This window comes from Propioniciclava soli, from assembly GCF_038502305.1.
GTDB lineage: Bacteria > Actinomycetota > Actinomycetes > Propionibacteriales > Propionibacteriaceae > Propioniciclava > Propioniciclava soli.
On the sequence record NZ_CP115965.1, the window covers coordinates 1660875 to 1717250 of the forward strand.

The following is a 56376-nucleotide window of genomic DNA, read 5'->3' on the forward strand; positions in this document are numbered from 1 at the left end:
CGACACCCCGCCGTGTCCACCGGCCATCTCGGTGCGCAGCAGGATGGGCCGCCCGGGCGGGTTGGTGGCCCGGTCGCGCAGGCGCGCCACCCACTTGGCGGGCTCGGTCACCTCGACCCGGGTGTCGTGGTAGCTCGTGGACGCCAGGATCGCGGGGTACGGCCCGGCGTCGATGTTCTCGTAGGGGGAGTAGGCCTTCATGTAGGCGTACACCTGCGGGTCGTGCAGCGGGTCACCCCATTCCTCCCACTCCATGACCGTCAACGGCAGCTCGGGGTTGAGGATGGTGGTGAGGGGATCCACGAACGGCACGATGGCGTGCGCGGCACGGAACAGGTCGGGAGCGAGGTTGACCGCCGCACCGATCAGCAGGCCGCCGGCCGAACCTCCCTCGATCGCCAGCCGGTCGGGCGCGACGTGACCGGCATCGACGAGGAGGCGCGCGCACGCGACGAAGTCGGTGAACGTGGTGGTCTTGGCCAGCTCCTTGCCGCCCTCGTACCACGGCCGCCCCAGCTCTCCACCGCCGCGGACGTGGGCGATCGCGACGACGAAACCCCGGTCGAGCAGGCTGATGCGGCTGGTGGCGAAGTGCGGGTCGTTGGGGATCTCGTAGCTGCCGTACCCGGTGAGCAGCCCGGGCGCGGTGCCGTCGACCGGGGTGTCGACGTGGCGGACGAGTGAGATCGGCACCGCGACGCCGTCCTCCGCGGTGGCCCACAGGCGCTCGGCGACGTACCGCGTCCGGTCGTAGGGCCCGTGCACCGGGTGGTCGCGCACCTCGGACTCCTTGAGGAGTCGACGCTCCCCGGTGGCGAAGTGGTACTCCCACACCGACGGCGGGCTGGTCAGCGATTCGTAGCCGAACCGGATGCGGTCGGTGTCGGCGTCCGGGGCGTCCTCGGCACCCACGTCGTAGAGCGGCTCGTCGAACTCCAGCTCGCGCGCCGGGCCGAGCAACCCGCCGGGCAGCCGGTCGCACACGCGGATGCCGGGCAACCCGGCCGTGCGGTGGCTGACGACGAGGGCGGCGTCGTAGACGGCCACGTCCACCAGCCGGGTGTCGGGGTCGTGGGCCAGCACGGTCTCCCACGGGGCGTCCGGGGTCGCGAGGGGGACGCGGGCGAGGCTGAACTGCGGCGCGTCGTGGTTGTGGAGGATCCAGAGCGCGTCGGGCCCGACCTCCACCGCGTACTCCACTCCGGGGCGCCGGGGGGCCACGCAGCGCGGCGACGCGGTGGGGTCGGCGGCGGGCACGAGATGGGTCTCCGACGTGGTGCGGCTCGCAGCTTCCACCAGCACCCAGGCGTCGTCACGGCTGGAGCCGACGCCCAGCCAGAACATGGCATCGGGCTCGGCCAGCACGAGGGCGTCGTCGTCGAGAGAGCCGATGCGGTGGCGCCACACCTCGTGCGGGCGCCAGGCCGCGTCCACGCGGGTGTGGAAGATCCAGTCGTCGCCGGCCCAGGCGCCCCCGGCGCCGATGCCGGTGACGGTGTCGTCGAGGACGACGCCGGTGGCGAGGTCGAGCACGACGAGGTCATAGCGCTCGTCGCCGGTGTGGTCGACGGCGTAGGCGAGCCGGCGTCCGTCCGGAGAGACCTCCGACCAGCCGAGCGCCGAGAAGTCGTGGCCCTGCGCCAGCGCGTTGCCATCGAGGATGACCACCTCGTCGGGGTGGGGCTCGGTGACGTCGGGGATGGCGTCGCGCGAGGTGGCCGGCAGCCGGCACGACAACGGGTAGTCCAGCCCCTCCACGGTGCGGCTGTAGTACCAATAGGCCGTGCCGTCGCGGTGGGCGACGTGCAGCGGCACCGACAGGTCGGTCTGCTTCGTGCGTGCGCTGATGTCCTCGTACAGCTCCTCGCGCAGGTCGCTCAGGTGGGCCGTGAGGGCGTCCGCGTACGCGTTCTCCGCCTCCAGGTGTGCGGTGAAGGCGGGGTCGGTCTTGTCGGCCATCCAGTGGTAGGGGTCCTCCACCGCGTCGCCGTGCACGAGTCGGGTGAACGGCCGCTGGGGGGCGTGCGGTGGGACAGGCAGGTTCGAAGACACCCGGACAGGCTAGTGGCCGCCTCCGACATTTGGGTGGGGGAGCTCGGCGTGACACAATGGCGAGTGCGCCAGCCGTTGACAAGACCCGGCCGACGCACGCCCTAGTAGCTACATCCCGGGGGAGGGGCCTAGGTGACTCCACGCGCCACGTCCGCAGCGTCCACCACGTCGTCCAGCAAGGCAAAGCCGACCCGCAGCCGCAGCAAGGCGGCGGCGGAGGCGTCCGACGACACCACCGACAACGTGACTGCGCTGCCGCAGCGAGGCCGCAAGCCGGCCGCTGGCAGCGCGCGTCGTGCGAAGACCGACGAGGCGGTGCCGACTGAGACGGGCGACGCCCCCGGAGAAGACGAGGCGCCCGACGACTTGGCGGACGAGGACATCGCGCTGGACGCGGCCGAGGGCGAGGAGGCCGACACGCCGACCGTCGCCGAGGTGCTGAGCCCCGAGCGGCTGCAGGACGTCAAGTTCGCCCGCGAGGGCGACGAGGTCGTGCTGACCGTGGGCGGCAAGAAGCGCAGCCTGGACGACGTCGACGAGAACACCTTCGACCAGAGCGAGGCCGCGAAGGAGGAGAAGGAGCTCACCGAGGACGAGGGCTTCGTCGTCTCCGACGCCGACGAGACCGACGAGCCGGAGCAGCAGGTCATGGTGGCCGGTGCGACGGCCGACCCGGTGAAGGACTACCTCAAGCAGATCGGCAAGGTCGCGCTGCTGAACGCCGAGCAGGAGGTCACGCTGGCCAAGCGCATCGAGGCCGGCCTGTTCGCCGACGAGTCGCGGACCGAGGGGCGCGTCAAGGCCAAGGACGCTGAGGACTTCGAGTGGATCGCCGAGGACGGCCGCCGCGCGAAGAACCACCTCCTCGAGGCGAACCTCCGCCTCGTGGTGTCGCTCGCCAAGCGCTACACCGGCCGCGGCATGCTCTTCCTCGATCTGATCCAAGAGGGCAATCTCGGCCTCATCCGCGCGGTCGAGAAGTTCGACTACACCAAGGGCTACAAGTTCTCGACCTACGCGACGTGGTGGATCAAGCAGGCCATCACGCGCGCCATGGCCGATCAGGCCCGCACCATCCGCATCCCGGTGCACATGGTGGAGGTCATCAACAAGCTCGCGCGCGTCCAGCGGCAGATGCTGCAGGACCTAGGCCGCGAACCCACCCCGGAGGAGCTCGCCAAGGAGCTCGACATGACCCCCGAGAAGGTCGTCGAGGTGCAGAAGTACGGCCGCGAGCCGATCTCGCTGCACACGCCCTTGGGCGAGGACGGCGATTCGGAGTTCGGCGACCTGATCGAGGACTCCGAGGCCGTCGTGCCGGCCGAGGCCGTGAACTTCACGCTGTTGCAGGAGCAGCTGCACGACGTGCTCGACACGCTGAGCGAGCGCGAGGCTGGCGTGGTCAGCATGCGCTTCGGCCTGACCGATGGCCAGCCCAAGACCCTCGACGAGATCGGCAAGGTCTACGGCGTCACCCGCGAGCGGATTCGCCAGATCGAGTCCAAGACGATGAGCAAGCTGCGGCACCCGTCGCGCTCGCAGGTGCTTCGGGACTACCTGGACTGACGTGCCCCACATCCGGCAGGCGACCCCGCTCGACCTGCACGCCATGGCGGTGATGAAGGACGCGGCGTGGTGCGAGAGCTACGCCGACCTGCTGCCCGCCGACGTCCTGGCGGGCCTGTCGTCCCGACGCCCCGGGGTCGTCGCACACTGGGAGAGCCGGATGCTCGACGGCGGCTACTTCTGGGTCGCCGAGGACGCCGCCGGCATCGCGGGGCTCTCCCACGCGGGCGCGGCGCGCGACGCCGAGGCCGGCATCGCCCTGGAGCTCGAGATGCTGTACCTCCGCGACCGGGTCAAGGGCACCGGGCTCGGCCAAGCCCTCCTTCACACCACCATCGGGGACGCCGACGCCTACCTCTGGGTGCTCGAGGGCAACGAGCGGGCGATCGCGTTCTACCGCCGCGAGGGGTTCGTGCCCGACGGGGGCATCCAGGACGTGCGCGGCCTGCCCGGGATCCGCGAGATCCGCATGGTGCGGCGGGCCGGCGCTGAGGCCGATTGACAAGCCCACCCACGGGTCTGAGCGGCAATCAAGGCCGCCGGTCAGCGCGGCGAGGTCGTCGGCGGGGACCGACGCCGCCCCGCGATGCTCCGCGCACCTCAGCTCCCTGCCCGCGTGGTCGCGTCCCTGCCCTAGCGGCTGCCTCCCTACCTGAGCGGTCGCCTCCTTGCCCTAAGCCGACCCCCCTAGCGTTGCAACAACAGGGTCGTGGAACTGGGATGGGGTGGCGACGGACTTGGCAGGGTGGCGACGGTTTTGGCAGGGTGGCGACGGCTTCGGCAGGGTGGCAGCCTCCCTTGGGGGACGCCCGTTCCCCACGATGCCGGGTTTCCCAGGCCGCGGACGATGGAAGAGCCGATCCCCACCGATCATGGGGTGGGGCCCAGGTCGCCAGCACCCCCGTCGGACTCGATCCGGGATCGCGCCCCTCGGCGGCACGCCCGGGCACGGCCTCGTCGGCAATGGACTGCCGATTTGCAGCCCGATTGGGCAACGGATCGCCGCGCCCGGAGCAAGGTCGTTCGGAGGTGAGACCATTTCCCCGGTGCCTCGACAGAGACGCAATGAACTCCGTGGCTGCCTGCTCAGCTGGAGTACGTCCACTCCCATCCGCCCGAGGTCTGCCCCGGAAGTCGGAGGATCACGGCCCCCGATGTGTAGGCCGTGTCGAGGACGACCTTGCCCTCGAGGTGCTGTCCTGGGTCGATCTGCCCGGGCAGGGACACCGCTTCGCCCAGACAGCTCCACCCGTTGCCGATCGAGCTGTTCTCCGTCGTGCCGTCCGGCCCGATGACGGTCCACGAGCTGGAATCGAAGAACACCGGAGACTCGGCTGGGTCCCAATCACTGGCCGTCGTCACGTCCAGCGAAAGCGCCAGGTAGTTGCCGTGCTCCGGTGCCTGCTCGAACGGGGACGTGCACTGCGGGTTCACCTCGATCTGGGTCACCGTGAAGTCGAGGAGGAGGTTCCCCGCCTCGTCCGTGACGTCCGCCCGCTGCCCGATCTCCTTCACCACGTCCCCTCGGGTGCTTGACGCGGAGGATGTATCGGCGGGCGTTGGCGTCGTTGCGACGGTGGGCGCTGGCGTCAGTGAGCCGGTGGGCATCGGGGTCTGCCCAGTCGATGCCGGCGGACGGGTCGTCATGGGTGCTTCTTCCGGCGCCGGCGTGGCTGACGAGCATGCTGCCAGGGCCATCAGCAGGCGGCCGCAAGGATGCGTTTCATGGTGAACTTCCCCCAGTGTTCGACGGTGACACCGCATCGTAGGGTGCGTGACCTCGCCGGGACCAACCCACCTCACCGCGTCCCGGCCCACAGATCCGACACCCGTCGCTGATCGCGTCACCCGGCGGGGCGCTCGGTCTCCGGATGGCCGGTCACCACGACCATTTCGACCGGCGTCACGGGCAGCTGGTGGGTCGCGGTCACGGTTCCGGAACTCGGGTCGACGACGCTCACCGTGTGGGCGGCGGCGTCCGTGACGTAGGCCAAGCCGTCGGCTGCCTTGACCAGCGGGCCGGGATCCTGCCACCTGGCCTTCTCCTCCCACGGGGCGATCACGGGCACCTCGTGCCGCACTGAGCCCTGCTCGTCCAAGACCTTGAGCTCCCCGTCATAGGTGAGCACCAGCGCCTCGCCCTGCGACCCGCGGGCGAACGAGCGGAACCAGTAGGGCGACCCGAGATCCACGAGATCGAGTTCGTTGGTCCGCGTGTCGATGAGGGCGATCCGGGTGGGGCGTTCGACCGGGTCGGCGTCCGGATCCACCTTGTAGTCGCCCAGCACGACCGACGAGGCCTCGTGGACGAACAGGTTGCCCGAGCGGGCGTAGGCGTCCGGCACGGCCACCTTGTGCCACGCCCCGTCCCGCAGCACCACCGGGCCGTTGGTGCAGCCGAGCGCGACAACGTCGCCGGACGCCGTCGGCGCGGCAGCGGCCTCGCCGTGCACGCCGGGGCAGTCGGTGGTCTCCGCGACGACCGCGCCGTCGCGCAGCACCTGGACGGTGCGCCGCTCGTCCTCGGTGCCCTGCGTGGTGAGCAGGCTGCCGTCGGCCAGCACCATCGCGACGCCGTGGTGGGGGTCGGTGGTGGCGTGGTGCTCGACCACCCGGAGCGGATCGCCCGCGAACCGGGAATCCATCACCTGGATCTCGCCGGTGCCGTCGGCGAACAGCGCCGTCCTGCCGGCGTGGACGACGACATGGCCGGCGTGGGGCGCGTCGAAGGTGGTGCCGGTCAGGCCGATCTCGGAGGTGTAGAAGTGGTGGTGATCGCCGTGGGCCCGGGCCTGGATGCCGGCGTCGAACAGGCGGAACACATCGCCGTCACTGACGAACACGTGCCGGCCGTCACCGGCGTTGTTGAGCCGCAGGAACCCGGGGTGCGCCACGTCGGCCACGATCTCTCCGGTGGTGGCATCCAGGGTGAGCAACCCGCCGTCGTGGGCGATCACGAGACGCGGGCCGATCGAGGACACCTCCTTCTGGGGCCGAGGTGTCTCCTCCGCCGTCGTGGGGGATGAGGCGGCGGTGGGTGCGATCGCGGTCGGCGGTGTGGTCGCGCAGGCGGCGAGCCCCAAGGCCCGTCGTCGCCACCCCAATGGCGAGCAGGCGCAGCGGCGTTGTCATGGCCAGGGGACGGGTGTGGATGGTCGCGGACGACGTGGAGAGGCGTGGCATGCGCCCCACCGTAGCTGCATATGAGAATCGTTATCAAGTGAGAGGACGCGACAGGATCACCCGGCCGCATGCCGGCGGAACGTCGCCAGGGCCTCCTCGGAGAACAGCACGAAGCGGACGTCATCGACCCCTGCCGCCACGGTGTGGCGCGCCGCGTTCACCGCAAGGCGGGCGACCTCAGCGGCGTCCCAGCCGTACACCCCGGCGCTGATCGCGGGGAAGGCCACCGACGCCGCCCCCAGACCGGCCGCGGCCTCCAGCGGCCGACGGAAGGCCGACGCGAGCAACGCGGGATCGGTCTGGCCCGCGTGACGGTTGGGGCCGACGGTGTGGATCACCCAGCGGGCGGGCAGGTCGAAGGCGTCGGTCGCCACCGCGTCGCCCACGGGCAGGCCGTCCCGCAGCGAGGTGCGCCGCAGGTCCCGGCACGCCGCGAGCAACCCCGGCCCGGCGGCGCGGTGAATCGCCCCGTCGACCCCGCCGCCGCCCAGCAGGGAGGAATTGGCCGCGTTGACGACAGCGTCGACCCGTTCGGTGGTGATGTCGCCGAGGTGGCAGGTGATGCTCCGCATGACGCCCATCCTGCCCCCTTCGTCGTTGTCGCGGTGGGAATGCGCCCGCCGGTGACGACGTTGCGGAAGGCATGTTCCCTGTTCCGCTCTCGGTCCTCGACCTCTCCACGGTGCGCGCCGGCGGCACGTCTGCGGACGCCTTCGCCGACACCTTCACCCTCGCGCAAGCCGCCGACCGGCTCGGTCTGGAGCGGTTCTGGGTGGCCGAGCACCACAACATGCCGTCCGTGGCCGCCACGACGCCCCCGGTGCTCATCGCCGCGGTGGCTGCCCGCACCGAGCGGATCCGCGTGGGCTCGGGCGGGGTGATGCTGCCCAACCACAGCCCCTACGTGATCGCCGAGCAGTTCGCCGCGCTCGAGGCCATGCACCCCGGCCGCATCGACCTCGGGATCGGTCGCGCGCCGGGCGCCGACCAGATCACCGCCTGGGCGCTGCGCCGCACCCAGGAGGGCCTGGGCCACGAGGAGTTCGACGAACACCTGCGCCTGGTGCGCGCGTGGCTCAGCCCGTCCGGCGTCCGCACCGGCATGGGCACCACGCTCACCGCGACGCCTGCGGCGTCCAGCTACCCCGACATCTGGCTGCTCGGCTCCTCGGACTACTCCGCCCGCCTGGCCGGACGCCTCGGCCTACGCTATTGCTACGCCGGGCACTTCGGGCAACTCGACCCGGCGGCCGTGATCGCCCTCTACCGCGACGCGTTTGTCCCATCGGCCGACCTGGCCGAGCCGTACCCGATGGTCTGCACGTCGGTCATCACCGCGCCGACGCCCGAGGAGGCGGACTGGCTCGCCGGCCCGGCGAAGGTCATGTGGCTGGGCTTGCGCACCGGACGCCTGGAGCCGATCGTCACGCCCGAGGAGGCCGCCCACCGGCTCGCCGCCCACGACGCCGCATCCCTGGTGGCCACCAAGTACGTCGGCACCCCGGACGCCGTCCGGGAGGGCCTGGCCGAGCTGGTCGCCGACGCAGGCCTGGCCGAGCTGATGGTCACCGCCACCGCGCACGACGTCGCCACCCGGGTGGCCATGCTGGAGTCGCTGGCGGCCTGATCCCGGCCCCCGACGTCGGCCTGCATGCAGCAGGGCCCGGCACCGCGTGCGGTGCCGGGCCCTGCCAGGTTCGGGGGACTCGTCAGGACAGCTTGCTGGTCTCGTCGTGGATGTTGAGCGCGACCTGCTTGAGCTTGTCGGAGTGGGCCCGTCCGTGGTGGCCGCAGAACAGCAGCTCGCCGCCGGAGGGGAGGGTGACGCGGACGTAGGCCTGAGCGCCGCAGCGATCGCAGCGGTCGGCGGCGGTGAGCCCGTCCAGAACGGTGGTGGTCATCGGCCTTCCTTTCATCGGCGGTCCAAGTCGGTGACACCGGGTTCAACGCCGCCGTGCGGAGGATTGTTCCCGACGCCCCTGACGGTACTCGCTGCGCACAACAATCCCGGCGACGACGCACGATCGTCACACGTTCGTGTCCTGGCGGACGCCGCCCCGCGGCCCCCGGACGGTCGCGGAGTGGGTCACCAAGGTTGTCGGAGAGCCCCGGTACGCTGCGGGGCGTGACGACGACCCAGACGAAGCCGAAGGCCGAGAGCCGCGAGTACGAGGCCCGGCACCTGTTGGTGCTGGAGGGCCTCGAGGCGGTGCGCAAGCGGCCGGCCATGTACATCGGCTCCACCGACACCCGCGGCCTCATGCACTGCATGTGGGAGATCATCGACAACGCGGTGGACGAGGCGCTGGCCGGGTTCGGGCAGCGCATCCGGGTCACGCTGCACGCCGACGGGTCGGTGCAGGTGGACGACGAGGCCCGCGGCATGCCGGTGGACATCGAGCCGCGGACGGGCCTGTCGGGCGTCGAGGTGATCTTCACCAAGCTGCACGCCGGCGGCAAGTTCGGCGGCGGCTCGTACAACGCGACCGGCGGTCTGCACGGGGTGGGGGCGTCCGTCGTGAACGCGCTGAGCGCGCGGCTGGACGTGGAGGTCGACCGCAACGGGGCGACCTGGCTGATGTCGTTCAGGCGCGGCGTCCCCGGCGTGTTCGACGGCGAGGGCCCGAACGCCGCGTTCACCCCCGACAACACCCTCCACAAGGGCAAGCGCGTGGCCAAGGGACGCACCGGCACCCGCATCCGCTACTGGCCCGACCGGCAGATCTTCCTGGCGGACGCCGAGCTCTCCGGCACCCAGCTCGCCCAGCGGGCCCGGCAGACGGCCTTCCTGGTTTCGGGCCTCGAGATCGCGGTCGACGACCGGCGCGTCGCCGGCGCCGAGCACGTCGACACGCACCTCCACACCGGGGGCATCTCGGAGTTCGCGGACTTCCTCGCCGAGGGGACGCCCGTCACGGACGTCTGGCGGCTCGGCGGCGCGGACCGCTTCACCGAGACCGTCCCGATGCTGGACGACGCCGGGGCGATGACCCCCACCGATGTCGAGCGCGACCTGGAGGTCGACGTCGCACTGCGCTGGAGCGACACCTACGACACGAAGGTGGTCTCCTTCGTGAACATCATCGCCACCCCCAAGGGGGGCACGCACGTGCTCGGCTTCGAGCGCGGGCTGGTGCGCGCCGTCGGCAAGGCGCTGGACGGCACCCGGCTGTTGAAGGCCGGCGAGGAGGTCGTCAAGGAGGACATTCTCGAGGGGCTGACGGCCGTGGTCACCGTCCGGCTCGCGGAGCCCCAGTTCGAGGGGCAGACCAAGGAGGTGCTCGGCACGCCCCCGGTGGCCCGGCTGGTCACCCGCATCGTGGAGCAGGAGTTGCTGGCCCTCCTCGCCTCCACCAAGCCGACGCAGCGTGGGCAGTCCCGCGCGGTGCTCGAGAAGGCGGTGGGGGCGGCTCGAACCCGCGTGGCCGCGCGGGCGCACAAGGAGAACCAGCGGCGCAAGAATGCGTTGGAGTCGAGCAGCCTGCCGCCCAAGCTGGCCGACTGCCGCAGCAATGACGGGGACCGCACGGAGCTCTTCATCGTCGAGGGTGACTCGGCGATGGGGACGGCCAAGATGGCGCGGAACTCCGAGTTCCAGGCGCTGCTGCCGATTCGGGGCAAGATCCTCAACGTGCAGAAGGCGTCCGTCGGCGACATGCTGAAGAACGCCGAGTGCGCGGCCATCATCCAGGTGGTGGGCGCCGGGTCGGGCCGCTCGTTCGACCTCGACGCCGCGCGCTACGGCAAGGTGATCTTCATGGCGGACGCCGACTCCGACGGCGCGCACATCCGAACGCTGCTGACGACCCTGTTCTTCACCTACATGCGCCCGCTGCTCGAGGCGGGCAAGGTCTACACCGCCGTGCCGCCGCTGCATCGGTTCGAGCTGACGAACCCGCGCAAGGGCCAGGAGAAGTACACCTACACCTACACCGAGGCCGAGTACCAGCGAAAGCTCGCCGAGCTCACCAAGAAGGGCACCGGCTTCAAGGAGCCGCAGCGCTACAAGGGTCTGGGGGAGATGGACGCCGAGCAGCTCAAGGAGACCACGATGGACCCGCGGTTCCGGACGCTGCGCCGCATCACCGTGGAGGAGGGGGAGTCGCTGCAGCAGGCCGTCGCGACCTTCGAGAAGCTCATGGGCAACGAGGTGGCCCCGCGCAAGGAGTTCATCATCGAGGGCGCCTACGCCCTCGACGCGGAACGCATCGACGCCTGAGGCAACAGGCCTCCGAGCGACGCCCTCCCGGGGTGGACGGCGGCTCGGAGCCTCCCGCCGCGTCGCTACGATCCAGCCCATGGAAGCCGAGCCGTTCGCAGATCTCCTCGCCGCCAACCGGCGCTACGCCAACAGTGCGCCCCGCGGTTTCGACGGCATCGCGCACGCGGGCGTCCTGATGATCACGTGCATGGACTCACGCCTCCAACCCCTGGAGATGGTCGGGCTGATGCTCGGCGAGGCGAAGTTCCTGCGCACCCCCGGGGCCCGCGTCACGCCCGACGCGCTGGTGGGCTGCGTGCTCGGGGTGCACCTGCTGCAGGTCGACCGCATCCTGGTCGTCCACCACACGAAGTGCGCTGCCGCAGCGGCCGACAGCGCGGGCATCCGGGAGCGCATCCTGCAGGCGTCCGGCCTGGACGCCGGTGACTTCGACTTCGGCACGGACCCCGACCAGGAGGGCCGGCTCGCGGCCGACGTCGCCATGCTGCGTGAGCACCCCCTGGTGGTGGGCCGCGCCGAGGTGGGCGGCTTCCTGTACGACGTGGACACCGGCCTGCTGGAGCAGCGGGTCTGACTCAACCGGCGGCGGGGGCGTCCGCCTCGGGGTGGCGCCGGGATGCGACGCCGGCAATCGGCTGGACTGCCGGAGTGCCTGAGCCGTCGCGCCGGCCGGTGGCGGGCGGCAGGTCGACCGGCGCACCGGACGCCGCCGCCGCGATCACCGGAATCGCCCCCACGTGGGCCAGCACGATCGCGTCCTCGCCCTTCAGGAAGCGGTGGCAGCGGACGCCGCCGGTCGCCCGGCCCTTGGGTGGGTACTCCGAGAACGGGGTGACCTTCACCGAGCCGGATTCGGTGCCGGGCAGCGCGGACGCGGCGCCCGACACCGTCACCACGACCGCGTCGTCGCCGACCGCGCCGAAGAACACCGCCTTCTGACCGGCCGCGAGCTTGATGCCCGCCATGCCGGCACCGGCGCGGCCCTGGGCGCGCACGGCCGCGGCCGGGAAGTGCAGGAGCTGGGCGTCGGAGCTGACGAACGTGAGCTCGGCGGTCTCGTCGGTCAGCTCGACCGCGCCGATCACGGCGTCGCCCTCCTCGAGGCGGATGACCTCCCAGGCGTCCTTGTTGGTCAGCACCTCGGGGTTGACGCGCTTCACGACGCCGCGCTCGGTGCCCAGCGCCCAGGTGGCGTCCGCCCCGAGCCGTGTGAGCGCCAACGGTCGCTCCCCGGCGGCGAGGTCGAGCAGTTCGGACGCCAGCGTGCCGCCCTGCAGATTGGGGGCGTCGGCGGTCAGCGCCACGCTCGGCAGCTCGATGGCGTGGGCGCGCAGCACCCGCCCCGCCGAGGTCAGGACGCCGTACTCGCCCCGCGCCGTGGTGCGGATCGCCGAGACGATGACGTCGTGCTGGGCGCGGCGTCCGCCGCTCGGCAGCGCCTCCGGGCTGTCGACGCGCGCCAGCAGGCCCGCCGAGCTGAGCATGACGGTGCAGGGGTCGTCGGCCACCTCCAGCGGGGCGGCGGCGGCGGTGACGGTGGTGCCGCCGCCGGCGAGCAGCACCGTCCGACGCGGCGTGCCGTGGGTGCGCGCCATCGCGTCGAGCTCGGCGGCGACGAGCGCCCGCAGCGCCTCGTCGCTGCCGATGATATCGTCCAGCTCCGCGAGCCGGGCCAGCAGGTCGTCGCGTTCGGTCTCCAGCTCGATGCGGCTGAACTTCGTGAGGCGCCGCAGCCGCAGGTCGAGGATGTAGGTGGCCTGCAGCTCGGTGAGGTCGAACACCTCCATGAGCCGGGTGCGGGCCGCCTCGGCGTCGTCCGAACCCCGGATGATCGCGATCACGTCGTCGATGTCGACGATCGCCAGCAGCAGACCCTCGACGAGGTGGAGCCGGTCGGCGGCCTGCTGATGCAGGTACCGCGTCCGCCGCAGCGTCACGTCGAGGCGGTGGTTGGCGTAGACGACCAGGGCGTCGCGCAGCGACAGCGTCTGCGGCTGGCCCTCGACGAGGGCCACCATGTTGATGCCGAAGCTGTCCTCCAGCTTGGTCAGCTTGTAGAGCTGCTCGAGCAGCGCGTCGGGATTGATGCCGTTCTTGACCTCGATGACCAGGCGGGTGCCGTTGACGAGGTCGGTGAGGTCCTTGATGTCGGCGACGCCGGTGATCTTCTTGTTCTGGTGCAGCGTCTTGATCTGCTCGATGATCCGCTCGGGGCCGATCATGTACGGCAGCTCGGTCACGACGATGCCGCGGCGGCGCGGGGAGGTCTGCTCGATGCGGGCTGTGGCGCGGATGCGGAAGACGCCGCGGCCGCTGGCGTAGGCGTCCGCGATGCCCTCCAGACCGACGATCTTGCCGCCGGTGGGCAGATCGGGGCCGGGTACGAACCGCATCAGGTCCTCCACCGTGGCGTCGGGGTGCTTCAACAGGTGCTTGAGCGCCTGGACGACCTCGACGAGGTTGTGTGGCGGGATGTTGGTGGCCATGCCGACCGCGATGCCGGTCGAGCCGTTCACGAGCAGGTTGGGGAACGCCGCGGGCAGGACGACGGGCTCGGTGCCGCGGCCGTCGTAGTTGGTCTTGAAGTCGACGGTGTCGGCGCCGATGTCGGCCACCATGGCGGACGCCGCCGTCGCCATCCGGCACTCGGTGTAGCGCATCGCCGCGGGGCCGGCGTCCAGCGAACCGAAGTTGCCGTGGCCGTCGACGACCGGCAGCCGCATCGCCCACGACTGCCCCATGCGCACGAGCGCGTCGTAGATCGCCGAGTCGCCGTGGGGGTGCAGCTTGCCCATCACCTCGCCGACGACGCGGGCGCACTTCACGTGCGGGCGGTCGGGCCGCACCCCCATGTCGTCCATCGAGTACAGGATGCGGCGCTGCACCGGCTTCAGCCCGTCGCGGGCGTCGGGCAGGGCGCGGGCGTAGATGACGGAGTACGCGTACTCGAGGAAGCTCGTCTCCATCTCGGAGGTGACGTCGATGTCGATGATCTTCTCGACCAGCTCGTCCTCGCTCGGCCCTCGGGTGACCACGTGACCCCTTCCCGGCGCCCGTTCGGCGCCCTCGACCGCGCCCGGGCGGGCGCGCGAACCATGGTAGGGGGCCCGGACGCCGGCGTCCGGACGCCGCACCGGGCGCCGGGGTGCCTCAGAGCAGCCCGAAGCGTTCGCGCGCCATCTGCAGCAGGCCGCGCCCATCGGGGGCGCGCACGACGGGGACCGGGGTGGGGCCCTCGTCCTCCAGCAGCGGCTCGGTCGTGCCGTGGGCGAGGACGTGCTCGGCGGGCGACAGCTGGCGCAGCGCGATGCCCAGCACGCGATGGGGGTTCGCGGAGGCGAACTCGCTGTAGATGTCCGGGTCGTGCTGGCCGTCGTCGCCGACCAGGAGCCAGCGCAGGTGGGGGAAGTCGACGCTGAGCTGCAGCAGCGACATGCGCTTGTGCTCCTGACCGGACCGGAACCAGCCCGTGTTGGTGGGCCCCCAGTCGGTCAGCAGCATCGGACCCTCGGGGTAGCGGTGGCGGCGCATGAAGCGGCGCAGGAAGCCGTGCGTGTTCCACGCGCCGGTGGAGAGGTAGAGCACCGGCGCGCCCGGGTGACGGGTGAGGAAGGCGTCATAGAACAGCGCCATGCCGGCCACCGCCTGGCGGGCCGATTCGGTGCGGATGAACGAGTTCCACGCCGCGATGAAGGGGCGGGGCAGCATGGTCGTCAGGATCGTGTCGTCGATGTCGCTCACCATCCCCACGGTCGCGTCGGGGTTGACGACGAGCACCGGCACCTGCGCCGACGAGTCACCGGACTCCACGGTGGCCATCACCCATCCGGGTTCGGACCCGTGGTTGCGAACCCGGTGGTCGACGTAGCCGCCCCGGTCGGTCGTGCCGTGCACCTCGGCGTCGCCGAGCCGGATCGTGTACCGGGCGTGGACGCAGGCGGCGTTGAGGAAGTTGCGCCAGCCCCGCCTGGCCAGGAACTCCTCGGCGACCTTGCCGAGTTGCGTCTCGCTGAACGTCGGGCTGAGCACCACCCGTGCCAGGACCCGAGCGAACCCGTCGTCGCCGTACGCCGTGTAGGGGATCACCTGTTCGGTCCACCCCAGCGAGCGGAAGAACTGTTCGGCACGGCGGTCGATGAACATCTCGACGCGGGCGGCGAAGAACGGGCGATTGCTCATGGGACCCCACCGTAACGGACGCCGTCACCCCCCGGACGCCGCCGCGTCCGTTTCGTCGCCACCGCGCGGGGTGCGAGAATGCACGCCATGACGACGCCACAACTGCCCCGCGACCTGCACGAGGCCATCGTCGCCTCGGGCTACTTCCCGGAGTTCGTGGCGGCCACGGTGCTCCAGGCGGTGGGCGACGAACAGGTGGTCGACTCCCTGGTGCACCACGAGGCCACGTTCACCGCCAGCGAGGTGCACCGCCACGTCACCGTCCTCGTCGTGACCCCGGCCCGGTTCATCGTTGCCCACACCGACGACGGCGACGGGGTCCCCGGCACGCCGGGCCAGGCGTTGACGACCACGGAGGTCGTCGGACTCTCCCGCGTCCGGTCGGTGGCCCTCACGCAGGTGGCGGCGCAGCCCGAGAAGTTCGGACGCGGCCGCGGCGGCATCGCCGAGGCGTGGCTCGTCGTGAACTGGGGGGCGGTGCGCCGCGTCGAGATCGAGCCGGCCGCCTGCGCCGACCCGACCTGTGACGCCGACCACGGCTACACCGCCCAGGACCTGACCGACGACCTGAGCGTGCGGATGAGCGCCGCCGCCGACGGGGACGCCGCGCTGGCCGGCCTCGTGCGCCTGGGCTCGCTCCTGCAACGCAGGTGCGTCTGACGTGGCCGAACCCGAGCCGAACGAGCAGCCCTGCGTGCCCGACTACGGGCGCTCGACCCTCGCCGACGTCTTCGGCAGCGTCGCCACGTCCCTGGGGGTGAGCGGGTGGCCCGACGCCTTGGGCCTGCCGCGGTCCGCACGCTGGGTGATCCTGCTCGTGGACGGCCTGGGGGACGCCAACCTGGCCGCCGCGGCCGACTGCGCGCCCTACCTGGCGGGGCTGCGCGAGGCGCAGGGTCGCACCCTCACCAGCGGCGCGCCGAGCACCACCGCGACGAGCATCACCAGCCTCGGCACGGGGCTGACCCCCGGGGAGCACGGCATCGTCGGCTATTCGTTCCGCAACCCCGTCTCCGGTGGGGTGCTGAACGCCCTGTCCTGGCAGCGGGGGCTCTCCGCGCTGGACGTGCAGCCGCGCCTGACGGGCTTCGAACGCCTGGCCCGTTCGGGGGTCGACCTCACCAATGTCGCCCTCGCCCGGTTCGCGGGCACGGGGCTGACCGAGTGCGCCCTGCGCGGGGCCCGGTTCGTGCCGGTGCCCGACGAGGGTGACCACGCGTCCCGCATCGGGTGGGTGGCCGACGCCGCGGCGTCCGGGGACGCGTCCCTGGTCTACTTCTACGAACGCGAGCTCGACCACACCGGGCACGGTGAGGGCTGGCAGTCCAGCGCGTGGCGCCACGCGCTGCGCCGCGTGGACACCTTGGCGCGGCGGCTGCGCGAGGCGCTGCCCGACGACGTCGCGCTGCTGGTGACGGGGGACCACGGCATGGTGGACTGCCCCCGCGACCGGTGGGTGGTGGCCGAGGACGTGCCCGGCCTGCTCGACGACGTCACCCTGTTCGCCGGCGAGGGACGCTTCCGGCAGGTCTACGCGGAGCCGGGCCACGTGGTCGGCGTCGCGCGGCGGTGGTCGTCCGTCCTGGGCGAGCGGGCCTGGGTCGTGACCCGGGACGAGGCGATCGACGCCGGCTGGTTCGGCCCGGTGCAGCCCCGCCTGGCATCCCGGATCGGCGACGTGCTCGTCGGCGTGCGCGACGACACCGCCGTCATGACGCGCCGCCAGCCCAACGAGTTCGGACTCGTCGGCATGCATGGCTCCCTCACCGACGCCGAAATGCGCGTCCCGCTGCTGGTGGGGTGACGTGGCCGCCCTGATCTACTTCACCGGGCCGATGAACTGCGGCAAGTCGACCCTGGCCCTCCAGGTGGACGACACCGAACGCTCCGCCGGACGCCGCGGCCTGCTGTTCACCTGCTTCGACCGCGGCGGCGAGGCCGTGATCTCCTCCCGCATCGGCCTGGCGGCGCCGGCGGTGGAGGTCACGCCCGGCCTCGACCTGTGGGCCCACGTGGCCGCCGAGCTGACCGCGGGGCGCCGCATCGACTACCTGGTCTGCGACGAGGCGCAGTTCTACACCGCCGCGCAGGTGGACGACCTTGCGCGCATCGTCGACGAGTTCGGCATCGACGTGTCGTGTTTCGGCATCCTGGCCGACTTCCGCACCTGCCTGTTCCCGGGCTCTGCGCGGCTGGTCGAACTCGCGGACCGGATCGAGATGCTGCCGGCGCGGCCGCGGTGCTGGTGCGGCGCCGTCGCGACGCACAACGCCCGGCTCGTGGACGGCGCCATGGTCACGGAGGGCGCCCAGATCGCCGTCGGTGACACCGACACCGTCGCGCCGGGGCGGGTCACCTACGAGGTGCTGTGCCGGCGTCACCACCGCCTGCGGCTGCCGCGAGCCCGCAGCGGGGTCGCGCAGCCCGAACCGCTCCCCTTCGAGGGGGGCTGAGCTCCGTCTTGAGGCTCAGTCCTGGGGCTCAGTCCTGGGGTTCAGTCCTGCTGGCGCGGGGTGGGGCCGCCGAAGACGATCTCGTCCCAACTGGGCACCGAGGCCCGCTTCTTGCGCGGGCGCGGCTTGGGCAGCACGGGCGCGGGGTCGATGTCGTCGATCAGGGACAGCTGCTCCGGTTCCTCCGACGACGCAGCCGGCGCCGGCAACTCGGTGGACGCCCAGACGTCCTCGGCGCCCACGTCCTCGGCCGCCACATCAACCGGCGGTTCGGGATCGTCGTCGGACTCCGTCTCCGCCTCGTTGCCGGGGCGGTCGTCGGCGTCGGCGGAGGGGACGGGAGCATCGTCCACCACGGGCAGGCTCTCCTGGATGGGCTGCACGAGGCCGGCGTAGATCTTCACCGAGTCCTCATCGAAGCTGGAGAGCATGTCGTAGAGCACGTCCATGTCGGTGTCGAGGGCCACGACGATGTCGGCGACGCCATCCACCTCGGTCAGCTCGGCCTCGAAGTACGCGTCGCGGGTCGGATCCTCCTCGGCCTCCCCGTCCGCCGACTCGGTCGTGTCGACCACGTCGGTGGGGGTGTCGTCGGTGGCGTCCGGCGCCGGGGGCGGGGTGTCGGCGACCGACGGGGTGGCGATGTCGGCGACGGCGTCCTGGGCGACGGGCGGCGCGAGCTCGGTGACAGTGGCCACGGCACCCGTGCCGGTCGCCGACGGCTCCGAGGGCGCTGCCGGCTCCTGGACCGCCCGCACCAGGGCCAGCTCGTCATCGAGCGGTGCAACGGCGGCCGGAGCAGCCACCGCGTCACCGATCAGTGCCCGGGCCTCGTCGTTCGCGGCCACGGCGAAGCGGCCGCCCTGGTCGTAGGTGAAGTCGGCGGCCGTTCCGGCGTCGGCGTCGAACACGGCGCGGACGCGCCAGCGCCGGTCCTCGAGCTTCCACGCGTCCCACGTAGCGGTGTCGGCGTCGATGCCGCGCTGGGCGAGGGCATCGGACACGGCCACGGCCAACGTGCGGTGGGAGGTCGTCTCGCCGCGACGCCGCACCGGGTGGGTGCGGGCCAGGCCGGCCACGTGCTCGCGCTCGGCGACCACCGGCAGTGCGAAGCCGGCGATCTGTTCGACGGGGACGCCGGCTGCCGCGGCGACCTCGTCGGGCGACTCTCCCGCGCGAATGCGCGCCTGGATGTCGCGGGGGCGCAGGGCACTGTCCATGTCTCTCGTTCTTCCGTGGGAGAAGGTTGCACCCGTAACCTACCCTGCACTCCGCAGCACTGGTTCCCAACACCCCGGGGCCGCCGACGGGCCCGCCCGGGTGGGCCCGGGTTTGACCAGTGTGATATATGTGCGTGCGACACACCGCCGCATCCGTCCACGATCGACCGGACAGAAAAGGAACCCATGGCCACCGACTACGACGCTCCTCGCAAGACCGATGAGGAGAGCGAAGACAGCATTGAAGAACTGAAGAGCCGGCGCAACGACAAGAACTCCGGCAAGGTCGACGAGGACGAGGTCGAGGCGGCCGAAGCCTTCGAACTCCCGGGGGCCGACCTCTCGCACGAAGAGCTCACCGTGCGCGTCCTGCCCCGGCAGGCCAACGAGTTCACCTGCGCGAGCTGCTTCCTGGTGAAGCACCGCAGCCAGGTGGCCGAGGAGCGCAACGGCCAGACGTACTGCGTGGACTGCGCCGGCTGACCACGGACCCATCATGCGCGCGGCCCCGCCCGGACGATCCGGGCGGGGCCGCGCGCGTCGGCGTTCCTGCTCAGGGGCTCAGAACTTGAGGTTGACCTGCCGGGCCGGGCTGGCCTGGCCGGTGAACGACGACCACCCCTTGGCCGCGACGCGGTTGATGAGCACCTGGGAGAGGCCCATGCCGAGAGCCACCACCACCACGCGCGCCACCGCCGCCCCGACCGGGGTCTCGGGGTCGTTCGGCTCCGGCGGATCGTCGTCGCCCGTCACGAACATCCAGGCGCGGTCCACGAGCTGCTTCGTCACGATGCCCGCGATGGCGGCGACACCGGTGGAGTAGAGGTTCCACACGATCTTCTGTGAGAGGTCCACGATCCCCGTCCTGCCTCGGGGAGGCCCGTGCGGCCTCCCGGTGGCCCCATCCTAGGGGCGACCCACCGCCAGCGGGTAGGTTGGGCGGGTGGCATATCGCGAGCGGCTCACCCCCCCGGTGTGGTGGTGGATCGTCGGCCTGGGCGTCGGCGTCCCCACGTTCTTCTTCATCGGATTCCTGGCCGGGCCATGGGTCGGCATCGCCGCCGGACTCGTGGCAGGGGTGGGCGTCGCCTTCGGCCTGGGGCTCATGGGCGCCACGGAGATCATGGTCGATGACGCGGGGGTGCGCGTGGGCCGCTCCCTGCTGACCTGGCCCTATGTCGGCGAGGTCACGGTGTTGGACGCCGCCGCCACCCGCGAGGCCCTGGGCACCGGGGCGGACGCCCGGGCCCACGTCGTCCAGCGGCCCTGGCTGGCCGAGTCGGTGCGCATCGCCGTGGCCGACCCCGCCGACCCGCACCCCTACTGGCTGGTGTCCAGCCGCTCCCCGGCGCGGGCCGCGGCGGCCCTGGGCCGTACGCGTCCGGTGGACGAGCGGGGATGAGCGGTGCCGAGCGGGTCGGCGTCCAGCTGCGCCGGCTGGACGCGGGCGTCCCGCTGCCGCGCTACGCCCATCCGGGCGACGCGGGCGCCGACCTGGCAACGCGCATCGACGTCACCCTCGAACCGGGGGAGCGCGCCCTCGTGCCGACCGGCATCGCCCTGGCCTTTCCGCCCGGGTGGGTCGCGCTCGTCCACCCCCGTTCGGGGCTGGCTGCCCGTTCGGGCGTCACGGTCGTCAACGCGCCGGGTACGGTCGATGCGGGGTTCCGCGGGGAGATCCAGGTCTGCCTGCTGAACACCGATCCCCGCCGCAGGGTGATACTGCGTCGGGGCGACCTGATCGCCCAGCTAGTCTTCCAACGCGTGGCGCAGGCGGTGTTCACCGAGGTGGACGACCTGCCGGCCAGCAGCCGAGGTGCGGGTGGGCACGGGTCGACCGGGGGAGTCGCCCACTGGGGTGCCCCCGGCACGCAGACGACGACGACGGAGGATGACGAGTGATCTTCGGACGCAAGGGCCGCAAGGACCCCGCGGGGGCCGGAACGGACGCGGACGTCGAGGTGACCCCGAACGACTCCGGGGTGGAGGCCGACGCGAACGAGGCGATGGAGGCCGACGCGGCACCGGACGGCCTCGCTGCCGAGGAGGCCGACGAGAGCGATGAGGTGACCGCCGAGGAGCGCGACGCCGTCAATCCGCGCGTCGACGGTCCGTTCGACCACGAGGAGGTCGACCTGGACGCCGACGCGGCGGAGCTGGAACGGCTCCAGGTGCGACGGGTCGCGTTCGGGCCGTTGATCGTCACCCAACCGCACGACCTGTTGCTGCAGGTGCAGGGGGACCAGAAGACGAACGCCGTCTACACCCTGCTCGCCCATCACGAGAACTCGGGGCTGGAGGTGGCGCTGTTCGCGGCCCCCCGCAGCGGCGGGTTGGCCGAGGAGCTCCGCGAGGACATCATCGAGGAGGCCACCCAGGCCGGGGGCAGCGCCGAGCGTGCCGAGGGGCCCTTCGGCACGGAGGTGCGGCGGGTGCTGCCGCTCACCGGCCCGGAGGGCGAACAGCTGTTCCACGTCTCACGCATCTGGCTCGTCGAGGGCCCCCGGTGGCTGCTGCGCGGCACGCTGATGGGCCAGGCGGGCCTCGTCGAGGGCGAGAAGCCGCCGGCCGACTTCTTCGTGGAGTTCTTCCGCAACCTCGTCGTGCGCCGTGATGACGCCCCCCGGTCGCCGGGGGAGATCATCCAGCTCGCCCTGCCCGAGGGCAGCGTCCGCGGGTAGGCACACCATGGGACTGTTTGACGGACTGCGCCGCGTCTTCGCGAGTGACGACGAGCTCACCTCGGCCGATCGGCACCGGCTGGCGGAGGCGACCGGCGCGGACGCGATCGCGGACGTCCGCGACCGTAGTGTCGTCACGCTGCGCGGCACCGTTGAGCAGCTCACCGTCCGGCCCAGGCGACCGCAGCCCTGGCTGGAGGCCCAACTGAGCGACGGCACCGGCCGGGTGACGCTGATCTGGATGGGGCGCCACGAGATCCCGGGCATCGAGGCCGGGCGCGAACTCCTCGTGCAGGGCCGCGTCGGTGTCAGCGACGGCGTCCGCCGCATCCACAACCCGCGCTACACCCTGCTCTGACCGCGGCTCACCCTGCTCTGACCGCGGCTCACCCTGCTCTGACCGCGGCTCAGCCCGCCGGGTCTCAGTCGTCCTCGTCGGGCGCCGGCTCGCGGCGGACGCCGGGGGAGAGGTACTGCGCCAACTCCGCCTCGAACTCGGGGTTGACCACGAACAGCAGCTCGTCGCCACCCTCGACGGCGGCATCCCGCTCGGGGGGTCGGGCGACGCCGTCGCGGATGATGGCGACCGGAACGGCGTCCCCGGGGAACCGCAGGTCGTCCACCCGGACGCCGACCGCCGGGCTGTCGTGGGGCAGGGTCATCTCGACGAGGTTCGACTTGCCGCCGTGGAAGCTGAACAGGCGCACCAGGTCGCCGACGGTGACCGCCTCCTCGACCAGCGCGCACATCAGGCGGGGCGTCGAAACGGCGACGTCGACCCCCCACACGTCGTCGAACATCCATTCGTTGCTGGGGTGGTTGACGCGGGCCACGGTGCGGGGGACGGCGAACTCGGTCTTGGCCAGCAGGCTGTGCACCAGGTTGGCCTTGTCGTCACCGGTCGCGGCGATGGCCACGTCGCAGCGGTCGATCCGCGCCTCCTCCAGCGAGTCGACCTCGCAGGCGTCGGCGAGCAGCCAGTCGGCGTCCGGAACGCTGTCGGTCTTGATCGCATGGGGATCGCGGTCGATGAGCAGGACGCGGTGGCCGTTGGCGAGCAGCTCGCGGGCGATCGATCGCCCGACGTTGCCCGCTCCGGCGATGGCGACGCGCATGGGGCCCCTTTCGGTGTCTTCGGTGGTGGTGGACGCGCGCGTCAGTGGCGCGGCGGGGGCGCGGCCAGGACGGACTCGATGCGCGAGACGTCGTCGTTGCCCGCTGCCACGAACAGCGTGTCGCCGTCCTGCAACAGGGTGGCGGCGTCCGGCACCAGGCCCTGACCGAAGCGCGAGAGGAAGGGCACCTTGGACCGGATGGCCGTCTCGATGTCGCCGATCCGTCGGCCCACCCAACCGTCGTGGGCGCCCAGGCGGAGCAGTCGGACCGTGCCCGCCGCGTCCCGCCACTCGGGCTCCGAGCCTTCGGGCACCAGCCGGCGCAGCACCTGGTCGGCCGCCCAGCGCACGGTGGCGACGGACGGAATGCCGAGCCGCTCGTACACCTCGGCACGCCCCTGGTCGTAGATGCGGGCCACGACGTTGTCGATGCCGAACGTCTCCCGGACCACCCGGGCTGCGAGGATGTTGGAGTTGTCGCCGCTGGAGACGGCGGCGAACCCGTCCGCCTGCTTGATGCCGGCGCTCACCAGAACCTTCTTGTCGAACCCCACGCCCTTGATCGTCCGGCCGTGGAAATCCGGCCCGAGCCGGCGGAAGGAGTCGGCGTTGATGTCGATGACGGCCACACTGTGGCCGCGCCGTTCGAGCGCCCGGGCCAACGACGATCCGACGCGTCCGCATCCCATGATCACGATGTGCACGTGACGAGGCCTTTCCCTGTCCTGCTCCCCACTCGTGACCCACGGGTGTGCGTCCGGCGGAAGCAGGTCTACAGTGTAGCCCCGTGAACGTCGCGGAATCGCTCAAGCGACTGCTGGTCGGCCGCAAACTGGCCAGCACCCAACTGGGGGAGACGCTGCTCCCCAAGCGCATCGCGTTGCCGGTTTTCGCCTCCGACGCCCTCAGCTCCGTGGCCTACGCCCCGGACGAGATCTTCCTGACGCTGAGCCTGGCCGGCATTGCCGGGTACGCCTTCAGCTGGCCGATCGCGGTCGCCGTCGCCGTGGTCATGCTCGTCGTGGTGTTGTCGTACCGCCAGACGGTGCATGCCTACCCCTCCGGGGGTGGGGACTACGAGGTGGCGACGGTGAACCTGGGCCGCCGCCCGGGCCTGGTCGTCGCGAGCGCGCTCCTGGTCGACTACATCCTCACCGTGGCGGTGTCGGTGAGTTCGGGCGTCCAGAACGCGAAGGCGATCTTCCCCCAGCTCGTCGGCCACGAGGGCATCTGGGCCGCGGCGCTGATCCTGCTGCTCATGACGCTCAACCTGCGCGGGGTGCGCGAGTCGGGCACGTTCTTCGCCATCCCCACCTACGGCTTCATGGTCGCCGTGATCGGGATGACGCTGTTCGGCGCCTTCCGGATCCTGGGTCTCGGAGAGGAGCTGCACGCCCCCACGGCCGACTACACGATCGTCGGTGACCCCTTCTACGGGTCACTGACGTCGATCGCCGTCGTCGTCCTGCTGGCGCGGGCCTTCTCGTCCGGTTGTGCCGCCCTCACCGGCGTGGAGGCCATCAGCAACGGCGTCCCGGCGTTCAAGGAGCCCAAGAGCCGCAACGCCGCCACCACGCTGGGGCTGCTCGGCGCGGTGGCGATCAGCATGCTCGGGGGCATCATCTGGCTGGCGAACGTGACCGGCACCAAGGTGATCGACGAGAGCTCCGGGGTGGTGCTGACCCGCGGCGAGGAGGTCGTCCGGCACACCGACACGATCATGGGTCAGCTCGCCGCCACCGTGTTCGACGGGTTCTACCCCGGCTTCCTGTTCGTCGTCGCCACGACGATGATCATCTTGTTCCTCGCCGCCAACACCGCCTTCAACGGCTTCCCCGTGCTCGGCTCGATCCTCGCGCGCGACGGGTACCTCCCCAAGTCGCTGCACACCCGCGGTGATCGGCTGGCCTACAGCAACGGCATCATCCTGCTGGCGGTGGCGGCGTCCACCCTCGTGCTGGTGTTCAACGCCAGCGTGACCGCCCTGATCCAGCTCTACGTCGTGGGTGTGTTCGTCTCCTTCACCCTCAGCCAGCTCGGCATGCTGCGTCACTGGACGCGGCACCTGCGCACGGAGGTCGACCCCGCCGCCCGCGCCCACATGGTGCGCAGCCGCGCCATCAACGCCGTCGGGCTCACCTGCACCGGCACGGTGCTCGTCATCGTCCTGGCGGCCAAGTTCATCTACGGCGCCTACCTGACGGTCGTGGCGATGGCGCTCCTCTTCGCGCTGATGTGGGCGATCCAGCGCCACTACGCGAAGGTGGCCCGGGAGACGGCGCTCGATCCGTCGGAGACGCGGACGCTGCCCAGCCGCGTCCGCGCCGTGATCCTGGTCAACGAGCTGAACAAGCCCGCGATGCGGGCGATCAACTTCGCCCGGGCCAGCCGCGCCAACACGATGGAGGCCGTCGTGGTCGCGGCCGATCCGGACGCGGTCGAGCAGCTCCGGGACGAGTGGGACGAGCTCAACCCGGGCATCACGCTCACCGTGATCGCGTCGCCGTACCGGCAGGTGGTGGCGCCGTTCCTGGCCTACGTGAAGGGCCTGCGATCGGGCAACCCGCGCGACGTCGTGATGGTGTACCTCCCCGAGCTGGTGGTGGGCCACTGGTGGGAGCGGCTGCTGCACAACCAGACGGGCCTGCTCATCAAGGCGCGGCTGGAATTCTTCCCCGGCGTGATGGTCACCGCCGTGCCCTACCAGCTGGCCTCCAGCCAGGTCGCGCTCGAACGGGCCGTGCGGTCGGACGCCGCCGCCTGGCGTCGTCCCGGGTCGGGGGCCGTCCACGTGGGAGCGCACCTTGACGACTGAGCTGGCCGTGGGGGACGTGGTCGGCCCGGTGCGGGTCGGACGCGTCGCCCACGGTGGGCACTGGGTCGCCCGCCACGAGGGGCGGGTGATCTTCGTGCGGCACACCCTCGAGGGTGAACTGGTGCGGGTGCGCATCACCGAGGTCGCGAAGCGGTTCGCGCGGGGCGACGCCATGGGCGTCGAGGAGGCGAGCCCCCACCGCGTGGCAGCGCCCTGCCCGGTGGCCGGGGTCTGCGGCGGGTGCGACCTGCAGCACGTCGCGCCGGCCCACCAGCGGGAGTTGAAGCGCCAGGTGATCGCCGAACAACTGGACCGGCTGGCCGGGGTGTCGTTCTCCGGGTCGGTCGAGGCCGTGACGCCCGAGGCGCTCGGGTGGCGCACCCGCGTCCGGTATCTCTCCGACGGCCGCGCCTGGGGGTTGCGCGCGCACCGCTCCCACACGGTGGTGCCGCTGCCCGAGCAGGGGTGCCTCATCGCGCGACCGCCGATCGCCCGTCCCGAGGTCGGCCCCGGGCCGGCCGGCTCCCAGCGCCTGGGCGTCGAGAGCCGCGGCGAGATCTCGGGGCCGGCCGTGCACTGGTTGGCTGCGGCGGGGGCGTCCGACGCCGTGCCCGATGCCGAGCCCGGCGCGGCGACGGCGCTGGAGGAGGGCGGGCCGGGCGTCGTGGTGGAACGCGCTGCGGGACGGACGTTCCGGGTGCGCACCGACGGCTTCTGGCAGGTGCACCCCGAGGCGGCGGACACGCTCGCAGCCGCGGTCGTCGCGGCGCTGGACCCGCAGCCGGGTGAGAGCGCCGTCGACCTCTACTGTGGGGTGGGGCTCTTCGCGGGGGCGCTCAGCGCGCAGGGGGTGGACGTCGTCGGCGTGGAGGGGTCGCGCGAGGCCGTGGCGCTCGCGTCCAGCAACGTGCCGGAGGCCACCTTTCGCGCCGGGCCGGTCGAGCGGCTGGTGCGCAAGCTGCCGCCCCGCGTCGATCTCGTCGTGCTCGACCCGCCACGCGCGGGGGCCGGACGCGCCGTGATGGAGCAGGTCTGCGCCCGTCGGCCGCGGGCCATCGCCTACGTCGCCTGCGACCCGGCTGCCCTGGCCCGCGACCTCGCGACCGCGGCAGGTCTGGGCTACCACGTGGCGGGCGTCCGAGCCTTCGACCTGTTCGGCATGACGCACCACGTCGAGTGCGTCGCGCTGCTCGTCCCGGCCGCTGCGGGGGCGTCCGATGAGTAGGATCGCACGCAGCGAGCCGGGTGACAGAGGGCGTCCGGTGCAGTAGTATCTCGACATCGAGATATTCCGAGCGAGAGCAGACGAGGAGAGCACCGCATGAGCGTGAACAGCTTCGGCGCCAAGCGCACCCTGGAGTCCGGCGGCAAGCAGTACGAGATCTTCGCCCTGGACGCCGTCGAGGGGGCCGACACCCTGCCCTTCAGCCTGAAGGTCCTGCTGGAGAACCAGCTCCGCACCGAGGACGGTGCGAACATCACCGCCGACCACATCACCGCCCTGGGCCAGTGGGAGGCAGACGCCGAGCCGACCCAGGAGATCCAGTTCACGCCGGCGCGCGTGATCATGCAGGACTTCACCGGTGTACCCTGCGTGGTCGATCTCGCCACCATGCGCGAGGCCATCACCGAGCTGGGCGGGGACGCGACGAAGGTGAACCCGCTGTCGCCGGCGGAGATGGTGATCGACCACTCCGTCATCGCCGACTTCTTCGGCACCGACGACGCGATGGCCCTCAACATGGAGGTCGAGTACCAGCGCAACCGCGAGCGCTACCAGTTCCTCCGCTGGGGGCAGACGGCGTTCGACGACTTCAAGGTCGTGCCCCCGGGCACGGGCATCGTCCACCAGGTCAACATCGAGAACCTGGCGCGCGTGGTGTTCCCGCGCACGGTGGACGGCGTGCTGCAGGCCTACCCGGACACGTGCGTGGGCACCGACTCGCACACCACGATGGTCAACGGCCTCGGCGTCGTCGGCTGGGGCGTCGGCGGCATCGAGGCAGAGGCCGCGATGCTCGGCCAGCCGGTCAGCATGCTCATCCCGCGCGTCGTGGGCTTTAAGCTGTCGGGCAAGCTCGGCGACGGCGTGACCGCCACCGACCTCGTGCTGACCATCACCGAGATGCTGCGCGCCCACAAGGTCGTCGGCAAGTTCGTCGAGTTCTACGGCCCCTCGGTGGGTGAGGTGCCCCTGGCCAACCGCGCCACGATCGGCAACATGAGCCCCGAGTACGGCTCCACCATCGCCGTGTTCCCCATCGACGACAAGACGACCGACTACCTGCGCCTCACCGGCCGCAGCGAGGAGCAGGTGGCGCTCGTCGAGGCCTACAGCAAGGCCCAGGGACTGTGGCACGAGCCCGACCACGAGCCGCGGTACTCGGAGTACCTCGAGCTCGACCTCTCGACCGTCGTGCCCAGCATCGCCGGGCCGAAGCGTCCGCAGGATCGGGTGGTGCTGGCCGAGTCGAAGGCGTCCTTCGAGGCCGCGCTGCCGACCTACACCGATGCCCCCGACACGGTCGTCCCCGTCACGCTGGCCGACGGTCGCAGCTTCGAGCTGGGCCACGGAGCGGTGACCGTCGCGGCGATCACGTCGTGCACGAACACGTCGAACCCGTCGGTGATGCTCGGCGCGGCCCTGGTGGCCAAGAAGGCCGCCGAGAAGGGGCTGGAGCCCAAGCCGTGGGTGAAGACGACGCTGGCACCGGGCTCGAAGGTCGTCACCGACTACTACGAGAAGTCCGGCCTGCAGGGCTACCTCGACCAGCTTGGCTTCAACACCGTCGGCTACGGCTGCACGACCTGCATCGGCAACACCGGCCCGCTGATCCCGGAGGTCAGCCAGGCGATCAACGACAACGACCTGGCGGTCACGGCCGTCCTGTCGGGCAACCGCAACTTCGAGGGGCGCATCAGCCCCGACGTGAAGATGAACTACCTGGCCTCCCCGCCGTTGGTCATCGCGTACGCGTTGGCGGGCACGATGGACATCGACCTCGCCACCGAGCCGCTGGGTCAGGGCTCGGACGGCGGCGACGTCTACCTGCGCGACATCTGGCCGACGACCGGCGAGATCGAGGAGGTGGTGGGCAGCTCCATCAGCGCGGAGATGTTCGCCGACCGCTACGCCGACGTGTTCGCCGGCGACGAGCAGTGGCGTTCCCTCCCCACGCCCGAGGGCGAGGTCTTCGCCTGGGATCCGGATTCGACCTACGTGCGCAAGGCGCCGTACTTCGACGGCATGCCGGACGCTCCCGAGCCCGTGACCGACATCGCGGACGCCCGCGTCCTGCTCAAGCTGGGGGATTCGGTGACCACGGACCACATCAGCCCGGCGGGCGCGATCAAGGCCGACACCCCGGCCGGGGTGTACCTCACCGAGCACGGCGTGGCGCGGAAGGACTTCAACAGCTACGGCAGCCGCCGCGGCAACCACGAGGTCATGATCCGGGGCACGTTCGCCAACATCCGGCTGCGCAACCAGATCGCCCCCGGCACCGAGGGCGGCTACACCCGGGACTTCACCCAGCAGGACGGTCCGGTGGCGTTCGTGTACGACGCGGCGCAGAACTACGCCGAGGCCGGCGTCCCGCTGGTGGTGCTGGCGGGCAAGGAGTACGGCTCGGGCAGCTCGCGCGACTGGGCGGCCAAGGGCACCTCGCTGCTCGGGGTGAAGGTCGTGATCGCCGAGAGCTACGAGCGCATCCACCGCTCCAACCTGATCGGCATGGGCGTCCTGCCCCTGCAGTTCGCCGAGGGTGAGACGGCCGACAGCCTCGGCCTCGACGGCACCGAGACCTTCGCCATCACGGGCGTGACCGCGCTCAACGAGGGGCGTACCCCGAAGACGGTGGCGGTGACGGCCACGGCCGAGGGCGGCCGCGAGGTGAACTTCGACGCGGTCGTGCGCATCGACACCCCCGGTGAGGCCGACTACTACCGCAACGGCGGGATCATGCAGTACGTGCTGCGGAGCCTGCTGAAGACGGCGTGAGCGAGAGCCTCACCCTGCGCGTCCGGGAGTCCCCGATCGGGGGCTCCCGGATCGCGTTCTCCTACCTGGCAATCGTCGGGGCGCTGCTGGTCACCGGGCTCGTCTGGTCGGTGTGGAGCCTGTTCACCGACCGCGTGTGCGGGCCGGATTCCGACGTGGTGTGTGGCCTGGGCTGGTGGTGGCTGGGTTGGTTCGTCGGGTTCGGGCTCGGCACGGCGCTGACGGCCTGGATCGTGCGGTTGGGGTGGGAGTGGTGGTTGGCCGGTTTCGCCGTGTTGCTCGCGCTGCCGGCGGTGATGGCACTGCCGGTGCCCGTGGTGATCGTGTGGCTGCTCGCCCTCCCCGCGATCGCGGCCGCCCTGACGTGGAGCGGCCCCGACCGGCCCCGCTGGCGTCCGTGGCTCGTCGTGGGCCTGGCCGTCGCGGCCGTGGCGGCCTCGGCGGTGTCGGTGTTGATCTGACCCGGTGGTGGGGGTTGACGTGGGTCTGATCTGCTCCTAGACTCGAACAAGCGTTCGAAAAGAAGGAGGGGTCATGAGCACCACGTGGGCACCGGCACAGCCGCAGGGCTTCACCCGCCACATCGGGGAGGATCGGCCGGCCGGTCGCACCCGGTTCCCCGCGCAGACGGCCCTGTACACCCCACCCGGCTGGCCGGACGCCGTGCGTCCACCCCATGCCCCGGACTGGGAGGCCACGGCCACCAACTTCCTGCTCGACTGCTCGCCACCGGAGTACCGCGGCTACCCGGTGCTGCGACGCCACTCCGTGGTGCTGGCACGGTTCGCGGCGGAGCACGTCGAGAGCCAGCTGATTGCCTGCCGTGAAGGCCTCGGGCGCGTGCGGGCGAGTCTGGGGGAGTACGTCTCGCCCGAGGTGGTCGAGGCCGCGACCCAGGCGTGGCAGGAGCTGGACGCCTCCCTGCGCCGCCGACGGCGCGAGGTGGCCCTGGTCGAGGAGGCCCTGCGTGGCAAGGTTTTCATCCGCAAGCTGTGACGCCGGGGCCCCGGCGTCCCGGGCATCGCCGCTGGTCACGGGTAGACTCGCACGCATGTCTTTGTTGGAGTCGGTGCGGGGGCCGCGCGACCTCCGGGAGCTCAGCGCCACCCAGCTCGAGCAGCTGGCGGGGGAGATCCGGAGCTTCCTGATCCGCAACGTGAGCCGCACCGGCGGTCATCTCGGGCCCAACCTGGGCGTCGTCGAGTTGACCATCGCGCTGCACCGCGTCTTCGACTCCCCGCACGACCCGATGGTCTTCGACACCGGGCACCAGAGCTACGTGCACAAGATCCTCACCGGCCGGCAGGAGGGCTTCCCCGGCCTCCGGCAGGAGGGGGGGCTGTCGGGTTACCCGTCGCGGCAGGAGTCCGAGCATGACTGGGTCGAGAACAGCCACGCCACCACGTCGCTGTCCTGGGCGCAGGGGCTGGCGAAGGCGTTCCAGCTCCGCGGGGAGGACCGCACGGTCGTCGCCGTGATCGGCGACGGCGCCCTCACCGGCGGCATGGCCTGGGAGGCGATGAACAACATCGCCGTCGACGCCGGGCTCAAGCTGGTGATCGTCGTCAACGACAACGGCCGCTCCTACACCCCGACGGTGGGCGGCATCGCGACGCACCTCTCCAGCCTGCGCACCGACCGCCGCTACGAGGCGACCCTCAACCTGATCAAGCAGCGCGTCCGGTCGGCCCCCGTCGTGGGCGGCCCCGTGTACGACCTGATGCACGGCTTCAAGACCGGCGTGAAGGACGTCCTCGCGCCCCAGGGTCTGTTCTCCGACCTGGGCCTGAAGTACATCGGACCCATCGACGGGCACGACATTGGCCTGGTCGAGCGCGCGCTCGAGTCCGCCCGTAACTACGGCGGGCCCGTCATCGTCCACTGCATGACCCTGAAGGGGCGCGGCTTCCGGGCCGCCGAGCAGGACGAGGCCGACCGTTTCCACGCCGTGGGCGCCATCGACGAGGAGACCGGCGAGCCGCTGACGGCGAATCCCAAGCGCACCTGGACCGACGCGTTCCGCGACGAGATCACAGAGATCGCCCGCACCCACCCGTCCGTGGTGGGCATCACCGCCGCGATGTTGCACCCGACCGGGCTGGACACGTTCGCCCGGGAGTTCCCCGATCGTGTCTTCGACGTCGGCATCGCCGAGCAGCACGCGGTGACGTCCGCCGCCGGGTTGGCCGCCGGGGGGCTCCACCCCGTCGTCGCCCTCTACGCGACCTTCCTCAACCGCGCCTTCGACCAGCTCCTGATGGACGTCGCCCTGCACCACCAAGGCGTCACGTTCGTGCTCGACCGGGCCGGCATCACCGGGCCGGACGGCCCCAGCCACCACGGCATGTGGGACACCTCGCTGCTCACCATGGTGCCGGGGGTGCACCTCGCGGCGCCCCGCGACGAGCGGCGTCTCGCCGAGGCGCTGCGGACCGCCGTCGGCATCGCGGACGCCCCGAGCGTCATTCGCTACAGCAAGGAAGCCCTCCCGCCCGAGCTGCCGGCCGTCGCGCAGCACGGCAGCGTCGACGTCTTGGCCCGTGCCACCGATTCCCAGGTGCTCATCGTTGCCCACGGCTCCTTCGCCGGCCTCGGCGTCGAGGCGGGTCAGCGGTTGGGGGCCCAGGGCATCCCGGCCACGGTCGTCGATCCCGTCTGGGCGTTGCCGACCAGCGACGACCTGATCGAGCTCTGCCGCACACACCGCCTCGTGCTGACCCTCGAGGACGGCGGGGTCAACGGCGGTCTCGGTGCCCGCCTCGCTCAGGACGCGGCCCGCGCCGGCGTCTGGACGCCCGTGCGCAGCCTGGGCGTGCCCGCGGAGTTCCTCGACCAGGGCAGCCGCGACCAGGTGCTGGAGCGGCTCGGCCTCACCGCGCAGGCTGTCGCCCGCGCCGCGGTCGAGCTGGCCGTCAGCTGCACCGAGGCCGGGACCGGGACGACCGAGCCACAGGACGCGGATCAACACCGCGCCGGTCAACACAGCGCCGATCAACACAGCGCCGATCAACACAGCGCCGATCGGCGTGCCGCGGAGAGCTGAGACTCAGGCGTCGGACAGCAGGGGGGCGACCACCGGCACGACGAGCCCGCGTTGCCAGGGCCGGGCGTCCAGCGCCGCGAGTGCGGCGTCCACACCCGCCTCGCTGACGTCCGCAGGCGGGGCCCACGCGAGCCGCCGGAGGGCGTCCGGGCTGAGGAGGTTCTCGGGCGGCAGGCCCTGTTGCTCGGCCAGGGCGTTCACCGCCGGACGGATCCGCTCCCAGCGCGCTGCCGCCTCCGGGTTCGCACGCGCCCAGCTCCGCGGCTGGGGCAGATCTCCGGACGCCGCCCGTCGCGGCGGCAGCTCGGCGGCGCTCAGCGCGTCCGCCCGGCTGAGGGCGTCCAACCACCGGGACTCGTACCGCTTGGCGAGCCGCCAGGTGAAGCCGTGGATCCGACGCAGCGTGTCGCGGCCGAGCGCGGCGCTCTTGGCGGCATCCACCGCCAGGCCGGCGTCCGTGATCGACGAGTCGCCGAGGATGCGCCCAGGAGCCCGGTCGAGCTCTTGGGCGAGGGTGTCGCGGGCGGTCCAGAGTTCGCGGACGGCGGCGAGCCCGCGCGGGGTGCGGACGGCGTGCAGGCCCGAACACCGCCGCCAGGGCTCAGCGCGGCGGTGGGGCTCGTCGCCGGCGTGCGCGACGAGGTGGGCGAACTCCTGCTCGGCCCAGGCCAGCTTGCCTGCTGCTTCGAGCTCGGCCTCGATCCAGTCCCGGAGCTCGACGAGCAGCTCGACGTCCAGGGCGGCGTAGGCGAGCCACGCCTCGGGCAACGGCCGGGTCGACCAGTCGGACGCCGAGTGCTCCTTGGCGAGGCTGACGCCGAGGGCGCGCTCGAGCAGCGCTCCCAGCGCCACCCGCGGCAGGCCAAGGAGGCGGCCGGCCAGCTCGGTGTCGAAGAGCCGCTCGGGCAGCAACCCCACCTCGGCCAGGGAGGGCAGGTCTTGGGTGGCGGCGTGGAGGATCCACTCTTCGTCGGCGATGGCGGCGCGCAGCGCCGAGAGGTCGGCGCGTGGGGCGCCGGCCTCGAAGGCGACCGGATCGATGAGATGGGTGCCCGAGCCGGCGCGCCGCACCTGGATCAGGTAGGCCTTGGGCCAGTAGCGGAACCCGTGGGCCCGCTCGGTGTCGAGGGCGACCGGGCCGGTGCCGGCGGTCAGCCGGTCGATCGTGCGGGCGAGGGCGTCCGGCGTGTCGACGACGGGCGGGATTCCGTCGGCAGGAACGGTGACCGGACGAGGGGGATCCGGCGTCGGGTCGGGTGGCGTCTCCGGAGCGCTCATCGGCGACGACGACCGGTGCGGTGCGGGTCGAGCGGCACGACCCCTTCGGGCAGCAGCGGCAGACCCGCCACCATGCAGAGCAGGTCCTGCCAAGCCAGCACGTGCGGGACGACACCGGTACCGCTGCTGAGCACGGGGGTCCATGAGGCGCGGATCTCGACCTCGGACTTGTCCGGATCGCCCTCCATCGAGCCGAAGGACTTCGAACTGACGGCGGTCACGGTGCCGCTCGGGGCGGTGTAGGTGGCGTCGCGGTGCTCGAGAGCGTCGGTCAGCCACGACCAGCCGACCTCGGCAAGCAGGGGGTCGAGGGCGATGTCCGCATCCACGACGGCGCGGGCGAAGGTCACGCAGCGGAACGTGCCGTCCCAGGCGGGGTTGCCCGCCGGGTCGTGCAGCAGCACCAGACGGCCGTTGCCGAGTTCTTCGTCGGCGATCTCCACCTCGGCCCCGATGGCCACCGCGTGGGGTGCGATGCGTTGGGGGGCGGGGATTTCCTCCACGATCAACTCCGGACGCCACGACAGCCCGAGCAGCGCCCTCACCGCGTCATCGAAGACGCCTGACTCCGGCCGGTTCACCCCCACGCCCGTCAGGCTACGGGGCGCGCGGCGGCCGGGCTCGCCCGACGCGCCGGGCACGGGCAGACACCGCCCGGGCCGGGCCGGCGCATCAGGAGTTCGGGGTGTGGACCAGGCAGATCGAGTTGATGCAGTAGCGCAGGTCGGTGGGGGTGTCGTAACCCTCGCCCTCGAACACGTGGCCCAGATGACTCTGGCAAGCCGAGCAGCGCACCTCGATGCGCGGGCGTCCGGGCAGGGAGTCGTCACGGATGTAGGTGATGCGCTCCTCGTCGGACGGGGCGTAGAAGCTTGGCCAGCCGCAGTGCGAGGCGAACTTCTGTTCGCTGGTGAACAGTTCGGCGCCGCACGCCTTGCAGGCGTAGGTGCCGGCCTCGAACGTCCGGTCGTACTCCCCGGTGAACGGACGCTCCGTGGCGCCCTCGCGGAGCACGGCGAACTCGAACGGCGTCAGCACCTCGCGCCACTCGCGCGGTGTGCGGAGGACGGTCGGGGCGGGGGTGTCGGGGCGCTGGTCGCTCACGGGTGCTCCTTGGTCGGCGGCTCGCCCAGCGTACCTCGCCGAAAAGTGGCCCGGCTTGCCCGAATGATCCCACCCGATACCCCTGCCCGGTATCATGGGGGGCATGGAGAAGCGCCGAATGCCCCTTCAAAGCCTGTCCCTCATCACCCTCGCCGGCGTCGTCACCCTGGCCGGTTGTGCCGCCACTCCCGCCGTCGACACCTCGGCTCCGACCACCCCTGCGGCGTCCGCCTCGAGCGTGGGGGGTGCCGCCGACACCGGTGACGTGCTCGCGACGGTGGGCGTCGCGGGCATGACGGCCCAGGAGGCCGTCGAGCACCTGGACCAGCTCGACGAGCAGCGTCCGCTCGACTTCCGTGGCTCCGTGACCGGGACGCAGCTCATTCTGGCCACCGACGAGGCCAACACGGTCGCGCTGCCGCTGCCGGACGACCAGTTCTACCTCTCGATCGCGCCCTACCAGAGCACCACCCACGACTGCTTCAACCACTCGCTGGCCACCTGCCGCGGCGAGATGGCGGGGGAGCCCGTCCGCGTCACCATCACCGGCGAGGACGGCACGGTGCTGGTGGACGAGGACGCCACGACCTACCGCAACGGCTTTGTCGGGTTCTGGCTGCCCCGCGGCATCGGGGCCACCGTCGAGGTGACGGCCGACGGCCGCACGGGCTCGGCCGAGATCCGCACCGACGACGACAGCCCCACCTGCCTCACGACCGTCCAGCTCACCTGAGCCGAACCGGTGGGCTGCGCCTCGGCTCAGGCGGACGCGGCCAGCCGGACCGGGCCGGCGATGTGCAGGTCGGCGTCGAGCAGGTCCATCGCGGCGTACGCGTACCGGGCGAGCAGCAGTTCGGTGAGTTCCCGGGTCGCCCCGAGCGGTTCGGAGACCGCCAGCGCGCCAGCACGCACCGCCACCTCGCTCTGTTGCGCGTAGGCCTCGTCCGGCGCCCAGAACAGCGAGCCGACGGCGATGTGTCGGCGTCCCTGTGCACGCAGCCCGGCGACCGCGTGGGCCACGGACGGACCCGTGCCGTCCGCCACCGCCACCAGGCAGGGGAGCCGGTGGTGGGTGGACCACTGCCGTGCGCGCCGCGCGAGCAGCGCCGCGCCGCGCGTGTCACCGTTGGTGGCGGCGCTGAGCACCAAGCCGTCGAGTTCCAGGATGCGGGCGGACGCCAGCGCACCCCGCAACCGCACGTCGAGCACCGCCAGCAGCGACGCCTCCGGGCCCACGGGTCGCGCGACGGCGACCGCGAGGCCGGGGTGATCGCGGCGGGCATCGTCGGCGGCCCCGTGCAGGCCGGGGTCGACGTCCACGGCGTGGGCGAGATCCAGCGGCACCAGGACGACCTCGGTGGCCCCTCCGGACACGGCACGCGACACCGCCAAGGCGATGCCGGGCTCGTCGGGGGCGCCGACGGCCACCTCGCAGGCAATGTCGGGGCGTGCCTGCCTGAGTTCGGCGCGGAGTGCCGTCGCCACGCGAGAGACGCGGGCTTCCCGGCTCCCAGGAGCAACCAGGACGAGTGCGGGTGCGGTCATGTCGGAACCTCCCTCATCGGTGCGTCGGCTCCGTTGCCGCTTGACATGAGTCATGGTGACTTAAATGGTGCGAGCGTGGCAAGAAGGACATTCCACGATGTGGTCATGTGTCTTGCATCCTGAGATCACCAGTCCCGGGCGCCGGCTGTATTGGGTGCCGCATCCGCCGGGGCGGCTTGCCTGGGGGCTGGGATTGCCGATCCGGCTGGGGTACGGCGAGCCTCCTGACACGAACCATGCTGCGCCGTGGGGGTGCTGTGCCGGTGCGGGTAGTGGTGCTGTGCGTTTCTGGTGCAGGCAGTGGTGCTGTGCTGGGTTGTGCTGGGCTGGGCTGTGGCGGTGTCGTGATGATGCCGTGGCGGTGCTGCGCGCCGCAGGGAGCCGCCCGATCGTGCCCGCGTCTCGCCGTGCCGACGTCGTGCCGCCACGCAGTTGCCCGGCTCGCTTGGCTGTGCGGATTCCCTGGTTCAGCGCGCTCCTCCCTGCCCTCGTGGCCGCCCCCCTGCTCAATGCCCACCCCCCTGCCGTTGCGACAGCAGGGGGTGGGCTTTGAGCAGGGAGGCGGTCGGAGGGGCAGGGTGGTGGACGGAAGGGCAGGGTGGCGCTGCGGGCAACAGGGCAGTGGCCGCAACGACGGGGTGGTCGGACGCCGCGGCGTCCGGCGCGGCAGCAGGCGCGTCGAGGAGGCGGGCTTGTGCTCGGGTTGTCGACGCTGGCGGACGGCGGGGTCGGGGAGCCGGGCTTGTGCTCGGGTTGTCGACGCTGGCGGACGGCGGGGCGTCGGGGAGCCGGGCTTGTGCTCGGGTTGTCGACGCTGGCGGACGGCGGGGGGAGCGGCGGCGTCCTCGACGATCGCCAGCTGGCCAGCAACACTCGGGAGCCGCTCGCGTCCGGGTGGCGACCGCCGCGGCGCGCCGGCGTGGCTCGGCCCGGCGGTTTGGACCCGAAAGATCCGTGCCATGGCGCCATTTTCTCGGGTCCGAATGTCGAACGGCGGTGGTGCAGCGCGCGCGGCACGGGTCGCCTGGGGCGCTGCGCACCCGACGGGGGGCGCGGGGCGGCGTCCCGAGAACGAAGCGAGCCGCCCGGAGAATCCGGACGGCTCGTGCGGTGGGCGATACTGGGTTCGAACCAGTGACCTCTTCGGTGTGAACGAAGCGCGCTACCACTGCGCCAATCGCCCGCGGTGAGACACCTTAGCCGAGATGGTGGCGCTCCGCACAATCGTCGCGACCGGCCGCCTTGACGTCCGCCACCGCTCGGCCCCCAGTCGTGCTCAGCCCCCGGAACCGCTCAGGCTCCCCGGGCGGCGGGGCACGCGGAGCCCTCGGGTCGGCAGACCCCTCGCCCGAGCTCGGATCCGGCCCCCTCCGGCAGCCGGGGCGGCCCCGGTTTGGACATCTGGGCCAGCCTTAGTATGGTGTTCCACGCCCCGAAACCGGGAGATCCGGTGGGCCTGGGCATGCGGACGTGGCTCAGTTGGTAGAGCATCACCTTGCCAAGGTGAGGGTCGCGGGTTCGAATCCCGTCGTCCGCTCGGAGAGGGTCTCGTACCTTGCCATGACGAGGCCGGTTCTTCACCGGTGGAGTGGCCGAGAGGCGAGGCAACGGACTGCAAATCCGTGTACACGGGTTCAAATCCCGTCTCCACCTCGGGCGGTTGGCGCAGTTGGTAGCGCGCTTCCCTGACACGGAAGAGGTCATCAGTTCAAGTCTGGTACCGCCCACCACGCACCTCCCGCTCCGGCGGGAGGTGTTGTCGTTTCCACCCGCGGACGCCCACCCGTCGACGAGCCGCCCACCACGCGTTCACGAGCCGCCCCCCAGCCGTGGCCCTCGCATGCCACCCCCGGCGACCCCGGCCCGGCGTGGCCGCATGCTGTCGGGGGCGTGCCGCACAACCGGGGGAGTAGGGCATACTCCGCGCATGGGAGCCGAGATCGAGACGCCGACGTTCACCCGGGAGCAGCGTCACCAGTACCGCCACAAGGTGCTCGCCTGCCTCGATGCGCTGGAGCAGATGCTGGTCGCTGATGCGTTCGTCGACAGTGAACCGCTCACCGGCATGGAGATCGAGCTGAATCTCGCCGCGGCCGATTACGGGCCGCGCATGAACAACGCCGACGTCCTGGCCGCCATCGCCGATGAGGACTTCCAGAACGAACTGGCCCGCTTCAACATCGAGTTCAACGTGCCCCCCGGCCCGTTGCGCGGCCGCAGCCTCGCCGATCTTGAGTCGAACCTTCGGGCGTCCCTGAACGCCGCCGAACGGCGCTGCAACGAGCTCGACACCCACATCGTCATGACGGGCATCCTGCCCACGGTGCTGCTGGAGCACTTCGAGGGCGACTGGATGAGCCCGAGCCGGCGCTACGTCGCGCTCAACGACGCCGTTCTGGCCGCCCGCGGTGAGGACATCGGCCTCGACATCGCCGGCCCGTCGGGGGAGCACCTGCAGGCCTGGGCCGACTCACTGGCCCCGGAGTCCGCCTGCACGTCGATGCAATTGCACGTCCAGCTCCGTCCCGCGGACTTCGCCCCCCACTGGAACGCCGCGACCGTCCTGGCCGGGCCCCAGCTCGCGCTCGGCGCGAACTCGCCGTTCGTGTTCGGCCACCGGTTGTGGGCCGAGAGTCGCATTCCCGTGTTCACGCAGGCGGCCGACACGCGTCCCGTCGAGTACGCCAACCAGGGCGTCCGGCCCCGGGTGTTCTTCGGCGAGCGCTGGATCACCTCGATCTTCGACCTGTTCGAGGAGAACTCCCGCTACTTCCCGGCGTTGCTGCCCGAGCTGTCGGACGAGGATCCCGCCGCCGTGCTGCAGGCCGGCGGCGTCCCGGAGCTGGCCGAGATGCGGCTGCACAACGGCACCATCTACCGCTGGAACCGGCCGGTGTACGACACGGTCGGGGGAGAGGCGCACCTGCGCCTGGAGAACCGGGTGCTCCCCGCCGGGCCCACCGTCATCGACACCGTGGCCAACGCCGCGTTCTTCCACGGCGTGCTCCACGCGCTCGCGCACCAGGAGCGTCCGGTGTGGTCGCGCATGGCGTTCAGCACCGCCCGCGAGAACTTCATCGCAGGCGCCACGCAAGGCATCGACGCGGATCTCTTCTGGCCCGGCCTCGGCCACCTGCCCGCCAGCGAGCTCGTGCTGCGGCACCTCCTGCCGCTGGCCCACGCGGGCCTCGAGGCCTGGGGGGTGGACGCCGACCTGCGCGACCGCTACCTCGGCGTGATCGAGGGACGCTGCCTGGCCGGCGTCAACGGGGCCGACTGGCAGGTCGCCTGCGTCGAGCGCCTGGAGTCGCGCGGAGCAGGCCGCGCCGAGGCGCTCCGCGCGATGACCCGCGCGTACGCCGAGGGCATGCACGGCAACGCGCCGGTTCACACCTGGGAGCTGCCCTCGGCCGGCGACCACGTCCACTCCAGCTCGTAGACCCCGAGGGGCGCGTCGAGCGTGACCGAGCGCAGTTCGCGTCCGATCAGCGCGGGCGCCCCCATCGAGAGCTGCGTGCCGCCCGGGGCGGTGGCCCGCACCCCGGGTGCGGCCGGCAGTTCCCCCGCGAATCGGACGCCCAGGCTCAGCAGGGCCACCGGGCCGGGCAGCGAGCGACCGACGCGATAGGCCTCGGCGTGGGTGTCGCCGAAGTCGACCTCGTACTCGATGACGGTGCGTTCGCCGCGCTGCAACGGCCGGGGGGTGAACACCTCGGCGACCTGGATGGAGGTGCCGGACACCGCCACCACGTCCCCGATGACGCACCCCGACACGGCCCGCAGGCCGCCGGCCTCGGCGTCGTCGTCGGCGTACACGACCACCGGCCAGCCGACGGCGTCGTCGACGAGTGCCTCCACCGTCATGCGCGTCCGTTGGCGCACCTCGTGGCGCTGGTCGTCGATGAACAGGAGGTCCTCCACCGCGATGCGTCGCCACCGGCGGGTGAGGTCGGTCGTGAGGTCAGCGACGATCGACTCGGTGATTTCCCGTTGGGGGAGGACGCTGAGCGGGTTCCACTCGGCCCGGCGGGTCTCGGGCAACACGTCGGTGAGGTGCCCGGGCGCGACGCCGAGGATGCGTTCCAGCTGGGTCACCGCCTCGAACGACTGCCGACGCCACGGCCGGGACCGCCCGGAGCGCCAGTAGCTGAGGGTCGCCGAGGAGACGGGGACGCCCGCGGCCGCCAGGTGGGCCTGGATGCGGTCCAGCGGCAGGTCGCGGGCGGCCATCGCGTCGCGCAGACGCGTGGTGAATTCTTCGGGTCCGATTTCACTCATCGGGCGTGATGATAGGCGCTCGGGGGTGGGGTCGGTGGAGCGCCCCGCTGGGCGGACATGACAGGCTGGGCGCATGACCCCTTCGGCCCGGACGCAGCACACGAGCGCCTGGGGGCTGGTGCCGGCCGCGGCTGTGGCCCTGGCAGCGGTGTTCCTGTTCGCCGTGCTCGACAGCTCGACCGGGTATCTGCTCATCGTGGCCGGCCTGATCGGGGCGGCCGTCACGGATGCCCGGCGGCTCTCCGACCGGCTGTTGCCCGACCTGGCCTGCGTCGCCGCCGGGCTCACCATCATCAGCCTCATCCCCCTCAAGGCCGACATCAGCTGGCCGATGTTCTTCACGTTCGGCGTGGTGCTCACCGCGGCGGTCGCCGTGCCGTGGTGGCTCTCGCACCGGGTGTTCGGCGTGGACGCGGTGCGCTTCCCCTGGGGTGGCTGGCGCTGGTCGGGCGCCCAGTGGGCCTACCTCGTCGGCGTCCTGACGGCCGCCTACTTCCTCCTGCCGTCCTACTTCCTGTCCTCCGGCGTCTATGAGAACTGGCCGGCGATCACCACCCCGAGCGAGATCGGACGCCTCCTCGTCGGCGTCAACGTGGTCGGGCTGTGGGACGAACTCTTCTTCATCTGCACCGTGTTCGCGCTGTTCCGCCGCCACTTCCCGACCTGGCAGGCCAACGTGCTCCAGGCCACGATCTTCGTCTCGTTCCTGTGGGAGCTCGGCTACCAGGCGTGGGGGCCGCTGCTCACCGTGCCGTTCGCGCTCATCCAGGGTGCGATCTTCGGCCTCACCAAGAACCTCACCTACGTCGTGGTGCTGCACCTGCTGTTCGACGTCATCGTCTTCCTGGTGATTCTGCACGGCCACAACCCGGCCTGGCCGCACCCGTTCCCCCTCGCGCCACCCCCCGCCTGAGCCGGACGCCCCCGGCGGGGGAATCACCCCACATGGGGCACAATGGCAGGCGTCCATCCACGACGAAGGGAACCCGCGTTGTCCGCCCAGATCACCGTCCTGCGATCCGACGAGAAAGAGACCAGGCCGCTGGAGACGACGACCACGGGGCTCGACCTGTTCGGCGGCGACCGCAGCGTCGTCGCCATGCGCATCGGCGGCGAGGTGCTCGACCTGGCCCGCGAGGTCAGCGACGGCGACGTCGTCGAGCCCGTGACCCTGGCCGAGCCCGAGGGACTGTCGATCCTTCGTCACTCCGCGGCCCACGTGGCCGCCCAGGCGCTGCAGGGCCTGCGGGCCGACGCGAAGCTCGGCATCGGCCCGCCGATCGTCGACGGTTTCTACTACGACTTCGAGACCGAGCCGCTCACCCCGGACGACCTGGCGGCGGTCGAGAAGGCCATGGGCCGCATCGTGAAGGAGCGGCAGCGGTTCGTCCGGCGCGTCGTGACCGACGCCGAGGCGCGCGAGGAGTTGGCGTCCGAGCCGTTCAAGCTCGAGCTGATCGGGCTGAAGGGCGCGGCGTCCGACACCGAGGGCGCCTCGGTCGAGGTCGGCGCCGGCGAGCTCACGATCTACGCCAACGAGCGCCGCGACGGCAGTGTCGCGTGGCAGGATCTGTGCCGCGGGCCCCACGTGCCGCACACCGGCTACCTCGGCAACGGCTGGGCGCTGACCCGCACCAGCGCCGCCTACTGGCGCGGCGACCAGAGCAACGCCGCCCTGCAGCGCCTCTACGGCACCGCGTGGGCGTCCAAGGAGGATCTGCAGGCATACCGCACCCGCCTGGAGGAGGCCGCTCGGCGCGACCACCGCCGCATCGGTGCCGAGCTCGACCTGTTCAGCTTCCACGATCTCGTGGGCTCCGGGCTGCCGCTGTTCCACCCCCGCGGCGGCGTCCTCAAGCGGGCGATGGAGGACTACGTGCGGGCCGCGCACGTCGCCAACGGCTTCGACTACGTCGGGACGCCACACATCGCCAAGGAAGAGCTGTTCCACACCTCCGGGCACCTGCCCTACTACGCCGAGGGCATGTTCCCGGCGCTGCTGGAGGACGCCGAGCGCGACGCGCAGGGCAACGTCGTCAAGGGCGGGCAGGCCTACCGGCTCAAGGCGATGAACTGCCCGATGCACAACCTCATCTTCGCCTCGCGCGGGCGGAGCTACCGCGAGCTGCCGCTGCGGTTCTTCGAGTTCGGCACCGTGTACCGCGACGAGAAGTCCGGCGTGGTGCAGGGGCTCACCCGCGTGCGCTCGATCACCCAGGACGACTCGCACAGCTACACCACACGCGAGCAGGCGCCCGACGAGGTGCGCCACCTGCTGCGGTTCGTGCTGGGGCTGCTCACCGACTTCGGGCTGACCGACGTGGTGCTGGAGCTCTCCACCCGCGATGTCGACGGCAAGAAGGCCGACAAGTTCATCGGCACCGACGCCCAATGGGACGAGGCCACGGCGATCCTGGCGCAGATCGCGGAGGAGTCCGGCCTGCCGGTCGTCCCCGATCCCGGTGGGGCCGCGTTCTACGGGCCCAAGATCTCCATCCAGGCCAAGGACGCCATCGGCCGCACCTGGCAGATGTCGACGATCCAGTACGACTTCAACCAGCCGGAGCGCTTCGGTCTCGAGTACACGGCCTCCGACGGCAGCCGCCAGCGGCCCGTCATGATCCACTCGGCCAAGTTCGGCTCGATCGAGCGCTTCATGGGCGTCCTCATCGAGCACTACGCGGGGGCGTTCCCGGCCTGGCTGAGCCCGGTGCAGGTCATCGCCGTGCCGGTCGCCGAGGCCTTCGCCGAGCATCTCGAGGGCGTCGCGGGGCAGCTGCGCGCGGCCGGCGTCCGGGTGGAGGTCGACGACAGCGACGACCGCTTCGGCAAGAAGATCCGCAACGCCGCCAAGGAGAAGGTGCCGTTCGTGCTCATCGCCGGGGGCGAGGACGTCGAGGCCGGCGCGGTGTCGTTCCGGTTCCGCGACGGCAGCCAGCGCAACGGGGTGCCGGTGGCGGACGCCGTCGCCCAGATCGCCGACTGGGTGGCGGGCCGCCGCAACGACAGCCCCACGGCGGAGGCCCTGGCATGACCGCGGAGCGTCCGGAGTCGTTCGCCGGCGTCGGCGACGCCTTCGAGCGGCTCTGGACGCCGCACCGCATGGTGTACATCGACGGGGAGAACAAGCCCGCCGACGCCTCCGCGGGCCAGTGCCCGTTCTGCCGGGCACCGGGCCGCAGTGACGCCGAGGGGCTCGTCGTCGGCCGCGGCGAGGTGGCCTATGCGGTGCTGAACCTCTACCCGTACAACCCCGGCCACCTGCTGGTGTGCCCCTACCGCCACGTCAGCGATTTCACCGAGCTGACCGACGCCGAGAGCGCGGAGGTCACCGCCCTGGTGCAGCGGGCCATGCGGGTGATCCGCGCGGTGTCCCACCCCGCGGGGTTCAACCTGGGTATCAACCAGGGCGAGGTGGCCGGGGCGGGGATCCAGGCGCACCTCCACGCCCACGTCGTGCCGCGGTGGCAGGGGGACGCGAACTTCCTGCCGGTCGTCGGCCGCACCAAGGCGTTGCCCCAGTTGCTCGACGACACCCGCACGCTGCTGGCCAAGGCCTGGGCGGCCGACGTCGCCGGGTGAGGGTGGACAGCGTCCGGAGGGGCCGGCGACGCGTGGATTAGACTCCCCCCATGCGCCCAGCCCCCAGCGTCGACGCGGCCGCGGACGACCCGGTGGACGCCCCCACGGATGCCCAGGGGCGGCGCCTGGACGCGTCCATGGACCTGCTGCGCACCCTGCGGCTGGAGGCGATCGACCCCGAGTACGCCGCCGTCGCCGCTCGCGGCCCGCGGCGCCCACCCCGGCCTGTCACCGTGGTGGCCCTGCTCGGCGTCGTGGGCGTGGTGCTCGGCCTCACCGTGGCCACGCAGCTGCGCGCCGCCCCGGCCACCGCGGTCGAGCGGGCGGATCTCATCGCCCGCATCACCCAGGCCGAGGCGGACCAGGACGTGTTGCGGGAGCGCGCCGTCGCGCTGAGCGTCGAGATCGACGCGCTCACCCGGGCCTCGGGCGGACTCGACGCCGCGACCGCGGCTGAGCGTGACCGCCTCGGTGTCCTGTCGGGCACGCTGGCCGTGACCGGCGGCGGCGTCCGCGTCACCCTCGAGGACGGTCCGGACGGCAGCGTCCGCGGCAGCCGGGTGGTGGACACCGACTTGCGCATGGTCGCCCACGGCCTGTGGGCCGCCGGGGCCGAGGCCGTCGCGATCAACGGCCATCGCCTGTCCACGCGCACGCCGATCCGCAATGCCGGGGACGCGATCACCGTCGACTTCCGCTCGCTGAGCGCGCCCTACGTGGTCGAGGCGATCGGCGACCCGACCACCCTGAGCGAGGCCTTCGCGGCGTCCGAAGGTGGGCGGTGGCTCGCCGGGCTGGCCGAGCACTACGGCGTCGCGTGGACGCTGACCCAGGAGCGCGCGCTGACGCTCGGGGCCGACCCCGGCCTGGGAACCGAGCGCGCGGAGCGGATGAGGTAGGAGGACGACGTGTACGCGATTCTCGGACTGGTGCTCGGCGTGGCGCTGGGCATCTGGCTGCAGCCGTCGCTGCCGCCCCAGGTGCAGCCCTACCTGCCCATCGCCATCGTGGCGGCGCTGGACGCCGTGTTCGGCGGGTTCCGCTCCTACCTCGACCGGTTGTTCGACGACCGGGTGTTCGTGGTCTCGTTCGTCTCGAACGTGCTCATTGCCGCGCTCATCGTGTGGGTCGGCGACCTGATCGGCGTGGGGGCCCAGCTCTCGACCGCCGTGGTCGTCGTCCTGGGCATCCGCATCTTCACCAACGCCGCGGCGATCCGCCGCAAGTTGTTCCATGCCTGAGGCGCCCGGCCCGGTCACGTGGCGCGAGTTGGGGCGCGACCTGCTCCGCCCCCGCCGCGGCCAGCTCGTCGTGGGTCTGATCCTGTTCGCGTGCGGCTTCGCCCTGACGGTGCAACTGAGCGGCGCCGACGAGCAGCGGTACAGCTCCCTGCGCCAGTCCGAGCTCGTCGCGGTGCTCGACGACGTGACCGCCGAGACCCGGCGGCTGGAGGCCGACATCGCCCAGCTCGAGAACACCCGGGCCCAACTGATCTCCGGCGCGGACGCCAGCGACGTGGCCCGCGACCAGGCCGAGCGGCGCCTCGAGGCGCTGCGCATTCTCGGCGGCACCGTGCCGGTCACCGGCCCCGGCATCCTCGTCGTCATCGACGACCCCCAACGCAAGGTGACCACCGAGATCATGCTCAACACGATCGAGGAGCTGCGGGACGCCGGCGCCGAGGTGATCGAGGTGAACGACCAGGTGCGGCTCGTGGCGTCCAGCTGGGTGGGCACCGCCGACGGCGGGCTGGTGGTGGACGGCGTCCGACTCACCCCGCCCTACCGGATCGAGGCGATCGGCGACCCGCAGACGTTGGCCGAGGCCACCCGGTTCCGCGGCGGCCTGGTCAGCACCATCGAGGGGGAGCGCGTGCAGGGCTCGGTGCGGGTCACCCCGGAGGAGCGGCTCGAGATCGGCTCGGTCGTCACGCCGCACACCCCGCAGTTCGCCCGCCCGGCCTGAGGCGTCCGAGCCGCGCTCCATCGTTTGGCGAACGGGGGGCGGCCCCAGTGGGTTAGGGTGAGCGTGGGACGCGTCCCCTCGGCGGGACACTCCCCGAACGGCAGGGGAGTCCCGCACGTCACCCCCCAGGCACGAACAGGAGTTGCACGGTGAACCCAGAGGACCTTCGCTACACGGACAAGCACGAGTGGGTCCGCGTCGGCAACGCATCGGTGGCCCGGGTGGGCATCACGGCCTACGCCGCGGACGCGCTCGGTGACGTGGTCTACGTCTCGTTGCCCCAGGTGGGCGAGGAGGTGGCCTTCGACGACTCCTGTGCGGAGGTCGAGTCCACCAAGAGCGTGTCGGACGTGTACGCGCCGCTGTCCGGGGTGATCACGGCCGTCAACGAGCAGCTCGCGGACACCCCGGAGACGATCAACGCCGACCCGTACGGCGACGGCTGGCTGTTCGAACTCGAGCTGTCCGACACCGACGAGCTCGACGACCTGCTCGACGCCGACGCCTACGGCGCGCTCACCGACGCCTGAGCCCGGCCCAGGCCCGGTCCCCGAGGTGGGCGGAGAACGGGTAGCCTCGACGTCCCACCGCGCAACGGTGTCCGAGAAGCGACGCGCGAGAAGCGACGGCAACGAAGGAGGAGTGATGGATTCGTGTCACCAGTGCGGCCAGCCGGTCGCGGACGGGGTCAACTTCTGTTCCAACTGCGGCGCGTCGCTGCGCACCAACACCGGCGACACCACCCGCGCGATCCCGGTGGCGTCGCACGACGAGGCCAGCGTCGAGCTGACGGACAGCCACCTCGTCGCCCTGCGTGACGTTGCGCCCGGCTCCGCCGTGCTGGTCGTGGTGCGCGGCCCCAACCAGGGCGCCAAGTTCCTGCTCGACCACGAGGTCGTCACCGCCGGCCGGCACCCGCAGAGCGACATCTTCCTGGACGACGTGACCGTCTCGCGGCACCACGCGAAGGTGAGCGAGCGGGGCGGCCACCGGTGGTTGTCGGACGAGAACAGTCTCAACGGCACCTATGTGAACCGCACCCTCATCGACGGCGAGGTGGCGCTGCGCGGCGGCGATGAGGTGCAGATCGGCAAGTTCCGGCTCGTCTACCTGGTGGCGCCGTCCGGGCGGAACTAGATGCCCCCAGCAACGCGGAGCATCGGGCAGGTCCTCAAGATCCTCAAGGAGGACTTCGAGGACGTCTCCATCAGCAAGATCAGGTTCCTGGAGGGTGAGGGCCTGATCACGCCGGAGCGCGCGCCGTCGGGGTACCGACGCTACTCCGCGGCCGACGTCGACCGGCTGCGCTACATCCTCGACGTGCAGAAGAACCACTACCTGCCACTCAAGGTCATCCGCGAGAACCTCGCGGCCATGGACGCCGGCGAGACCACCCCGGCCCCCCAGGCCCCGGCCCCCGCGGTCGCGCCCCCCGACGACACGGTGCCGGTCACGCCGGATCTCGCCGAGGCCGCGGCGCTGCCGCCGCACCGCATCCCTCCCGCCAAGCGCCCCATCCACATCACCCGCAAGGAGCTGCTCCGCCTCTCGGGGCTGTCCGAACCGGATCTGGCCGAGCTGGAGCGGCTCGCCCTCGTCGTGCCCCGGCGCGGCACGGTGTACTTCGGCCGGGACGCCCTCACCGTCGCGGTCGTCGCCCGCAAGCTCGGCCCCTACGGCATGGACGCCCGTCACCTGCGTGCCATCAAGCAGGCCGCCGAACGCGAGGCGTCCCTCATCGACCAGGCCGTCGCGCCGCTGGCTCGCCGCGGTGCCCCTTCGCGCAAGGCGGTGGCCGAGGTCATGCAGCTCATCCTCCACGCCCACGCTGCGCTGTTGCGCAACTCCATCGGCTAGGCGGACGACGGTGATCGCGCTGCAGTTCGTCGAGGTCCGGGTCACGGGGGTCGCCGACGAACCCTTGCTGCTGCTCAAGGAGACCGACGGGGTTCGCGTCCTGCCCGTGTGGACGACCGCCGTGGGCGCCAACGCCGTGCTGTCGGCGCTGGAAACCCCCGGTGACGAGCACCACCCGGGCACGCACGACCTGGTGCTGGACGCGCTCGCCGCCCTGGGTGGCGTCATCGACGAGGTGCGGGTCGTCGGTTACGCCGACGGGGTGTTCGACGCGGAGGTGGTCGTGGGCGGCACCCCGGTGCCGGCGCGCGTCAGCGACGCCGTGGCCCTGGCCCTGCGCGGCGGGGCGCCGCTGCTGGCACAGGAGGCGGTGATGGACGCGGCAGCCGTGGGCGGGCGCGCCGCCACCGGCCCCGACCTGCTGGGCGGCACCGACGCGCAGATGGAACGCTTCCGCGCCTTCCTCGACTCGATCAACCCCGACGACTTCGACACCGGCCCCGCCGCGCAACCCTGAGGTCGCGGTGGAGGGTTCGGCCCGCGCCCGGCGCTGGCGCGGCGTGTCGGGAGGGCCACGCGACGGGGCCGACTACCGTCATACTGGTCGTACGGGGAAACACGAAGCACAGGGGAAGTCGAGGAGGCCATGGTGAACGCACCGGAACCGCAGGTCCCGAGCCTGGTGGGGTTGCAGGACACGCTCTTCGAGGGTGACTTCGCTCCGCTGCCGGAGGACATCGGTTTCCGCGGGCCGGTCGCCTGCAGCGCCGCCGGCATCACGTACCGGCAGCTCGACTACTGGGCGCGCACCGGTCTCGTGACGCCGGAGGTGCGCACCGCCGGCGGGTCGGGCACCCAGCGGCTCTACAGCTTCCGCGACATCCTGCTGCTCAAGATCGTCAAGCGACTCCTCGACGCGGGCATCGCCCTCAACCAGATCCGGATCGCCATCGAGCACCTGCGGGCACGCGGCGTCGACGACCTGACGGCCGTCACCCTGATGAGCGACGGGGTGTCGGTCTACGAGGCGATCTCCGACGAGGAGGTCATCGACCTGGTCCGCGGTGGTCAGGGCATCTTCGCCATCGCCCTCGGCCGCGTGTGGCACGACCTCGAGGGCAGCCTGGCTTCGCTGCCGTCGGAGCGCCAGCAGGCACCCGCCGAGGATCCGATCGACGCGGTCGCCGCGTCCGACGAACTCGCGGCCCGCCGCCGGTCGCGGCACGCCGGCTGATGGGCGCGCCCGCCTTCGTCCAGCGCCACCTCGGGCCGGACGCCGCGGACCGCGCGCGCATGCTGCAGGTTCTCGACGTCGGCTCGCTGGAGGAACTCGTCGACGCCGCCGTGCCCGCCGAGATCCGCATGACCGAGCCGCTCGCCCTGCCGGCGGCGCTCAGCGAGGACGCGGTGCAGGCCGAGCTCGCCGCGCTGGCCGCGCTGAACGTGCCCGGCCGCGCCATGATCGGTCTCGGCTACCACGGCACCCTCACCCCGCCGGTCATCCGTCGCGGGGTGCTGGAGAACCCGGCGTGGTACACCGCCTACACGCCCTACCAGCCGGAGATCAGTCAGGGCCGGCTCGAGATGCTGCTGACGTTCCAGACGATGGTGGCCGATCTCACCGGGCTGGCGACGGCCGGCTCGTCCCTGCTGGACGAGGCCACCGCGGTGGCCGAGGCGGTCGGCGTGGCCCGCCGCCAGGTGCGCAAGGGCTCCGTGGTGCTCGTCGACGGCGGCATCCTGCCGCAGTCGCTCGCCGTCCTGCAGACCCGCGCCCTCGCCCAGGACATCACGGTGGTCTCCACCGACGACCTCGTGTCCGGCCTCCAGCGCCACGAGGCGTTCGCCGTCGTGGTGCAGACGCCGGCGTCCGACGGCTCCCTGCGCAGCGTGGAGGAACTCACCCTCATCGCCGCCAAGGCTCACGAGAACGGCGCCCAGGTGATCGCGGCCGCCGACCTGCTCGCCCTCACCCTGCTGCCCGCGCCGGGGGAGTGGGGCGCCGACATCGCGGTGGGCAGCACCCAGCGCTTCGGCGTCCCGCTGTTCTACGGCGGGCCCCACGCGGGGTACATCGCCGTGCGCGCGGGCATGGAGCGCCAGCTGCCCGGCCGGCTGGTCGGCGTGAGTCAGGACCGGCTGGGGACGCCGGCGTTCCGGCTGGCACTGCAGACCCGCGAGCAGCACATCCGCCGCGAGAAGGCGACCTCCAACATCTGCACCGCGCAGGTGCTGTTGGCCGTGACCGCCGCGGCCTACGCCGTGTACCACGGGCCGGACGGTCTGCGGGCCATCGCCGAGCAGATCGCGCGGAACGCGCGTCGGCTGGCCGCCGCGGTCATCGCGGCCGGGTTCGAGCTCACGTCCGACACCTTCTTCGACACCATCGGCGTCCGCGCGGAGGGTGACGCCGCAGCGATCGTCGCCCGCGCGCGGACGCGCGGCGTCCACCTGCGGCAGGTCTCACCGGACACGGTCGGCGTGAGCGTGGGCGAGGACGCCACGGAGGCCGACCTGGCGGCCGTCGCCGAGGATTTCGGCGCGACCCTCGGGGCCGAGGAGGCGGGCGCGACGGGCCAGCCTGAGCGCGCCACCGCGTATCTCACCCACCCCGTGTTCCACTCCTACCGCAGTGAGACGGCGATGATGCGGTACCTGCGCGCCCTGGCCGACCGCGACTTCGCCCTCGACCGGGGCATGATCCCGCTCGGTTCGTGCACGATGAAGCTCAATCCTGCGGCGGCGATGGAACCGATCAGCTACCCCGGTTTCGCCAACCTGCACCCGTTCGTGCCGGCGGCCGACGCGCGCGGTTACGCCGCGCTGATCCACCGGCTCGAGGAGCAGCTCGTCGCCGTCACCGGCTACGACCGGGTGAGCCTGCAGCCCAATGCGGGCAGCCAGGGGGAGTTCGCCGGGTTGATGGCGGTGCGGGCGTACCACCGCTCCCGGGGCGAACAGCACCGGACGGTGTGCCTCATCCCGGCCTCGGCGCACGGCACGAATGCCGCCTCGGCCGCGATGGCCGGCATGGACGTGGTCGTCGTCAAGACCGCCCCCGACGGCTCGATCGACCCCGACGACCTGGCGGCCAAGGTCGCCCGGCACGCCGACGAGCTGGCCGTGATCATGATCACCTACCCCTCGACCCACGGGGTCTACGAGGCCCGGGTCGCTGATCTGTGTGCGTTGGTCCACGACGCCGGCGGGCAGGTCTACGTCGACGGGGCGAACCTCAACGCCCTCATGGGCCTCGCCCAGCCGGGCCGCTTCGGCGCCGACGTGAGCCACCTGAACCTGCACAAGACATTCGCCATCCCGCACGGCGGCGGCGGCCCGGGCGTGGGGCCGGTCGCGGTGCGCGACCACCTCGCGCCCTTCCTGCCGGGCCACCCCGTCGTCCCGGACGCGGGCCCGGCCGGCTCCGCCGCCGTGATCGCCGCGGCGCCCTGGGGTTCGGCGGGCATCCTGCCGATCTCGTACGCGTTCATCGCGCTGTTGGGCCCCGACCTGCGCCTGGCGTCCGAGACCGCCGTGCTCAGCGCCAACTACCTCGCCCGCCGGCTGTCGGAGCGCTACCCGATCCTCTACACGGGCGAGAGCGGCTTCGTGGCCCACGAGTGCATCGTCGACCTCCGGCCGATGACCAAGGCGACCGGCATCACGGTGGACGACGTGGCCAAGCGCCTGATCGACCACGGCTTCCACGCCCCGACGATGAGCTTCCCGGTGGCCGGGACCCTGATGGTCGAGCCGACCGAGTCGGAATCGCTGGCCGAGCTCGACCGCTTTGTCACCGCCATGCTCGCGATCGCCGACGAGGCGCAGGCCGTGGCGTCCGGGCAGTGGCCGGCCGACGACAATCCTCTCGTCAACGCCCCGCACACGTTGGCGGAGGTCTCCGGCGACACGTGGGAGCACCCCTACCCGCGCAGCCTCGCGGCGTTCCCGGCCGGCGACGTGCGTGGTGCTGTCTCCGCGGGCGCCGTGGAGAAGTACTTCCCGGCGGTGGCCCGGATCGACCAGGCCTTCGGCGACCGCAACCTCGTGTGCTCGTGCCCCCCCATCGAGGCGTACGCCTCCTCCTGACGCGCTGAGGAGGTGGACCCATGGGCTGGGTGCAGCGGCTGCTCGCCCGGCCGGTCGTCGCGCACTGGGTGCGGGCGATCGACCGGTATCTGCTGCGCATGGGCTTCGCGCTCGCGGCCGGGCTGACCTTCTACCTGGCTCTCGCGATCGTGCCGGTGCTCATGGTGACGTTCGGCACCTTCGGCTTCGTGGTGACCACCTGGTTCCCGTTCCTGGTGGACGACGCCCGCGCCGCCATCGCGGCCACGTTCGCCGCGCAGCCCGCACTGGGTGACACGGTCACCGGAGTGATCGAGGACGCCTTCGACACCTGGCAGACCGTCATCCTCGTGGGCCTGCCGGCGTCCCTGGTGTTCGGGACGTGGTGGATCACCCGGACGCGGATGGCCGTCCGCGTCATGCTGCGGCGTGACTACGCCCTGCCCCGCGGCGCCGGGCTACGGTTGCGCCGCCTCGCCCACAACATCGGGCTGTTGTTCGCCGTGGAGGCGCTGCTCGTCGCCCTGGTGGTGCTGACGGCCGTGGCCACCGGGGCACGCGACCTCGTCCGGGGCTGGCTGCAGCTGGGAGCGACCCCCGCGGCCGACTGGCTGCTCTCCCTGGTGCCGCTCGCGGGCACGCTGCTCATCGCGTTCCTGCTGTTCGTGCTGATCTTCCTCGGTTTCCCGAGCCCGCGGCTGCCGTGGCGCGACGTCCTGAGCGCGGGCGCGCTGGGCGGGGTCGCGCTCACCGCCCTGCAGTTCCTCACCGGCTGGTTGCTGTCGGTCTTCGGCAACAATCCCGCGGCCGGCGTGTTCGGCTCGGTCATCGTGCTGATGCTGTACGTCAACGTGATCGGCATCATCCTCCTCGTCGTCGCGGCGTGGGTCGGCACCATCGACCGACCGGACGCCACCTCCCGCTCCGTCGAGCTCGCCGAGGAGTTGCTGCGCAGCGCGCCGCAGGCGTGGGCGATGCAGGCCATCGCCGCGCGGATCGGCGCCCCCAGCCCCGCCGCAGCGACTCCGGCCCCCCGCGTGGGAACGGCGGGGGAGGCCGCGGCGGGTGTCGCCGTCGGTGTGCTCGGCTGGGGGGCGCTGACCGGTGCGGCGGCGGTGGTGGCGAGCGGCGTCCACGCCGTGCGGTCCGCCCGGGAGCGGCCCCGACGGTCGGGGAGACGGCGATGAGCCCGCGTCACCCGGCGGTGGCGCACCTGGTGCGGGCGCTGCGGCGGTTCTCCGACCGGCTGGGCGGCCCGTTCGCCGCGGCCATCACGTACTTCTCGGTGTTGAGCCTGACCCCGATCCTCATGGTCGCGTTCGCCGCTCTCGGCTTCACCCTCACCCGCTTCTTCCCCGACGTGCTCGAGCTCGCCAAGAGCGCGATCGTCGACGCGGTGGCGGCCGATCCGACCCTGGGGGCCCAGCTGTCGGCGCTGGTCGACGGGGCGTTCACGCGGTGGCAGGTCGTCGGTGTGGTCGGCCTGCTCTCCGCGCTGTGGTCGGGCCACGTGTGGGTGCACAACCTGCGCATGGGCGTCCGCGCGCAGTTCCGCAGCGCGCTCGACGACATCTCGGCCGAGCCCAACCCCGTGGTGGGCATTGCGCAGAACATCGCCGTCCTCTTCGGCTTGCTGCTCCTGCTGGGGGTGGCCGGCGCGCTGTCCGCCGTCGCGACCGCCGCCCGCGGCCTGATCGCCGACCTGCTCGCGCTGCCCGACACGGCGCTGGTGGCGTGGCTGCTCTCCCTGCTCCCGCTCGTGGCGAACCTCGTGCTCGGTTTCGCGCTGTTCGCGTTCCTGCTCCGATTCCTGCCCGTGGGGCGGCTCGACACCCGTCGGCTGCTGCAGGCCGCCGCGATGGGCGCGGTGGGGATGGCGGCCCTGCAGTTCTCCACCGGCGCCCTGTTCGGCACCCTGGCGGCCAACCCTGTCACCGCGGCCTTCGGGTCGGTCATCGTCCTGATGGGCTTCTTCAACCTCTTCGCCCGCCTCGTGGTGTTCGTGGCGGCGTGGGTGGCGACGGCCGACGCGCCGGCCCTCGCCCGGCAGCTGCCCGTCCGCGCCGCGCCTTTGGACACTCCGACCGACTACGCCACCAAGCTCGTCCGGGCCCGCCTGGCCGGGGCCGGCGAGGCGCAGCTGCCCGCGCCGGACGAGCCGGCGCGGGCAGCTGGGTTGGGTGTGGGCGCCGCGTGGGGCACCGCGCTGGCGGGGCTGGTCACCCTGGCGGCGGCGCTTCGACGGCGTGGGCGCTGACGCGGGGGCCGGCGCCCGCGCGGGGGCGGACGCCGGCGTCCGGCTCAGTGCTCCGCGGGAGCGGCGGCCACCGGCGCCGGCTGGCCGATGGCGGCCAGCATCTCGACGAACCAGGGCTCGGTGATGTCGAACGGCTTGCCGCCCTTGATGCGGTCGAACGCGATGACCGACAGCGTGTCGCCGTTCTCCTCGTCGTGGCCGATGACGCCGGGCTCCTCGCGCAGTGCGGCGTCCACCGCCAGCTCGACCATCGTGTCGATGAGCTCGAGGTCGTAGGCGTTCGAGGCCGCCGAACGGCTGTAGTAGCCCGACTTCTGCACCAGCACCTTCTCGGCGTTCAGCTTCGCGGCGAACTGCTCGGCGAACCAGGCGCCCGGGTTGATCTCGTCGAGCCGGACGTGACCGAACGCGTCGCGCGGCACCTCCTCGCCGGCGGCCTCCATTTCGGCGATGATGCTCTCGACGCCGGCGCCCTCGGAGAGGAAGATGGTGACGTTGCCGACCTCGTCCATCACCTTGTTGAGCAGTTCGGCCTCCTCGGCGATGTCGATCTCCGCCTCGGGCACGAAGACCGCGTGGACGTCCCAGGCCTCCTTGCTCAGGCCGAGCTCCGGCAGCCACTGCTGGCTCTCCAGCCACTCGCGGTACTTGCGGGCGGTGGCCGCGGTCAGCCAGCCGCAGTTGCGGCCCATCACCTCGTGCACGATGAGCGTGCGGTTGGACGCGTTGTGCTCGGCCAGCACGTTCCTCGCGAAGCGTGCCCCCATCTCGGCCGCCGTGTCGGCGCCCAGGCTCTGCTTGATCGGAACCACGTCGTTGTCGATGGTCTTGGGCAGGCCCACCACGGTGAGCTCGTAGTCGTGCTCGTGCAGGTAGTGCGCCAGATCGGCCGCGGTGGTGTTGGTGTCGTCGCCGCCGATCGTGTGCAGGATGGTCACGCCGTCCTCGATCAGACGGTCGGCGGCGAACTTCAGCGAGTCCACGCCCTCCTCGATCAGGCCGCGCTTCACCAGATCCTTGGTGTTGGTCAGCTTCACGCGGCTGTTGCCGATGGGGGAGCCGCCGAAGTTGCGCAGCACGTCCGCGTTGGCGCGCACCTCGTCGGTCACGGTGAAGTGGTCGCCGCGCAGCAGGCCCTGGTAGCCGAGCTTGTAGGCGATGATCTCCACGTCGGGGGCGAGTTCGGTGTACCGCTTGATCAGTCCGCCGACCGCGGTCGACAGGCACGGGGCGAAGCCACCGGCGGTGAGCAGGGCGACCTTCTTCGTCATCTTGGGAGAACCTCTCGTCGAACTGGGGTCCGTGCGTGCGCACGGGTGGTGTGGACCGTTCCCCAGCCTACGGCGATCCGGACGCCGCCGCTGGCGGTTGCCCTGCCTGTGGATGGCGAGCGACGCCGCGCCCGCACCCCGGCCCCGGCGTGGCAGAATCGCCGTGCGGGCCCGCAACGGGCCCGGGGGGAAACGGGGGGACCGACCATGACTGCTCAGTCCGGGCGGAGGGACGCCGAGCGCGGTCACGCCCTGTCGAGCTTCGTGTCGGTCGTCGTCGTCGCCCTCATTCTGGTCGCCGGGCTCGTCGTCGACGGCGGGGCGAAGGCCAACGCGGCCCGCGCCGCCGAGTCCGGCGCGGCCCAGGCGGCGCGGGCGGCCGTGGACGCCGGGGCCACCGCTCGCGCCGGGGGAGCGGGGAACGGCGTCGAGGCGGCCCGCGCCGCCGCCGAACAGGAGCTGGCCGAGCGGGGCCTGGCCGGCACGGTCAGCATCCGGGACGGGCGCGTCCGCGTGGAGACCTCGACGTCGGCGCCCACGGTGTTCCTCAGCCTGATCGGCGTCGACGTGCTGGCGGCGTCCGGGTCGGCCGAAGCCGAGCTGCGCACGCCCTGACGCCCTGCGCGTCCGCGAGCACCCCCG

The 56376-nt window shown here is 71.9% G+C and carries 52 protein-coding genes, 4 tRNA genes and 1 pseudogene (1 of these 57 cut by a window edge); 39 read left to right on the forward strand and 18 right to left on the reverse strand.

Annotated features, from left to right (window positions below; genetic code table 11):
* On the reverse strand, window positions 1-2052 hold the 5' portion of the coding sequence (locus PCC79_RS07600; RefSeq protein WP_342373453.1) for a S9 family peptidase. The gene continues 102 nt to the left of window position 1, outside the view; only the first 2052 of its 2154 coding nucleotides appear in the window; its start codon is at window positions 2050-2052; its stop codon lies off the left edge, out of view.
* 141 nt (window positions 2053-2193) lie between these two features.
* On the opposite strand from PCC79_RS07600, the pseudogene PCC79_RS07605 reads away from it, so the two are divergent.
* Window positions 2194-3618: pseudogene (locus tag PCC79_RS07605) on the forward strand (RNA polymerase sigma factor); the annotation flags it as partial.
* Between the two features lies 1 nt (window position 3619).
* Window positions 3620-4120: a GNAT family N-acetyltransferase gene (locus tag PCC79_RS07610; protein WP_425325659.1), complete on the forward strand. Its 501-nt coding sequence runs from the start codon at window positions 3620-3622 to the stop codon at window positions 4118-4120.
* Window positions 4121-4704: 584 nt separating this feature from the next.
* On the opposite strand, the gene PCC79_RS07615 is transcribed toward PCC79_RS07610, so the two are convergent.
* The 3 genes from PCC79_RS07615 to PCC79_RS07625 all read right to left on the reverse strand — a co-directional run bounded on the left by PCC79_RS07615 (window position 4705) and on the right by PCC79_RS07625 (window position 7373).
* Window positions 4705-5133, reverse strand: a complete 429-nt coding sequence (locus tag PCC79_RS07615; RefSeq protein WP_232548050.1) for a hypothetical protein — start codon at window positions 5131-5133, stop codon at window positions 4705-4707.
* Between the two features lie 329 nt (window positions 5134-5462).
* A complete protein-coding gene (locus tag PCC79_RS07620) occupies window positions 5463-6599 on the reverse strand; it encodes a hypothetical protein (protein WP_342373455.1) in 1137 nt (378 codons plus the stop codon).
* A 258-nt stretch (window positions 6600-6857) separates the two neighbouring features.
* Complete coding sequence (locus tag PCC79_RS07625) at window positions 6858-7373, reverse strand: O-acetyl-ADP-ribose deacetylase (RefSeq protein ID WP_342373456.1); 516 nt, start codon at window positions 7371-7373, stop codon at window positions 6858-6860.
* A 71-nt stretch (window positions 7374-7444) separates the two neighbouring features.
* Here PCC79_RS07625 and PCC79_RS07630 point away from each other — a divergent pair, with 71 nt between their 5' ends.
* Window positions 7445-8428, forward strand: coding sequence for an LLM class flavin-dependent oxidoreductase (locus tag PCC79_RS07630; protein ID WP_342373457.1), 984 nt, complete (start codon window positions 7445-7447; stop codon window positions 8426-8428).
* Window positions 8429-8510: 82 nt separating this feature from the next.
* On the opposite strand, the gene PCC79_RS07635 is transcribed toward PCC79_RS07630, so the two are convergent.
* Window positions 8511-8702 (reverse strand): DUF7455 domain-containing protein, encoded by a 192-nt coding sequence (locus tag PCC79_RS07635; protein WP_232548046.1) that lies wholly within the window; start codon window positions 8700-8702, stop codon window positions 8511-8513.
* Window positions 8703-8926: 224 nt separating this feature from the next.
* Here PCC79_RS07635 and PCC79_RS07640 point away from each other — a divergent pair, with 224 nt between their 5' ends.
* Window positions 8927-11020 carry a DNA topoisomerase IV subunit B gene (locus PCC79_RS07640; RefSeq protein ID WP_342373458.1) on the forward strand — a complete coding sequence of 698 codons (2094 nt, stop codon included), beginning with the start codon at window positions 8927-8929 and terminating at the stop codon, window positions 11018-11020.
* 79 nt (window positions 11021-11099) lie between these two features.
* The gene (locus PCC79_RS07645) at window positions 11100-11597 is read left to right on the forward strand and encodes a carbonic anhydrase (protein ID WP_342373459.1); all 498 of its coding nucleotides are present in this window, start codon (window positions 11100-11102) and stop codon (window positions 11595-11597) included.
* 1 nt (window position 11598) lies between these two features.
* Here PCC79_RS07645 and PCC79_RS07650 read toward each other — a convergent pair whose 3' ends face one another.
* Both PCC79_RS07650 and PCC79_RS07655 read right to left on the reverse strand, forming a co-directional pair.
* Window positions 11599-14058, reverse strand: coding sequence for a DNA topoisomerase (ATP-hydrolyzing) (locus PCC79_RS07650; protein ID WP_342373460.1), 2460 nt, complete (start codon window positions 14056-14058; stop codon window positions 11599-11601).
* 115 nt (window positions 14059-14173) lie between these two features.
* Entirely contained in the window at window positions 14174-15202 is a 1029-nt protein-coding gene (locus PCC79_RS07655; RefSeq protein WP_232548042.1) for an App1 family protein, read from the reverse strand.
* An 87-nt stretch (window positions 15203-15289) separates the two neighbouring features.
* On the opposite strand from PCC79_RS07655, the gene PCC79_RS07660 reads away from it, so the two are divergent.
* Genes PCC79_RS07660 through PCC79_RS07670 form a run of 3 tightly spaced genes read left to right on the forward strand, consistent with a single transcriptional unit; the run spans window position 15290 to window position 17655 of the window.
* The gene (locus PCC79_RS07660) at window positions 15290-15862 is read left to right on the forward strand and encodes a DUF5998 family protein (RefSeq protein WP_232548041.1); all 573 of its coding nucleotides are present in this window, start codon (window positions 15290-15292) and stop codon (window positions 15860-15862) included.
* A 1-nt stretch (window position 15863) separates the two neighbouring features.
* A complete protein-coding gene (locus tag PCC79_RS07665) occupies window positions 15864-17006 on the forward strand; it encodes an alkaline phosphatase family protein (protein ID WP_232548040.1) in 1143 nt (380 codons plus the stop codon).
* Window position 17007: 1 nt separating this feature from the next.
* The gene (locus PCC79_RS07670; RefSeq protein ID WP_342373461.1) at window positions 17008-17655 is read left to right on the forward strand and encodes a thymidine kinase; all 648 of its coding nucleotides are present in this window, start codon (window positions 17008-17010) and stop codon (window positions 17653-17655) included.
* A 41-nt stretch (window positions 17656-17696) separates the two neighbouring features.
* On the opposite strand, the gene sepH is transcribed toward PCC79_RS07670, so the two are convergent.
* On the reverse strand, window positions 17697-18875 hold the full coding sequence (gene sepH, locus PCC79_RS07675; protein ID WP_232548038.1) for a septation protein SepH: 1179 nt from the start codon (window positions 18873-18875) through the stop codon (window positions 17697-17699).
* A 186-nt stretch (window positions 18876-19061) separates the two neighbouring features.
* Between sepH and PCC79_RS07680 the strand changes: the two genes are divergently transcribed.
* On the forward strand, window positions 19062-19358 hold the full coding sequence (locus PCC79_RS07680) for a DUF4193 domain-containing protein (protein WP_232548037.1): 297 nt from the start codon (window positions 19062-19064) through the stop codon (window positions 19356-19358).
* Between the two features lie 78 nt (window positions 19359-19436).
* Here the strand turns inward: PCC79_RS07680 and PCC79_RS07685 are convergent, their stop codons facing one another.
* A complete protein-coding gene (locus PCC79_RS07685) occupies window positions 19437-19730 on the reverse strand; it encodes a DUF4235 domain-containing protein (RefSeq protein WP_232548036.1) in 294 nt (97 codons plus the stop codon).
* An 88-nt stretch (window positions 19731-19818) separates the two neighbouring features.
* On the opposite strand from PCC79_RS07685, the gene PCC79_RS07690 reads away from it, so the two are divergent.
* Genes PCC79_RS07690 through PCC79_RS07705 form a run of 4 tightly spaced genes read left to right on the forward strand, consistent with a single transcriptional unit; the run spans window position 19819 to window position 21914 of the window.
* Window positions 19819-20277: a DUF3093 domain-containing protein gene (locus PCC79_RS07690; protein ID WP_232548035.1), complete on the forward strand. Its 459-nt coding sequence runs from the start codon at window positions 19819-19821 to the stop codon at window positions 20275-20277.
* Window positions 20274-20777 (forward strand): dUTP diphosphatase, encoded by a 504-nt coding sequence (gene dut / locus PCC79_RS07695; protein ID WP_232548034.1) that lies wholly within the window; start codon window positions 20274-20276, stop codon window positions 20775-20777. The genes PCC79_RS07690 and dut overlap by 4 nt, the downstream gene beginning before the upstream one ends.
* Window positions 20774-21556, forward strand: a complete 783-nt coding sequence (locus tag PCC79_RS07700; RefSeq protein ID WP_232548033.1) for a DUF3710 domain-containing protein — start codon at window positions 20774-20776, stop codon at window positions 21554-21556. Before dut ends, PCC79_RS07700 begins: the two co-directional genes overlap by 4 nt.
* Window positions 21557-21563: 7 nt before the next feature.
* Window positions 21564-21914: an OB-fold nucleic acid binding domain-containing protein gene (locus PCC79_RS07705; protein ID WP_232548032.1), complete on the forward strand. Its 351-nt coding sequence runs from the start codon at window positions 21564-21566 to the stop codon at window positions 21912-21914.
* 64 nt (window positions 21915-21978) lie between these two features.
* On the opposite strand, the gene PCC79_RS07710 is transcribed toward PCC79_RS07705, so the two are convergent.
* On the reverse strand, window positions 21979-22671 hold the full coding sequence (locus PCC79_RS07710; RefSeq protein ID WP_232548031.1) for a potassium channel family protein: 693 nt from the start codon (window positions 22669-22671) through the stop codon (window positions 21979-21981).
* Between the two features lie 41 nt (window positions 22672-22712).
* Window positions 22713-23360 (reverse strand): TrkA family potassium uptake protein, encoded by a 648-nt coding sequence (locus tag PCC79_RS07715; protein ID WP_332836159.1) that lies wholly within the window; start codon window positions 23358-23360, stop codon window positions 22713-22715.
* A 98-nt stretch (window positions 23361-23458) separates the two neighbouring features.
* Here PCC79_RS07715 and PCC79_RS07720 point away from each other — a divergent pair, with 98 nt between their 5' ends.
* The 6 genes from PCC79_RS07720 (at window position 23459) to dxs (ending at window position 32529) form a co-directional block, all read left to right on the forward strand.
* The gene (locus PCC79_RS07720) at window positions 23459-25486 is read left to right on the forward strand and encodes an APC family permease (RefSeq protein WP_342373462.1); all 2028 of its coding nucleotides are present in this window, start codon (window positions 23459-23461) and stop codon (window positions 25484-25486) included.
* Window positions 25476-26711: a class I SAM-dependent RNA methyltransferase gene (locus PCC79_RS07725; RefSeq protein ID WP_342373463.1), complete on the forward strand. Its 1236-nt coding sequence runs from the start codon at window positions 25476-25478 to the stop codon at window positions 26709-26711. Before PCC79_RS07720 ends, PCC79_RS07725 begins: the two co-directional genes overlap by 11 nt.
* A gap of 96 nt (window positions 26712-26807) precedes the next feature.
* The gene (gene acnA, locus PCC79_RS07730) at window positions 26808-29486 is read left to right on the forward strand and encodes an aconitate hydratase AcnA (protein WP_232548027.1); all 2679 of its coding nucleotides are present in this window, start codon (window positions 26808-26810) and stop codon (window positions 29484-29486) included.
* On the forward strand, window positions 29483-29947 hold the full coding sequence (locus PCC79_RS07735; RefSeq protein WP_232548026.1) for a hypothetical protein: 465 nt from the start codon (window positions 29483-29485) through the stop codon (window positions 29945-29947). The genes acnA and PCC79_RS07735 overlap by 4 nt, the downstream gene beginning before the upstream one ends.
* A 73-nt stretch (window positions 29948-30020) precedes the next feature.
* On the forward strand, window positions 30021-30482 hold the full coding sequence (locus PCC79_RS07740) for a hypothetical protein (RefSeq protein ID WP_232548025.1): 462 nt from the start codon (window positions 30021-30023) through the stop codon (window positions 30480-30482).
* A gap of 55 nt (window positions 30483-30537) precedes the next feature.
* Window positions 30538-32529, forward strand: a complete 1992-nt coding sequence (gene dxs / locus PCC79_RS07745; RefSeq protein ID WP_342373464.1) for a 1-deoxy-D-xylulose-5-phosphate synthase — start codon at window positions 30538-30540, stop codon at window positions 32527-32529.
* 3 nt (window positions 32530-32532) lie between these two features.
* Here the strand turns inward: dxs and PCC79_RS07750 are convergent, their stop codons facing one another.
* The 3 genes from PCC79_RS07750 to msrB all read right to left on the reverse strand — a co-directional run bounded on the left by PCC79_RS07750 (window position 32533) and on the right by msrB (window position 34911).
* Window positions 32533-33807 carry a ribonuclease D gene (locus PCC79_RS07750; RefSeq protein WP_342373465.1) on the reverse strand — a complete coding sequence of 425 codons (1275 nt, stop codon included), beginning with the start codon at window positions 33805-33807 and terminating at the stop codon, window positions 32533-32535.
* Window positions 33804-34394, reverse strand: a complete 591-nt coding sequence (locus PCC79_RS07755) for a DUF3000 domain-containing protein (RefSeq protein WP_232548022.1) — start codon at window positions 34392-34394, stop codon at window positions 33804-33806. Before PCC79_RS07755 ends, PCC79_RS07750 begins: the two co-directional genes overlap by 4 nt.
* Window positions 34395-34479: 85 nt before the next feature.
* On the reverse strand, window positions 34480-34911 hold the full coding sequence (gene msrB / locus PCC79_RS07760; RefSeq protein ID WP_232548021.1) for a peptide-methionine (R)-S-oxide reductase MsrB: 432 nt from the start codon (window positions 34909-34911) through the stop codon (window positions 34480-34482).
* A 118-nt stretch (window positions 34912-35029) separates the two neighbouring features.
* Here msrB and PCC79_RS07765 point away from each other — a divergent pair, with 118 nt between their 5' ends.
* The gene (locus PCC79_RS07765) at window positions 35030-35644 is read left to right on the forward strand and encodes a CueP family metal-binding protein (protein ID WP_342373466.1); all 615 of its coding nucleotides are present in this window, start codon (window positions 35030-35032) and stop codon (window positions 35642-35644) included.
* Window positions 35645-35670: 26 nt separating this feature from the next.
* On the opposite strand, the gene PCC79_RS07770 is transcribed toward PCC79_RS07765, so the two are convergent.
* The gene (locus PCC79_RS07770) at window positions 35671-36456 is read right to left on the reverse strand and encodes a sirohydrochlorin chelatase (protein WP_232548019.1); all 786 of its coding nucleotides are present in this window, start codon (window positions 36454-36456) and stop codon (window positions 35671-35673) included.
* Between the two features lie 1111 nt (window positions 36457-37567).
* A tRNA-Val gene (locus tag PCC79_RS07775) sits at window positions 37568-37639 on the reverse strand.
* Window positions 37640-37920: 281 nt separating this feature from the next.
* On the opposite strand from PCC79_RS07775, the gene PCC79_RS07780 reads away from it, so the two are divergent.
* The 4 genes from PCC79_RS07780 to PCC79_RS07795 all read left to right on the forward strand — a co-directional run bounded on the left by PCC79_RS07780 (window position 37921) and on the right by PCC79_RS07795 (window position 39895).
* Window positions 37921-37993 (forward strand) — tRNA-Gly (locus tag PCC79_RS07780).
* Between the two features lie 45 nt (window positions 37994-38038).
* Window positions 38039-38109: transfer RNA gene (locus PCC79_RS07785), tRNA-Cys, on the forward strand.
* A 1-nt stretch (window position 38110) separates the two neighbouring features.
* Window positions 38111-38186, forward strand: a tRNA-Val gene (locus tag PCC79_RS07790).
* Window positions 38187-38383: 197 nt separating this feature from the next.
* Window positions 38384-39895, forward strand: coding sequence for a glutamate--cysteine ligase (locus PCC79_RS07795; protein WP_232548018.1), 1512 nt, complete (start codon window positions 38384-38386; stop codon window positions 39893-39895).
* Here PCC79_RS07795 and PCC79_RS07800 read toward each other — a convergent pair.
* The gene (locus tag PCC79_RS07800; protein ID WP_232548017.1) at window positions 39844-40734 is read right to left on the reverse strand and encodes a hypothetical protein; all 891 of its coding nucleotides are present in this window, start codon (window positions 40732-40734) and stop codon (window positions 39844-39846) included. The genes PCC79_RS07795 and PCC79_RS07800 overlap by 52 nt on opposite strands.
* Window positions 40735-40807: 73 nt before the next feature.
* Between PCC79_RS07800 and PCC79_RS07805 the strand changes: the two genes are divergently transcribed.
* The 14 genes from PCC79_RS07805 to PCC79_RS07870 all read left to right on the forward strand — a co-directional run bounded on the left by PCC79_RS07805 (window position 40808) and on the right by PCC79_RS07870 (window position 54463).
* On the forward strand, window positions 40808-41647 hold the full coding sequence (locus tag PCC79_RS07805; RefSeq protein WP_342373467.1) for a CPBP family intramembrane glutamic endopeptidase: 840 nt from the start codon (window positions 40808-40810) through the stop codon (window positions 41645-41647).
* Window positions 41648-41689: 42 nt separating this feature from the next.
* Window positions 41690-43768 carry a threonine--tRNA ligase gene (gene thrS / locus PCC79_RS07810; protein ID WP_342373468.1) on the forward strand — a complete coding sequence of 693 codons (2079 nt, stop codon included), beginning with the start codon at window positions 41690-41692 and terminating at the stop codon, window positions 43766-43768.
* Window positions 43765-44316 (forward strand): HIT family protein, encoded by a 552-nt coding sequence (locus tag PCC79_RS07815; protein ID WP_232548014.1) that lies wholly within the window; start codon window positions 43765-43767, stop codon window positions 44314-44316. Before thrS ends, PCC79_RS07815 begins: the two co-directional genes overlap by 4 nt.
* Window positions 44317-44366: 50 nt before the next feature.
* The gene (locus PCC79_RS07820; RefSeq protein WP_342373470.1) at window positions 44367-45215 is read left to right on the forward strand and encodes a DUF881 domain-containing protein; all 849 of its coding nucleotides are present in this window, start codon (window positions 44367-44369) and stop codon (window positions 45213-45215) included.
* 9 nt (window positions 45216-45224) lie between these two features.
* Window positions 45225-45557: a small basic family protein gene (locus PCC79_RS07825; protein ID WP_232548012.1), complete on the forward strand. Its 333-nt coding sequence runs from the start codon at window positions 45225-45227 to the stop codon at window positions 45555-45557.
* Window positions 45550-46281 (forward strand): DUF881 domain-containing protein, encoded by a 732-nt coding sequence (locus tag PCC79_RS07830; RefSeq protein ID WP_342373471.1) that lies wholly within the window; start codon window positions 45550-45552, stop codon window positions 46279-46281. The genes PCC79_RS07825 and PCC79_RS07830 overlap by 8 nt, the downstream gene beginning before the upstream one ends.
* A gap of 149 nt (window positions 46282-46430) precedes the next feature.
* A complete protein-coding gene (gene gcvH / locus PCC79_RS07835) occupies window positions 46431-46811 on the forward strand; it encodes a glycine cleavage system protein GcvH (protein ID WP_232548010.1) in 381 nt (126 codons plus the stop codon).
* A gap of 115 nt (window positions 46812-46926) precedes the next feature.
* The gene (locus tag PCC79_RS07840; RefSeq protein WP_332836152.1) at window positions 46927-47418 is read left to right on the forward strand and encodes an FHA domain-containing protein; all 492 of its coding nucleotides are present in this window, start codon (window positions 46927-46929) and stop codon (window positions 47416-47418) included.
* Window positions 47419-48138, forward strand: coding sequence for a MerR family transcriptional regulator (locus tag PCC79_RS07845; protein WP_232548009.1), 720 nt, complete (start codon window positions 47419-47421; stop codon window positions 48136-48138).
* A 10-nt stretch (window positions 48139-48148) separates the two neighbouring features.
* Window positions 48149-48655, forward strand: coding sequence for a bifunctional nuclease family protein (locus PCC79_RS07850; RefSeq protein WP_342373472.1), 507 nt, complete (start codon window positions 48149-48151; stop codon window positions 48653-48655).
* Window positions 48656-48784: 129 nt separating this feature from the next.
* Window positions 48785-49372, forward strand: a complete 588-nt coding sequence (locus PCC79_RS07855) for a MerR family transcriptional regulator (RefSeq protein WP_232548007.1) — start codon at window positions 48785-48787, stop codon at window positions 49370-49372.
* Window positions 49372-52227, forward strand: a complete 2856-nt coding sequence (gene gcvP / locus PCC79_RS07860) for an aminomethyl-transferring glycine dehydrogenase (RefSeq protein ID WP_342373473.1) — start codon at window positions 49372-49374, stop codon at window positions 52225-52227. Before PCC79_RS07855 ends, gcvP begins: the two co-directional genes overlap by 1 nt.
* Before the next feature lie 20 nt (window positions 52228-52247).
* Window positions 52248-53393: a YihY/virulence factor BrkB family protein gene (locus tag PCC79_RS07865; protein WP_342373475.1), complete on the forward strand. Its 1146-nt coding sequence runs from the start codon at window positions 52248-52250 to the stop codon at window positions 53391-53393.
* On the forward strand, window positions 53390-54463 hold the full coding sequence (locus PCC79_RS07870) for a YhjD/YihY/BrkB family envelope integrity protein (RefSeq protein ID WP_342373476.1): 1074 nt from the start codon (window positions 53390-53392) through the stop codon (window positions 54461-54463). Before PCC79_RS07865 ends, PCC79_RS07870 begins: the two co-directional genes overlap by 4 nt.
* Window positions 54464-54507: 44 nt before the next feature.
* On the opposite strand, the gene PCC79_RS07875 is transcribed toward PCC79_RS07870, so the two are convergent.
* Window positions 54508-55734 (reverse strand): pyrophosphate--fructose-6-phosphate 1-phosphotransferase, encoded by a 1227-nt coding sequence (locus PCC79_RS07875; protein ID WP_342373477.1) that lies wholly within the window; start codon window positions 55732-55734, stop codon window positions 54508-54510.
* A gap of 207 nt (window positions 55735-55941) precedes the next feature.
* Here PCC79_RS07875 and PCC79_RS07880 point away from each other — a divergent pair, with 207 nt between their 5' ends.
* Window positions 55942-56349: a hypothetical protein gene (locus PCC79_RS07880; RefSeq protein WP_342373478.1), complete on the forward strand. Its 408-nt coding sequence runs from the start codon at window positions 55942-55944 to the stop codon at window positions 56347-56349.
* Window positions 56350-56376: the final 27 nt, after the last annotated feature.

Coding starts and splice junctions, on each gene's coding strand:
- PCC79_RS07625 (WP_342373456.1), bottom strand. CDS start 7,373: ATGCGGAGCATCACCTGCCACCTCGGCGACATCACCACCGAACGGGTC.
- PCC79_RS07630 (WP_342373457.1), top strand. CDS start 7,445: ATGTTCCCTGTTCCGCTCTCGGTCCTCGACCTCTCCACGGTGCGCGCC.
- PCC79_RS07635 (WP_232548046.1), bottom strand. CDS start 8,702: ATGACCACCACCGTTCTGGACGGGCTCACCGCCGCCGACCGCTGCGAT.
- PCC79_RS07645 (WP_342373459.1), top strand. CDS start 11,100: ATGGAAGCCGAGCCGTTCGCAGATCTCCTCGCCGCCAACCGGCGCTAC.
- PCC79_RS07655 (WP_232548042.1), bottom strand. CDS start 15,202: ATGAGCAATCGCCCGTTCTTCGCCGCCCGCGTCGAGATGTTCATCGAC.
- PCC79_RS07660 (WP_232548041.1), top strand. CDS start 15,290: ATGACGACGCCACAACTGCCCCGCGACCTGCACGAGGCCATCGTCGCC.
- sepH (WP_232548038.1), bottom strand. CDS start 18,875: ATGGACAGTGCCCTGCGCCCCCGCGACATCCAGGCGCGCATTCGCGCG.
- PCC79_RS07680 (WP_232548037.1), top strand. CDS start 19,062: ATGGCCACCGACTACGACGCTCCTCGCAAGACCGATGAGGAGAGCGAA.
- dut (WP_232548034.1), top strand. CDS start 20,274: ATGAGCGGTGCCGAGCGGGTCGGCGTCCAGCTGCGCCGGCTGGACGCG.
- PCC79_RS07705 (WP_232548032.1), top strand. CDS start 21,564: ATGGGACTGTTTGACGGACTGCGCCGCGTCTTCGCGAGTGACGACGAG.
- PCC79_RS07710 (WP_232548031.1), bottom strand. CDS start 22,671: ATGCGCGTCGCCATCGCCGGAGCGGGCAACGTCGGGCGATCGATCGCC.
- PCC79_RS07715 (WP_332836159.1), bottom strand. CDS start 23,360: ATGGGATGCGGACGCGTCGGATCGTCGTTGGCCCGGGCGCTCGAACGG.
- acnA (WP_232548027.1), top strand. CDS start 26,808: ATGAGCGTGAACAGCTTCGGCGCCAAGCGCACCCTGGAGTCCGGCGGC.
- PCC79_RS07740 (WP_232548025.1), top strand. CDS start 30,021: ATGAGCACCACGTGGGCACCGGCACAGCCGCAGGGCTTCACCCGCCAC.
- dxs (WP_342373464.1), top strand. CDS start 30,538: ATGTCTTTGTTGGAGTCGGTGCGGGGGCCGCGCGACCTCCGGGAGCTC.
- PCC79_RS07750 (WP_342373465.1), bottom strand. CDS start 33,807: ATGAGCGCTCCGGAGACGCCACCCGACCCGACGCCGGATCCCCCTCGT.
- PCC79_RS07765 (WP_342373466.1), top strand. CDS start 35,030: ATGCCCCTTCAAAGCCTGTCCCTCATCACCCTCGCCGGCGTCGTCACC.
- PCC79_RS07770 (WP_232548019.1), bottom strand. CDS start 36,456: ATGACCGCACCCGCACTCGTCCTGGTTGCTCCTGGGAGCCGGGAAGCC.
- PCC79_RS07795 (WP_232548018.1), top strand. CDS start 38,384: ATGGGAGCCGAGATCGAGACGCCGACGTTCACCCGGGAGCAGCGTCAC.
- PCC79_RS07800 (WP_232548017.1), bottom strand. CDS start 40,734: ATGAGTGAAATCGGACCCGAAGAATTCACCACGCGTCTGCGCGACGCG.
- PCC79_RS07805 (WP_342373467.1), top strand. CDS start 40,808: ATGACCCCTTCGGCCCGGACGCAGCACACGAGCGCCTGGGGGCTGGTG.
- thrS (WP_342373468.1), top strand. CDS start 41,690: ATGGCAGGCGTCCATCCACGACGAAGGGAACCCGCGTTGTCCGCCCAG.
- PCC79_RS07815 (WP_232548014.1), top strand. CDS start 43,765: ATGACCGCGGAGCGTCCGGAGTCGTTCGCCGGCGTCGGCGACGCCTTC.
- PCC79_RS07820 (WP_342373470.1), top strand. CDS start 44,367: ATGCGCCCAGCCCCCAGCGTCGACGCGGCCGCGGACGACCCGGTGGAC.
- PCC79_RS07830 (WP_342373471.1), top strand. CDS start 45,550: ATGCCTGAGGCGCCCGGCCCGGTCACGTGGCGCGAGTTGGGGCGCGAC.
- PCC79_RS07840 (WP_332836152.1), top strand. CDS start 46,927: ATGGATTCGTGTCACCAGTGCGGCCAGCCGGTCGCGGACGGGGTCAAC.
- PCC79_RS07845 (WP_232548009.1), top strand. CDS start 47,419: ATGCCCCCAGCAACGCGGAGCATCGGGCAGGTCCTCAAGATCCTCAAG.
- PCC79_RS07855 (WP_232548007.1), top strand. CDS start 48,785: ATGGTGAACGCACCGGAACCGCAGGTCCCGAGCCTGGTGGGGTTGCAG.
- gcvP (WP_342373473.1), top strand. CDS start 49,372: ATGGGCGCGCCCGCCTTCGTCCAGCGCCACCTCGGGCCGGACGCCGCG.
- PCC79_RS07865 (WP_342373475.1), top strand. CDS start 52,248: ATGGGCTGGGTGCAGCGGCTGCTCGCCCGGCCGGTCGTCGCGCACTGG.
- PCC79_RS07870 (WP_342373476.1), top strand. CDS start 53,390: ATGAGCCCGCGTCACCCGGCGGTGGCGCACCTGGTGCGGGCGCTGCGG.
- PCC79_RS07875 (WP_342373477.1), bottom strand. CDS start 55,734: ATGACGAAGAAGGTCGCCCTGCTCACCGCCGGTGGCTTCGCCCCGTGC.
- PCC79_RS07880 (WP_342373478.1), top strand. CDS start 55,942: ATGACTGCTCAGTCCGGGCGGAGGGACGCCGAGCGCGGTCACGCCCTG.